The sequence below is a fragment of the Streptomyces sp. NPDC039462 genome, from assembly GCF_055639375.1.
In genome coordinates this window covers 224,334-278,896 of sequence record NZ_JBVKAO010000003.1, presented here as the reverse complement: position 1 = coordinate 278,896, position 54,563 = coordinate 224,334, and the positions used below count along the sequence as shown (strand labels likewise).

At 71.2% G+C, this 54,563-nt stretch carries 56 protein-coding genes and 2 pseudogenes (2 of these 58 cut by a window edge); 21 read left to right on the top strand and 37 right to left on the bottom strand.

Translation table 11 applies throughout. The features are described from left to right. Positions 1-471: the 5' portion of an L-cysteine desulfhydrase Cds1 gene (gene cds1 / locus ACZ7LU_RS18430; RefSeq protein ID WP_471917758.1), read on the bottom strand. The gene continues 627 nt to the left of window position 1, outside the view; 471 of the gene's 1,098 nt are visible here — the first part of the coding sequence; it begins with the start codon at positions 469-471; its stop codon lies beyond the left edge, outside the window. Between the two features lie 329 nt (positions 472-800). Here cds1 and ACZ7LU_RS18425 point away from each other — a divergent pair, with 329 nt between their 5' ends. Next, entirely contained in the window at positions 801-1,133 is a 333-nt protein-coding gene (locus ACZ7LU_RS18425; protein ID WP_468090216.1) for a hypothetical protein, read from the top strand. A 192-nt stretch (positions 1,134-1,325) separates the two neighbouring features. Further along, positions 1,326-1,796 (top strand): ATP-binding protein, encoded by a 471-nt coding sequence (locus ACZ7LU_RS18420; RefSeq protein WP_398308238.1) that lies wholly within the window; start codon positions 1,326-1,328, stop codon positions 1,794-1,796. 38 nt (positions 1,797-1,834) lie between these two features. Here the strand turns inward: ACZ7LU_RS18420 and ACZ7LU_RS18415 are convergent, their stop codons facing one another. From ACZ7LU_RS18415 to ACZ7LU_RS18405, 3 genes are read right to left on the bottom strand one after another with little or no spacing between them, the layout of a single operon-like run. Then, complete coding sequence (locus ACZ7LU_RS18415; RefSeq protein WP_471917757.1) at positions 1,835-4,423, bottom strand: ABC transporter permease; 2,589 nt, start codon at positions 4,421-4,423, stop codon at positions 1,835-1,837. Positions 4,424-4,455: 32 nt separating this feature from the next. Then, the gene (locus ACZ7LU_RS18410; protein ID WP_471917234.1) at positions 4,456-5,298 is read right to left on the bottom strand and encodes an ABC transporter ATP-binding protein; all 843 of its coding nucleotides are present in this window, start codon (positions 5,296-5,298) and stop codon (positions 4,456-4,458) included. Beyond that, positions 5,295-5,588: an SHOCT domain-containing protein gene (locus ACZ7LU_RS18405; protein WP_471917233.1), complete on the bottom strand. Its 294-nt coding sequence runs from the start codon at positions 5,586-5,588 to the stop codon at positions 5,295-5,297. Before ACZ7LU_RS18405 ends, ACZ7LU_RS18410 begins: the two co-directional genes overlap by 4 nt. Positions 5,589-5,780: 192 nt before the next feature. On the opposite strand from ACZ7LU_RS18405, the gene ACZ7LU_RS18400 reads away from it, so the two are divergent. From ACZ7LU_RS18400 to ACZ7LU_RS18375, 6 genes are all read left to right on the top strand, one after another. Beyond that, complete coding sequence (locus ACZ7LU_RS18400) at positions 5,781-6,401, top strand: TetR/AcrR family transcriptional regulator (RefSeq protein ID WP_471917232.1); 621 nt, start codon at positions 5,781-5,783, stop codon at positions 6,399-6,401. Positions 6,402-6,412: 11 nt separating this feature from the next. Then, positions 6,413-6,808 carry a (R)-mandelonitrile lyase gene (locus ACZ7LU_RS18395; protein WP_471917231.1) on the top strand — a complete coding sequence of 132 codons (396 nt, stop codon included), beginning with the start codon at positions 6,413-6,415 and terminating at the stop codon, positions 6,806-6,808. A 26-nt stretch (positions 6,809-6,834) separates the two neighbouring features. After that, positions 6,835-7,419, top strand: a complete 585-nt coding sequence (locus tag ACZ7LU_RS18390; RefSeq protein ID WP_468715649.1) for a DUF4865 family protein — start codon at positions 6,835-6,837, stop codon at positions 7,417-7,419. Next, entirely contained in the window at positions 7,416-8,345 is a 930-nt protein-coding gene (locus ACZ7LU_RS18385) for a phosphotriesterase family protein (RefSeq protein WP_471146436.1), read from the top strand. The genes ACZ7LU_RS18390 and ACZ7LU_RS18385 overlap by 4 nt, the downstream gene beginning before the upstream one ends. Before the next feature lie 101 nt (positions 8,346-8,446). Next, entirely contained in the window at positions 8,447-9,046 is a 600-nt protein-coding gene (locus ACZ7LU_RS18380; protein ID WP_468562981.1) for a TetR/AcrR family transcriptional regulator, read from the top strand. A gap of 120 nt (positions 9,047-9,166) precedes the next feature. After that, positions 9,167-10,381 (top strand): MFS transporter, encoded by a 1,215-nt coding sequence (locus ACZ7LU_RS18375; RefSeq protein WP_468562979.1) that lies wholly within the window; start codon positions 9,167-9,169, stop codon positions 10,379-10,381. Positions 10,382-10,586: 205 nt separating this feature from the next. Here ACZ7LU_RS18375 and ACZ7LU_RS18370 read toward each other — a convergent pair whose 3' ends face one another. Continuing rightward, on the bottom strand, positions 10,587-11,831 hold the full coding sequence (locus ACZ7LU_RS18370) for an ROK family protein (RefSeq protein WP_398308255.1): 1,245 nt from the start codon (positions 11,829-11,831) through the stop codon (positions 10,587-10,589). A 154-nt stretch (positions 11,832-11,985) separates the two neighbouring features. Here ACZ7LU_RS18370 and ACZ7LU_RS18365 point away from each other — a divergent pair, with 154 nt between their 5' ends. Both ACZ7LU_RS18365 and ACZ7LU_RS18360 read left to right on the top strand, forming a co-directional pair. Further along, positions 11,986-13,311: an MFS transporter gene (locus ACZ7LU_RS18365; RefSeq protein WP_471917230.1), complete on the top strand. Its 1,326-nt coding sequence runs from the start codon at positions 11,986-11,988 to the stop codon at positions 13,309-13,311. A 51-nt stretch (positions 13,312-13,362) separates the two neighbouring features. After that, a complete protein-coding gene (locus ACZ7LU_RS18360) occupies positions 13,363-14,106 on the top strand; it encodes a maleylpyruvate isomerase family mycothiol-dependent enzyme (RefSeq protein WP_471917229.1) in 744 nt (247 codons plus the stop codon). A 19-nt stretch (positions 14,107-14,125) separates the two neighbouring features. Here ACZ7LU_RS18360 and ACZ7LU_RS18355 read toward each other — a convergent pair whose 3' ends face one another. Further along, entirely contained in the window at positions 14,126-14,527 is a 402-nt protein-coding gene (locus ACZ7LU_RS18355; RefSeq protein ID WP_398308261.1) for a MarR family winged helix-turn-helix transcriptional regulator, read from the bottom strand. Positions 14,528-14,651: 124 nt separating this feature from the next. Here ACZ7LU_RS18355 and ACZ7LU_RS18350 point away from each other — a divergent pair, with 124 nt between their 5' ends. Then, positions 14,652-14,927, top strand: a complete 276-nt coding sequence (locus tag ACZ7LU_RS18350) for a DUF6332 family protein (RefSeq protein ID WP_398308263.1) — start codon at positions 14,652-14,654, stop codon at positions 14,925-14,927. On the opposite strand, the gene ACZ7LU_RS18345 is transcribed toward ACZ7LU_RS18350, so the two are convergent. The 3 genes from ACZ7LU_RS18345 to ACZ7LU_RS18335 all read right to left on the bottom strand — a co-directional run bounded on the left by ACZ7LU_RS18345 (position 14,888) and on the right by ACZ7LU_RS18335 (position 17,646). After that, on the bottom strand, positions 14,888-15,553 hold the full coding sequence (locus ACZ7LU_RS18345; protein WP_471917228.1) for a response regulator: 666 nt from the start codon (positions 15,551-15,553) through the stop codon (positions 14,888-14,890). The genes ACZ7LU_RS18350 and ACZ7LU_RS18345 overlap by 40 nt on opposite strands. After that, on the bottom strand, positions 15,550-16,833 hold the full coding sequence (locus tag ACZ7LU_RS18340; protein WP_471917227.1) for a sensor histidine kinase: 1,284 nt from the start codon (positions 16,831-16,833) through the stop codon (positions 15,550-15,552). The genes ACZ7LU_RS18345 and ACZ7LU_RS18340 overlap by 4 nt, the downstream gene beginning before the upstream one ends. A 108-nt stretch (positions 16,834-16,941) precedes the next feature. Further along, positions 16,942-17,646 carry a TetR/AcrR family transcriptional regulator gene (locus ACZ7LU_RS18335; protein ID WP_471917226.1) on the bottom strand — a complete coding sequence of 235 codons (705 nt, stop codon included), beginning with the start codon at positions 17,644-17,646 and terminating at the stop codon, positions 16,942-16,944. A gap of 193 nt (positions 17,647-17,839) precedes the next feature. Between ACZ7LU_RS18335 and ACZ7LU_RS18330 the strand changes: the two are divergent. Beyond that, positions 17,840-18,301 (top strand): annotated as a pseudogene (locus tag ACZ7LU_RS18330) (nitroreductase family deazaflavin-dependent oxidoreductase); the annotation flags it as partial. 80 nt (positions 18,302-18,381) lie between these two features. Here ACZ7LU_RS18330 and ACZ7LU_RS18325 read toward each other — a convergent pair. Then, entirely contained in the window at positions 18,382-19,584 is a 1,203-nt protein-coding gene (locus tag ACZ7LU_RS18325; RefSeq protein ID WP_398308273.1) for a geranylgeranyl reductase family protein, read from the bottom strand. 135 nt (positions 19,585-19,719) lie between these two features. Here ACZ7LU_RS18325 and ACZ7LU_RS18320 point away from each other — a divergent pair, with 135 nt between their 5' ends. Then, positions 19,720-21,075 carry a M20/M25/M40 family metallo-hydrolase gene (locus tag ACZ7LU_RS18320; RefSeq protein ID WP_471917225.1) on the top strand — a complete coding sequence of 452 codons (1,356 nt, stop codon included), beginning with the start codon at positions 19,720-19,722 and terminating at the stop codon, positions 21,073-21,075. A 55-nt stretch (positions 21,076-21,130) separates the two neighbouring features. Here ACZ7LU_RS18320 and ACZ7LU_RS18315 read toward each other — a convergent pair whose 3' ends face one another. Further along, positions 21,131-22,171: an NUDIX hydrolase gene (locus ACZ7LU_RS18315; RefSeq protein WP_471917224.1), complete on the bottom strand. Its 1,041-nt coding sequence runs from the start codon at positions 22,169-22,171 to the stop codon at positions 21,131-21,133. A gap of 345 nt (positions 22,172-22,516) precedes the next feature. Here ACZ7LU_RS18315 and ACZ7LU_RS18310 point away from each other — a divergent pair, with 345 nt between their 5' ends. After that, the gene (locus tag ACZ7LU_RS18310) at positions 22,517-22,912 is read left to right on the top strand and encodes an STAS domain-containing protein (RefSeq protein WP_471917223.1); all 396 of its coding nucleotides are present in this window, start codon (positions 22,517-22,519) and stop codon (positions 22,910-22,912) included. Here the strand turns inward: ACZ7LU_RS18310 and ACZ7LU_RS18305 are convergent. Beyond that, positions 22,897-24,768, bottom strand: coding sequence for an SMI1/KNR4 family protein (locus tag ACZ7LU_RS18305; protein ID WP_471917222.1), 1,872 nt, complete (start codon positions 24,766-24,768; stop codon positions 22,897-22,899). The genes ACZ7LU_RS18310 and ACZ7LU_RS18305 overlap by 16 nt on opposite strands. A 10-nt stretch (positions 24,769-24,778) precedes the next feature. Here ACZ7LU_RS18305 and ACZ7LU_RS18300 point away from each other — a divergent pair, with 10 nt between their 5' ends. After that, positions 24,779-24,904 carry a hypothetical protein gene (locus ACZ7LU_RS18300; protein ID WP_471917221.1) on the top strand — a complete coding sequence of 42 codons (126 nt, stop codon included), beginning with the start codon at positions 24,779-24,781 and terminating at the stop codon, positions 24,902-24,904. A gap of 24 nt (positions 24,905-24,928) precedes the next feature. On the opposite strand, the gene ACZ7LU_RS18295 is transcribed toward ACZ7LU_RS18300, so the two are convergent. From ACZ7LU_RS18295 to ACZ7LU_RS18275, 5 genes are all read right to left on the bottom strand, one after another. Further along, a complete protein-coding gene (locus ACZ7LU_RS18295; protein ID WP_398308283.1) occupies positions 24,929-25,078 on the bottom strand; it encodes a hypothetical protein in 150 nt (49 codons plus the stop codon). 471 nt (positions 25,079-25,549) lie between these two features. Next, positions 25,550-26,041: a hypothetical protein gene (locus ACZ7LU_RS18290; RefSeq protein WP_471917220.1), complete on the bottom strand. Its 492-nt coding sequence runs from the start codon at positions 26,039-26,041 to the stop codon at positions 25,550-25,552. A gap of 360 nt (positions 26,042-26,401) precedes the next feature. Then, the gene (locus tag ACZ7LU_RS18285) at positions 26,402-27,283 is read right to left on the bottom strand and encodes a carbohydrate ABC transporter permease (RefSeq protein WP_468562960.1); all 882 of its coding nucleotides are present in this window, start codon (positions 27,281-27,283) and stop codon (positions 26,402-26,404) included. Beyond that, positions 27,280-28,164: a carbohydrate ABC transporter permease gene (locus ACZ7LU_RS18280; protein WP_471917219.1), complete on the bottom strand. Its 885-nt coding sequence runs from the start codon at positions 28,162-28,164 to the stop codon at positions 27,280-27,282. The genes ACZ7LU_RS18285 and ACZ7LU_RS18280 overlap by 4 nt, the downstream gene beginning before the upstream one ends. A 2-nt stretch (positions 28,165-28,166) precedes the next feature. Further along, positions 28,167-29,435 carry an ABC transporter substrate-binding protein gene (locus tag ACZ7LU_RS18275; protein ID WP_471118305.1) on the bottom strand — a complete coding sequence of 423 codons (1,269 nt, stop codon included), beginning with the start codon at positions 29,433-29,435 and terminating at the stop codon, positions 28,167-28,169. A 265-nt stretch (positions 29,436-29,700) separates the two neighbouring features. On the opposite strand from ACZ7LU_RS18275, the gene ACZ7LU_RS18270 reads away from it, so the two are divergent. Next, on the top strand, positions 29,701-31,761 hold the full coding sequence (locus ACZ7LU_RS18270; RefSeq protein WP_471917218.1) for an NPCBM/NEW2 domain-containing protein: 2,061 nt from the start codon (positions 29,701-29,703) through the stop codon (positions 31,759-31,761). A 198-nt stretch (positions 31,762-31,959) separates the two neighbouring features. On the opposite strand, the gene ACZ7LU_RS18265 is transcribed toward ACZ7LU_RS18270, so the two are convergent. Further along, positions 31,960-32,652, bottom strand: coding sequence for a TetR/AcrR family transcriptional regulator (locus tag ACZ7LU_RS18265; protein ID WP_471917217.1), 693 nt, complete (start codon positions 32,650-32,652; stop codon positions 31,960-31,962). A gap of 53 nt (positions 32,653-32,705) precedes the next feature. On the opposite strand from ACZ7LU_RS18265, the gene ACZ7LU_RS18260 reads away from it, so the two are divergent. After that, positions 32,706-33,824, top strand: a complete 1,119-nt coding sequence (locus tag ACZ7LU_RS18260; RefSeq protein ID WP_471917216.1) for an FAD-dependent oxidoreductase — start codon at positions 32,706-32,708, stop codon at positions 33,822-33,824. A gap of 129 nt (positions 33,825-33,953) precedes the next feature. Here ACZ7LU_RS18260 and ACZ7LU_RS18255 read toward each other — a convergent pair whose 3' ends face one another. Beyond that, positions 33,954-34,922 carry an ROK family protein gene (locus ACZ7LU_RS18255; RefSeq protein ID WP_398308296.1) on the bottom strand — a complete coding sequence of 323 codons (969 nt, stop codon included), beginning with the start codon at positions 34,920-34,922 and terminating at the stop codon, positions 33,954-33,956. Positions 34,923-35,020: 98 nt separating this feature from the next. Here ACZ7LU_RS18255 and ACZ7LU_RS18250 point away from each other — a divergent pair, with 98 nt between their 5' ends. Both ACZ7LU_RS18250 and ACZ7LU_RS18245 read left to right on the top strand, forming a co-directional pair. Then, positions 35,021-36,103, top strand: coding sequence for a LacI family DNA-binding transcriptional regulator (locus ACZ7LU_RS18250; protein ID WP_471917215.1), 1,083 nt, complete (start codon positions 35,021-35,023; stop codon positions 36,101-36,103). Between the two features lie 75 nt (positions 36,104-36,178). After that, a complete protein-coding gene (locus tag ACZ7LU_RS18245) occupies positions 36,179-36,733 on the top strand; it encodes a cysteine hydrolase family protein (RefSeq protein WP_468715631.1) in 555 nt (184 codons plus the stop codon). An 11-nt stretch (positions 36,734-36,744) separates the two neighbouring features. On the opposite strand, the gene ACZ7LU_RS18240 is transcribed toward ACZ7LU_RS18245, so the two are convergent. Together ACZ7LU_RS18240 and ACZ7LU_RS18235 are read right to left on the bottom strand one after the other, a co-directional pair. Then, positions 36,745-37,239 carry a hypothetical protein gene (locus ACZ7LU_RS18240; RefSeq protein WP_471917214.1) on the bottom strand — a complete coding sequence of 165 codons (495 nt, stop codon included), beginning with the start codon at positions 37,237-37,239 and terminating at the stop codon, positions 36,745-36,747. Between the two features lie 54 nt (positions 37,240-37,293). Further along, positions 37,294-38,586, bottom strand: a complete 1,293-nt coding sequence (locus tag ACZ7LU_RS18235) for a DUF6986 family protein (protein WP_471917213.1) — start codon at positions 38,584-38,586, stop codon at positions 37,294-37,296. Positions 38,587-38,831: 245 nt separating this feature from the next. Between ACZ7LU_RS18235 and ACZ7LU_RS18230 the strand changes: the two genes are divergently transcribed. After that, complete coding sequence (locus ACZ7LU_RS18230) at positions 38,832-39,740, top strand: endonuclease/exonuclease/phosphatase family protein (RefSeq protein ID WP_470981741.1); 909 nt, start codon at positions 38,832-38,834, stop codon at positions 39,738-39,740. Between the two features lie 59 nt (positions 39,741-39,799). On the opposite strand, the gene ACZ7LU_RS18225 is transcribed toward ACZ7LU_RS18230, so the two are convergent. The 4 genes from ACZ7LU_RS18225 to ACZ7LU_RS18210 all read right to left on the bottom strand — a co-directional run bounded on the left by ACZ7LU_RS18225 (position 39,800) and on the right by ACZ7LU_RS18210 (position 42,911). Further along, a complete protein-coding gene (locus ACZ7LU_RS18225; protein ID WP_468562940.1) occupies positions 39,800-40,762 on the bottom strand; it encodes an electron transfer flavoprotein subunit alpha/FixB family protein in 963 nt (320 codons plus the stop codon). A 57-nt stretch (positions 40,763-40,819) separates the two neighbouring features. Beyond that, a complete protein-coding gene (locus tag ACZ7LU_RS18220) occupies positions 40,820-41,605 on the bottom strand; it encodes an electron transfer flavoprotein subunit beta/FixA family protein (protein ID WP_365360227.1) in 786 nt (261 codons plus the stop codon). Positions 41,606-41,836: 231 nt separating this feature from the next. Beyond that, complete coding sequence (locus ACZ7LU_RS18215) at positions 41,837-42,346, bottom strand: flavin reductase family protein (protein ID WP_398308310.1); 510 nt, start codon at positions 42,344-42,346, stop codon at positions 41,837-41,839. A gap of 238 nt (positions 42,347-42,584) precedes the next feature. Continuing rightward, entirely contained in the window at positions 42,585-42,911 is a 327-nt protein-coding gene (locus tag ACZ7LU_RS18210) for a thioredoxin family protein (protein WP_398308312.1), read from the bottom strand. 235 nt (positions 42,912-43,146) lie between these two features. Here ACZ7LU_RS18210 and ACZ7LU_RS18205 point away from each other — a divergent pair, with 235 nt between their 5' ends. Then, the gene (locus ACZ7LU_RS18205) at positions 43,147-43,875 is read left to right on the top strand and encodes a lysophospholipid acyltransferase family protein (RefSeq protein WP_398308313.1); all 729 of its coding nucleotides are present in this window, start codon (positions 43,147-43,149) and stop codon (positions 43,873-43,875) included. 13 nt (positions 43,876-43,888) lie between these two features. Here the strand turns inward: ACZ7LU_RS18205 and ACZ7LU_RS18200 are convergent, their stop codons facing one another. The 12 genes and pseudogenes from ACZ7LU_RS18200 to ACZ7LU_RS18145 all read right to left on the bottom strand — a co-directional run. Next, the gene (locus ACZ7LU_RS18200) at positions 43,889-44,575 is read right to left on the bottom strand and encodes a B3/4 domain-containing protein (RefSeq protein ID WP_398308315.1); all 687 of its coding nucleotides are present in this window, start codon (positions 44,573-44,575) and stop codon (positions 43,889-43,891) included. A 13-nt stretch (positions 44,576-44,588) separates the two neighbouring features. Further along, positions 44,589-45,185, bottom strand: a complete 597-nt coding sequence (locus tag ACZ7LU_RS18195; protein ID WP_468562932.1) for a transglutaminase-like domain-containing protein — start codon at positions 45,183-45,185, stop codon at positions 44,589-44,591. A gap of 94 nt (positions 45,186-45,279) precedes the next feature. Beyond that, positions 45,280-46,350 carry a threonine aldolase family protein gene (locus tag ACZ7LU_RS18190; protein ID WP_471917756.1) on the bottom strand — a complete coding sequence of 357 codons (1,071 nt, stop codon included), beginning with the start codon at positions 46,348-46,350 and terminating at the stop codon, positions 45,280-45,282. Positions 46,351-46,370: 20 nt separating this feature from the next. Then, positions 46,371-47,111 carry an SDR family NAD(P)-dependent oxidoreductase gene (locus tag ACZ7LU_RS18185; RefSeq protein WP_398308319.1) on the bottom strand — a complete coding sequence of 247 codons (741 nt, stop codon included), beginning with the start codon at positions 47,109-47,111 and terminating at the stop codon, positions 46,371-46,373. 26 nt (positions 47,112-47,137) lie between these two features. After that, positions 47,138-48,550 (bottom strand): DUF6421 family protein, encoded by a 1,413-nt coding sequence (locus tag ACZ7LU_RS18180; RefSeq protein WP_471917212.1) that lies wholly within the window; start codon positions 48,548-48,550, stop codon positions 47,138-47,140. Positions 48,551-48,631: 81 nt separating this feature from the next. Beyond that, entirely contained in the window at positions 48,632-49,660 is a 1,029-nt protein-coding gene (locus ACZ7LU_RS18175; RefSeq protein ID WP_471917211.1) for an alpha/beta hydrolase, read from the bottom strand. Positions 49,661-49,664: 4 nt separating this feature from the next. Further along, positions 49,665-50,822 carry an LLM class flavin-dependent oxidoreductase gene (locus ACZ7LU_RS18170; RefSeq protein ID WP_471917210.1) on the bottom strand — a complete coding sequence of 386 codons (1,158 nt, stop codon included), beginning with the start codon at positions 50,820-50,822 and terminating at the stop codon, positions 49,665-49,667. 90 nt (positions 50,823-50,912) lie between these two features. Next, positions 50,913-52,100 (bottom strand): GDSL-type esterase/lipase family protein, encoded by a 1,188-nt coding sequence (locus tag ACZ7LU_RS18165; RefSeq protein ID WP_471917209.1) that lies wholly within the window; start codon positions 52,098-52,100, stop codon positions 50,913-50,915. Between the two features lie 37 nt (positions 52,101-52,137). Beyond that, positions 52,138-52,713 (bottom strand): TetR/AcrR family transcriptional regulator, encoded by a 576-nt coding sequence (locus ACZ7LU_RS18160; protein WP_398308329.1) that lies wholly within the window; start codon positions 52,711-52,713, stop codon positions 52,138-52,140. 98 nt (positions 52,714-52,811) lie between these two features. After that, positions 52,812-53,708: a GNAT family N-acetyltransferase gene (locus ACZ7LU_RS18155; protein WP_468090285.1), complete on the bottom strand. Its 897-nt coding sequence runs from the start codon at positions 53,706-53,708 to the stop codon at positions 52,812-52,814. Positions 53,709-53,763: 55 nt separating this feature from the next. Next, complete coding sequence (locus ACZ7LU_RS18150) at positions 53,764-54,366, bottom strand: DAK2 domain-containing protein (RefSeq protein WP_471917755.1); 603 nt, start codon at positions 54,364-54,366, stop codon at positions 53,764-53,766. A 138-nt stretch (positions 54,367-54,504) separates the two neighbouring features. Beyond that, a pseudogene (locus tag ACZ7LU_RS18145) lies at positions 54,505-54,563 on the bottom strand (dihydroxyacetone kinase subunit DhaK); its annotated part runs 916 nt beyond the window's last position; the annotation flags it as partial.

Here is a 54,563-nt window from a genome sequence, read left to right as displayed (position 1 = left end):
CATGTAGTGCCCGCCCGTCTCGACGGCGAGGGCCGCGGACTCCGCGTACATCGTGCGCGGGTCGTCCACGAAGTGGCACCGGCCGCCGTGGAACTCGATCAGGCGGATCTTCTCGGCGCTGGTCGTGCGCGGCATCACCGCGATGAAGGGCACCCCGATCAGCTTCGCGAAGTACGCCTCGGAGACGGCCGTGGACCCGCTGGACGCCTCGATGACCGGGCGGCCCGGCCGGATCCAGCCATTGCACAGGCCGTAGAGGAACAGCGAGCGGGCGAGGCGGTGCTTGAGGCTGCCCGTCGGGTGGGTCGACTCGTCCTTGAGGTACAGGTCGATGCCCCACTGCTCGGGCAGCGGGAAGCGCAGCAGGTGCGTGTCGGCCGAACGGTTCGCGTCCGCCTGGACCTTGCGAACGGCTTCTTTGAGCCAGGAACGGTACGTTTCGTCGCTGTGGTCGACGTCGAGCGTCGGCATCGGCTCGTCGGCTCGAATCTGCTGTGGGGTGCTCACGGCGGGGCTCCTTCGCGTCGTGCCGGACGCGATTCGACGCGGCCGTACACCTCGATCTTAAACACCCGCCACACGCTCCTCACCTGCATAAACACACCTTTGAGCACCTCAAAGGCACAGCTGGCGCAGCCTCGGGGGGAGCGCACGGAACACCGCTGTGGGCTGCTGCGAAGTGCCTGTCCGACACCCCCGTGCGCACTGGTGCTCCACGCCGGGGGCGTGCAGACTTCACCGCACGGGACGCCTGTCCCGGTCGGAGCGATCCACCGAAACGCACAAGGGGGCACAGAGCCATGGCGGAGCCGGAGTTCACGGCTACGGGCGTGCGGATCGGGCGGCGCTTGCGCTCCCTCACGCGTGCCGGCGAGGTCCGTATCACCGACGGCAGGCTGGAGTTGCTGACCAGTTACGGCACGGAGATCGACAGCGCGCCCCTGCAGGCGGTGCGTACGGGAAAGCCGTGGTTCGCCCCGGAGGACAGGGCTCTCGCCGAAGTGAACGGCACCCGCTATCTGCTCACGCTCGGCGACCACGAACCACGTCCGGGTGAGACCGGGCCGCCGACGGTGCGCAGGTTCATCGAGGCGGTGCGCAGCGCCACGGAACACCAGCGTCCACGGAGCTGAGCGGACCCGCCGCACCACGCGCGAGTTGCACGCCCCCACCCCCTGGGTCACTCTGGTCTCACATCACTCTGGGTTTACCGGCGATGACGCTGCGAACCAGCCCCGCCGGCCACACAGCAGGCGGCAGACCACGCGGCCCCTGCTGGATCCGATCGTCGTCTTCTTCCGGACTCAATTCGGGGAGTCGCAGCCGTGATCAGCCAGCCAAGCAGGCATTGCACGGTAGAGCTCCAGGCCCTGCCGTCGCGGATCCGCCAGGTCCGCAGAATCGTATCTGCGCAGTTGCGCTACTGGCATCTCGATCCCTTGATAGACCAGGCCGCCCTCGGTGTGACGGAGTTGCTGACCAACGTCCACCTGCACGCCGAGGACAAGCTGTGCACCGTGGAGATCGAGCTGCTGCTCGACCGGCTCACGGTCTCCGTCCACGACCACGATCCCCGGCTTCCCCAGGTCCATGACGTGGAGTCGCTCGCCACCTGTGGCAGAGGGCTCGCGATGGTCGCCGCGGTGAGCGAGAGCTGGGGCGTCCGCCCGCAGGGCGACGCGGGGAAAGTCGTGTGGTTCACGCTGCCGGCCCCCTCCCCCGCGGTGTCCGTGTCCTCGTATCCGGTGTACGGGGTGGTCGAGAAGACTCCCGCCCGGTCGGCCGTTGTCGGCTGACCGGGCGGTGACGTCCCGTTCCGTGCGCGGCAGGCGCGTCATTCGGTGGCGATGGCCCTCAGCACGTCGAGCCGCGCCGCCCGCCGAGCCGGGCGCAGGCCCGCCAAGGCGCCCGCCGCCAGGCCCACCAGGGCGACCACCGCGAGCCGCCCCGGCGGCACGGCGAACGCGAAGGCGGTCTCGGTGGCGCCGTCGGACGCCTTGACGAGCACCCAGCCGAGGAAGCCGCCGAGCGCGAGACCGCCGGCCGTGCCGAAGGCGGCGACGAGCACCGACTCCCAGCGGACCATGGCCCGCAGCTGGGCCCTGGTCTGACCGACCGCACGCAGCAGACCCAGTTCGCGGGTGCGCTCGTGGATCGCGAGGGTCAGCGTGTTGGCGATGCCGAGCAGTGCGATGAGCACCGCGAGGGCGAGCAGCGCGTAGACGAGGGTGAGCATCATGTCGATGCCGCCCGCGGAGGCCGCCGCGTACTCGGAGCGGGTCTGCACGTCCGGCTCGCCGTGGTCCCGCACCGTCTTCGCGATGGCGGTCTTGCCTTCGGCGGTGCTCACGCCGTCCTTGAAGGTGACGGACACGACGGTGTCGGCGTCCTGCACGCGGTGCGGTGCCCAGGCCTCACGGGTGATGACGTAGTCACCGGCGAGTTCGGAGAGGCCGTAGACCGCGCGGACCGTGAAGGTCTCCTTCTCGCCGTCGGCGAAGGCCAGTTGGACCCGGGAGCCGACCTTCAGGTCCCGCTTCTCCGCCTCGGGCCGGGTGATCGCGATGCCGTCTTCGCCGAGCGCGCCCAGCGACCCTTCGACCTTCCCGAGGTCGAAGGAGTCCGCGAAGGGCTCCGGGTCGGTGACGGTGAGCGCGCGGCCCTCCCCGTCGACCTCCGCGGCTCCCCTGCCGAGACCCACCGCGGTCTCGACCTCCGGCCGCTCGGCGAGCGCGGGGGCCAGCTTCGGGCTCAGGCCGCTGCCGCCCCCGCCGAAGCCGGGGGCGCTGATCGCGACGTCCCCGGCGAAGGACCGGTTCACGGTCTGGTCCATCGTGGCCTTCAGCGAGGCGCCGAAGACCGTGAAGAGGGAGACGACGGCGACGCCGATCATCAGCGCGCTCGCGGTGGCCGCGGTCCGCTTGGGGCTGCGCAGGGCGTTGCGCCGGGCGAGGCCGCCGGTGGCGCCGCGCAGCCGGTCGAGGGGCCCGCCGAGGATGCGTACGGCTCGCGAGGAGGCGACCGGGCCGAGCACCACGAAGGAGACGAGAGCCAGCGCCGCACCGGCCCCGGCGAGCCAGACCGAGGGGCTGACCAAGACGCCGGTGAGGGTGAGCCCCACGGCGGTCAGCGCGAGGCCCGTGCCCACGACGGCGCGGCGGCGCGAGGCGCCCGAGTGGTCGACGGCGGTCTCGCGCAGCGCGGCGAGCGGGGCGGTGCGCCCGGCCCGTACCGCGGGCACCACCGCCGAGCCCAGGCAGACCATGACGCCGACGGCGAGCGGCAGCAGCATGGAGAGCGCGCTGATCACCAACTCATCTTCGGGGAAGGGGAATCCGATGGCGGGGAACAGCGCCTGCAGCCCGGCGGCGACCCCGATGCCGCCCGCGAGGCCCGCGGCCGACGCGACCACGGCGACGGCGCTCGCCTCGACGAGGGTGGCGGCGGTGACCTGGCGGCGCGAGGCGCCGAGCGCGCGCAGCAGGGCGTTCTCGCGGGTGCGCTGGGCGACGACGATGGCGAAGGTGTTGTGGATGCTGAAGGTGGCGACCAGCAGCGCCACGCCGGAGAAGACCAGCAGGAAGCTGGTGAAGAGGTCGAGGAACTGACCCGAGATGTTGTCGGTGCTTTCTGCGGCCGACGCCTCGCCCGTGATGGCCTCGACTCCGCGCGGAAGCACGGGAGCCAGCGCGTCGACGAGCTCCTGCTCGCTCACGCCGGGGCCGGCCCGCACCCGGATGGTCGAGGCCTCGCCGGGCTTCGGCATGAGGTACTTCTCGGCGTCGGCCCGCGTCATGCCGGTGAACGTGGTCTGCGCCATGCCGTCCTCGCCGCCGAAGGTCGCGAGGCCCACGATCTTCACCTCGACCGGGTCGGGGGTGCGCAGCGTCGTCGTGTCGCCGATCTTCAGGCCCCCGGTCTCGGCGGCGCCGCGGTTGACGACGACCTCGCCGGAGCGCGCCGGGGCCCGGCCTTCGGCGAGTCGGTACGCGTTCAGCTCCTCGTCGTCGATCCAGTTGCCCGCGAGGGTGGGCGGGCCCTGGCCGCCGATGGGCTCGCCGTCCTTGCCGAGGAGCTGGCCCGCGCCTTCGATGCTGGGCTCGGCGGCCGCCACCGGCCCCGTCTTCCCGCCCTCCCTTGTCTTCCCGATCTTCTCGATCTTCTCGACGAGGTCGGTCCTGACGGGCTGGCGGGTGCCCTGGCTGTCGTCGGGTGTGGTGATGGTGGCGGCGCTGCGGACGACGGCGTCGGTGCCGCTGGTCGCGTTGCCGAACATCGTGTCGAAGCCGGCGCGCAGGGTGTCGCCCATGACGAGCGTGCCCGCCAGGAAGGCGACGCCGAGCATGACGGCGAGGAACGTACCGGCGAAGCGGCGTTTGTGGCCGCGCAGTGAGGCCGTGCTGAGGCGCATGGAGGCGGCCAGGGACCTCTGATGACGGTGGGAGTCCGGGGAGTTCATGACGCCGGGCCCTTCGTGCGGGTGCCCGGGGCGGGGCTCGTGAGCGGCTTCGTGTCGAACGCCTTCAGGCGGTCAAGGACCTTGTCCGCGGTCGGCCCCGCCATCCGGTCCACGAGCCGTCCGTCGGCGAGGAAGACGACCTCGTCGGCGTGGGCGGCGGCCACCGGGTCGTGGGTGACCATGACGACGGTGCGGCCCATCCGGCGCACCGCGTCGCCGAGCAGGTTCAGCACCTCTTCACCGGAGCGCGAGTCGAGGTTGCCGGTCGGCTCGTCGGCGAAGACGACGTCGGGCCGGCCGGCGAACGCCCGCGCCACGGCGACTCGTTGCTGCTGTCCGCCGGAGAGTTCGGCGGGCCGGTGGTGCAGCCGGTCGCGCAGCCCGACGACGTCGACGAGGGAATCCGTCCACTCGCGGTCGCCGTCGATGCCCGCGAGGTCCATGGGCAGGGTGATGTTCTCGGCGACGGTGAGCGTCGGGACCAGGTTGAAGGCCTGGAAGACGAAGCCGACGCGGTCCCGGCGCAGCACCGTCAGGCGCCGGTCGTCCAGCTTCCCGAGCTCCGTGTCGCCGATGAAGGCGGCGCCCGAGGTGAGCGTGTCCAGGCCCGCCGCGCAGTGCATCAGGGTGGACTTGCCCGACCCGGACGGCCCCATGATCGCGGTGAACCGCCCGGCCGGAAAGGCGACGCTCACCCCGTCCAAGGCCCGTACTGCGGTGTCTCCGCTGCCGTAGACCTTCACGGCGTCGACGACGCGGGCGGCGCCGACGCCGACGTGGGTGTCGGCGCCGGTGTCGGTATCAACAGGGTGGGCGGGTCGGCCCGGCGTGGCGCTCATGCCGCACCGCCCTTGGACGTGCGGCCGAACTCCTCGTTGAGGACGGTCAGCCTGCGCCAGTACTCGTCCTCGTCGATCTCGCCCGCGGCGAAGCGGCGGCCGAGCACGGCGATGGGTGAGTTCTCGCCGATGCCGGTGGGAGCGCCCGGCGCCCGGAGCGGGCCGCGACGGCCGCGCCACACGGTGCGGCGGAGCACGGTGACGGCGCCGATGACGACGGCCGCCCAGATCAGCGGGAAGAAGAGGATCCACGGGCCGGGCCCGCCGTCCCAGTGCGCCAGGGTCTGCATCTGAAGTCATCTCCTACGAAGCAGGTTGTTCTGTGGGTGCTGCCTGATGCCTCCAAAACTCGCCCCTGGGGTGCCCTCACGTCGTCGTACGGCCAGCGGCACCACGCGTACCACCCGGGGAGTATGTGCGGCGTCCGCGCCTGCTTCCATCACCTGTGGATCTCTGTACCTACTAGTATGTACAGTGGACGCATGAGCACTCCGGAGCGTCTGATCGAGTCCACCCGCGAGCTGCTGTGGGAGCGGGGGTACGTCGGTACGAGCCCCAAGGCCATCCAGCAGCACGCGGGCGCCGGGCAGGGCAGCATGTACCACCATTTCGCCGGGAAGCCCGACCTCGCGCTCGCCGCGATCCGGCGCACCGCCGAGGAGATGCGGGCCACCGCCGAAGCCGTCCTGAGCGGCGACGGCCCTGCGTACACGCGCATCGAGGCCTATCTGCTGCGCGAGCGCGACGTGTTGAAGGGCTGCCCGGTCGGTCGGCTCACGATGGACCCGGACGTCATCGCGAGCGACGAGCTGCGCGCGCCCGTCACCGAGACGCTCGACTGGCTGCGCGACCGGCTCGCCGGAATCGTCGAAGAGGGCCAGGGCCAGGGCGAGTTCACGGCCACGCTCAACGCGCGGGACACCGCGTCGGCGATCGTCGCGACCGTGCAGGGCGGCTATGTCCTGGCCCGCTCCTCGGGTTCACCGACGGCCTTCGACGCGGCGGTGCGCGGCCTGCTCACGCTGCTGGCGGCCTCGCGCACGAATCCCGCGTCCGCTGCCACTCCGTCCACTGCTCCCGCCTCCCCCACCACCACCGCGTAAGGATGCCCGCGTTGCACATCACCCGGAGCCGACCCGACAGCGTGCGCGGGGCCGCCGAACACTTCACCGGAACCGTCTGGCTCGACGAGATCGCCGCACCCGAACCCCCGTCCCGGTTGCGCATGTTCAGCGTCCACTTCGCGCCGGGCGCCCGCACCGCCTGGCATCGCCATCCCCACGGCCAAGTCCTGCACGTCACCGAGGGCGAGGGGCTCGTGCAGCGCGAGGGCGGCCCGGTCGAGTCGATCAGGGCAGGCGACACCGTATGGATCGAGCCCGGCGAAACGCACTGGCACGGCGCGGGGCCGCGCACGTTCATGACGCATCTGGCCGTGGTCGAGGCGGCGGCGGACGGGACCACCGTCGACTGGGGCGCCCTGGTCGAAGCCGACACCGACCCCAACTGAGCCCGCCGCCAGAGGAGTACACCACCGTGCATGCGATGCAGTACGAGATCACCCTGCCCGCCGACTACGACATGGACGTCATCCGTCACCGAGTCGCATCGAAGGGCCACCTGCTCGACACGTTCCCCGGGCTCGGGTTCAAGGCGTACCTGATGCGCGAGCGCGGCAGGGACGGCTCACCCGTGAACCAGTACGCGCCGTTCTATCTCTGGAACACCGCCGAGGGCATGAACTCCTTCCTCTGGGGGCCCGGGTTCCAAGGACTCGTCGACGATTTCGGGCGACCGGTGGTGCAGAACTGGACCGTCCTCGCGTACGAGGAGGGCGACGCACCCGGAGCCGTACCGAGGGTGGCCGTCCGCCGGCACCAGCGGATCCCCGCGCCGGCCCGGCTGCCGGAACTCGCGGGCGAACTCGCCGCCGAGGCGCGGCGGCTGGTGCGTGAGGACGGCGCGTCGAGCGCACTGGCCGCCGTCGACCCGCGCACCTGGGAGGCCGTGCACTTCTCGCTCTGGGAGCACGAGGCACCGGACGGCCTCGGCGACGCCTTCCAGGTGCTGCACCTCTCGTCGCCCGAGCGGGAGAAGCTGCCGCGCGGACGGCAGTGGTGAACGAGCAGCAGCCGGTACGCAAGGTCCGTACCGTTCTCGGGGACATCGACCCGACCCGCCTCGGTGTCTGCGACGCCCACGACCACCTCTTCCTGCGCAGCCCCCAACTGCCGGGCCAGGAGCTGGACTCGGCCGACGCCGCGGCCGCCGAGCTGGCGGCGTTCCGCGCGGCGGGCGGGCAGAGCGTCGTGCAGTGGACGCCCCACGGAATGGGGCGGTGTGCCGGACGGCTGCCCGAGCTGTCCAGGGCGACGGGCGTCCACCTCGTCGCCGCGACGGGACTGCACCAAGCAGCCCACTACACCCAGGAGTTCGTCAACGGGCTCCACGCGGACGGGCTTACGGATCTCTTCGTCCGTGAACTGACCGAGGGCATCGGGGAGTCCGGCGTGCGAGCCGGGCTGATCAAGGTCGCGGGCGGTTTCCACGGTCTCGACGGCCACGCGCGCCTGACGATGGCGTCGGCGGCCGAGGCACACCGGGCGACGGGTGCGCCGATCGCCGTCCACCTGGAGCTGGGCACCGGCGCCCTGGACGTACTCGACCTGCTATGCGGCGAGTTCGCCGTGCCGCCGCACCGGGTGATCCTCGGCCACCTCAACCGCGCCCCCGACCTCACCGGCCACCTCCAGGCCGCCGAGTCGGGCGCCTATCTGGCCTTCGACGGCCCGTCGCGCTCCCATCACGCCACGGACTGGCGCATGCCGGACGCCGTGCGCTCCCTGGCGGACGCGGGCTTCGGGGACCGGCTCCTCCTGGGCGGCGACACGACGACCGCGGCGGCACGGTCGGTCGACGGAGGACCCGGCATGCCGTATCTGCTGCGCAGGGTGCGGCCCCGGCTGGCACGGGCGGTGGGCGACGAGCTGGTGGAGCGGGTCCTGAGCGTGGATCCGGGGCGTGCTTTCGGGGTGGAGTGGAGGTAGGACCGCGCCGTCAGCGACGTATTGCACTGCCATCACCCACGTATGGCGGTGCCGCAGAAGACGTATTGCACCGACCGTTCCAAAACCTGTACCGTACCGACATGGCCCGACCGAGGAGTTTCGACGAGGAGCGGGCCCTGGACGCGGCGATGCACGCTTTCTGGGCGAACGGCTACGAGGCCACCTCGACCCAGGACCTGTGCGAAGCCACCGGCCTGGGCCGCAGCAGCATCTACAACACGTTCACCAGTAAGCACGACCTGTTCCGGCGATCCCTGACCCGGTACATGGACATGATGAACACCGCGCAGATCGAGATCCTGGAGGACGTGGAGCGGTCGGCCACGGAGCGCGTCCGCGCGCTGCTCACCCGGGTCATCGACGGAGAGTTCGAGCACCGCGAGAACGGCCACAGCATCGGCTGCCTCACCGTCAACACCACGGTCGAACTGGCCGGGCGCGACCCCGAGGCCGCCGACCTGCTGGAGCACGACCTCGCGGCACGGCTCACCGCACTGCGCGCCACGATCCGGGCCGGGCAGCAGGCGGGCGACATCACGTCCCGCCGGGACGCCGACGCGCTCGCCCGCTACGTCAACGCGGTCATCGCCGGCATGCGGGTCTCCGCGCAGGGCGGCGCCGACCGGGCGACGCTGCAGGCCATCGCCGAGACCGCGCTGGACGCGCTGGCGGTCCGGTAGCGACACCGGCCCCACCCCCCTTAGCGCCTATCCGCTTGGTGCCCATCCGCGCCCTTTCGCGCCTTCATTCTGTACTGAACCATCCAAAACTTGCCCGACACCCGACAGGAGCACTCCGCCATGCCCCGCGCCGTATACGTACTGGCCCTCGGCATCTTCGCCATGGTGACCAGTGAATTCGTGGTCGCAGGACTTATGCCGCAGATGGCCGACGGACTGGATGCCACGATTTCCGAGATCGGCTATCTCATCACCGCCTTCGCCGCCGCGATGGCCCTCGGCGGGCCCTTCCTCACCGTCGCCGTGCTGAGGCTGCGTCAGAAGTCCGCTCTGATGCTGCTGTTCGGGGTCTTCCTGGCGGGCAACGTGCTCGCGGCCGTCGCGCCCGACTACCGCACCATGCTGGTCGCCCGCGTGCTCACGGGCATCGCCTCCCAGGCGTTCTTCGGCGTCTCGATCTCGCTGGCCTCCAGCCTCACCCGCCCCGAAGTGCGCGGCCGTGCCGTCGCGGTGGCCCTCAACGGGCTGATGCTGGGCACGCTGCTGGGCCTTCCGTTCGCCACCGTCGTCGGTGAACACCTGGGCTGGCGCGCCGCGTTCTGGGCGATCACCGTCCTGACCGTGCTCGCCGCAGCGGCCACTCTCGTCGGGGTGCCGAGCGGCGCCGACGGCGCGGGCGAGGAGAGCGGCAGCCTCCGGCAGGAGCTGGGCGCCTTCCGCAATCCCCGGCTGTGGCTCGTCCTCACCACGAGCACCTTCGTGATCGGCGCGACGTTCTCCGCCTTCAGTTACCTCAACCCGATCCTCACCGAGCTCACGGGCTTCTCCACCGGCACCGTGCCGCTGCTCCTCATCGCGTACGGCGCCGCCACCGTCATCGGCAACACCGTCGTCGGCCGGCTTGCCGACCGTCGCACCGTCCCCGTGCTCGTCGTCGGCCTCGCGCTGAACCTGGCCTTCCTCGTCGGGTTCGCGCTCTTCGCCCGGCTGAGTGTCCCCGCCGTCGTGTTCATGCTGGGCATCGGTCTGGTCGGCGTCACGATGAATCCCGCCCTGGTGACCCGCGTCCAGCGCGCCGGCAACGCCCGGTCGCTGGTCAACACCGTCCATTCGTCCTTCATCACGCTCGGCATCATCATCGCCACGTCCGTCGGCGGCCCCGCCATCGACACGTTCGGGCTGCGGGCGCCGCTGTGGATCGGCGCCGGCCTCGCCGCACTCGGCCTGCTCTCCCTGCTGCCGGACCTGCTGCGCGGCCGGGCCCCGGCCGCGGGGCGGACCGAGCCCGCCGCCACCGCGCGCGAAACCCCGGACGACGTGCCCCAGCCCGCGTGACCGTCCACGCCCTCCGGGGCGGCCGCCTCATCTGACCGTCCACCCGCTCCGGGGGCGCTAGCCCGTCTGGCCGTCCACGCGCCCCATGGCCGCGGCCCGGGCTGGCCATTCACCTGCCGCAAGGCCCCGGCTCGGGCAAGCCGTCCACCCGCCGCAAGGCCCCGCTCGGGCCAGCCGTTCACACCGCCCCAGGACCCCGGCCCGGCTACCCCTCCACCCGCCCCAAAGCCCCCAAGGGGTCGTCGAGCACCGGCTGCCAGGCCAGCTCGGCGGCCCCCACCAGGCTGTTGTGGTCCAGCGTGCAGGCCAGGATCGGGACGCCGCCGCTGCGTCCCCACAGGCTCCGGTCCGCGACGACGGCGCGCAGCCGTTCGGGGTCGGCCTCCAGGAGAGCGCGGTGCAGTCCGCCCAGGATGATCCGGTCGGGGTTGAGGATGTTGACGAGACCGGCGAGCCCGAGGCCGAGCCGGTCGATCAGCGCCTCGGCCGCGGAGCGCACCGACGGGTCGCCGTACGCGTTCCGGAGCAGGTCGCGGGCCTGTACGAGCAGCCCCTCCGGCCCCGGCTCACGGCCCGCCTCCGTCAGGAAGGCGAGGGGGTCCGTCTCGACGTCCAGGCAGCCCCGGCTGCCGCAGTGGCAGGGGCGCCCCGCGGAGTTCACGGTCAGGTGCCCCACCTCCAGGGCGAGGCCCGAACTCCCGGTGTGCAGGCGCCCGTCGAGGACGAGGGCGCCGCCGACACCGCGGTGTCCCGTCGCCACGCACAGCAGGTCCCGGGAGCCCCGGCCCGCGCCGTGGCGGTGCTCGGCGAGAGCGGCGAGGTTCACGTCGTTGCCCGCGAAGGCCGGTCCCGTGATGCCCGCGTCCCGTACGCGATCCGCGAAGATCTCGCTGACCTGCGCGCCCGCGGGCCATGCCACGTGCAGCGGGTTGAGCGCGGTGCCCTCCGGCTGCGCGACCGCGGACGGTACCGCGAGGCCCGCGCCCACACAGCGCCTGCCGGTCTCGCGCAACAGCCGCGCGCCCGCGTCGACGACCGATCCGAGCACGTGCGCGGGGTCGGCGTCGACGGTCTCGCAGCCCGGCGCGGTCGCCACGATGCTCCCGCCGAGCCCGACAAGGGCGGCCCGGAAACCATCGGCGTGCACCTGCGCGGCGAGCACCACGGGCCCCTCGTCGGCGACGGCGAGCCGGTGCGAGGGCCGGCCCTGCGAGCCCGCGGCCGCGCTGGGCTTCGCGTCGATCCGGATCAGCCCGAGCGCCTCCAGCTCCGCGGCGACGGCGCCGGCCGTGGCACGGGTGACACCCAGCTCGGCGGTGAGCACGGCACGGGTGGGAGCGCGTCCGGTGTGGACCAGTTCGAGCGCGGGGCCCAGCGCGCCGCGCCCTCGCTCCAGGCGGGTACGCGTGGTCACTTCCCCCTCGGCACGGGGGTCAGCCTTGCCGTTCATGAGGGCGAGTCTCCCATGATCCGTACACGGCCTCGCCGTTCAGCCGTCATCTGTTCGTTCCTCCCCCGCACCGTCGCGCGAGACGCGACACCCGTCTCGTACGCCGCCGCGCAACTGTCTTGTACACGCCCCGCGCGCACCCTACCCTGACTTTGTGCCGCTACTAAACAAACTCGGGTTCGCAGCACCGCGACCCTCCGGCCCCGCCCCCACCCCGGCTCCCGACCTCCGCCGCCTACGCATCGCGCTGACTGTCTTCTTCGCCTTGGACGGCTTCGTCTTCGCCGGCTGGGTCGTCCGCATCCCCGCCATCAAGGACCAGACGGGGGCCTCTGCCGGCGAGCTGGGGCTCGCGCTGCTCGCGGTCTCCGCCGGGGCCGTGGTCACCATGACGCTCACCGGGCGGCTCTGCCGGCGCTTCGGCAGCATCCCCATGACGGTGGCGTGCGGAGTGGCGCTGCCGCTGAGCGTCGCGCTGCCGCCGCTGACGGGCTCGGTCCTCGTCCTCGGTCTCGTCCTGCTGTTCTTCGGGGCCGCGTACGGCGGCATCAGCGTGGCGATGAACAGCGCCGCCGTGGATCTCGTACGCGCGCTGCGGCGGCCCGTGATGCCCAGCTTCCACGCGGCGTTCAGCCTGGGCGGCATGCTCGGGGCGGGCCTCGGCGGACTGGTCGCCGGACACCTCTCCCCCACCCCGCACCTGCTCGGCATCACCGTCGTCGGCCTCGCGATCACCGCCGTGACGGCGCCCGCGCTGCTGCGGCACGGGGCGGCGGCCGGTCTCGGCGGAGCCGCCGAGGCGGCTGGGAGCACGGATACGAACACCCCTGCCGAGGCCTCCGCCACTCGCGGCGGTCCGTCCCGCATGGACCGCCGCACGCGCGGACTCGTCCTGGTCTTCGGGCTCATCGCGCTGTGCACCGCGTACGGCGAGGGCGCCATCGCGGACTGGGGGCCGCTGCACCTCGAGGAGGACCTGCACGCGCACCCGGGCGTCGCCGCCGCAGGCTACTCGTGCTTCGCCTTCGCCATGACGATCGGCCGGCTCTCCGGCACCGCGCTCCTGGAGCGGCTCGGCAGGACCCGCACGGTGGTCGGCGGCGGTGCGACGGCCTGTGCCGGAATGCTGCTCGGCGCGCTGGCCCCGTCGGCGGGCCTCGCCCTCGCGGGGTTCGCCGTCACCGGGCTCGGACTCGCCAACATCTTCCCGGTGGCGGTCGAACGCGCGGGCGCGCTCGCCGGGCCCGGCGGGGTCGCCGCCGCGTCGACACTCGGCTACGGCGGCATGCTGGTCGGGCCGCCGCTGATCGGCTTCATGGCGGACTGGTACTCACTGCCCACCGCCCTGACGAGCGTGGCGCTGCTCGCCGCCGTCGCCTCGGTCATCGGCCTCGCGACACGACGTACGGAGACCAACGAGCGGTCCGGGACCGGCAGCAGGGCCGACAGTAGGACGGGGGAGCGTACCGAATCGGTCTGACATCACCCGGAGGTTCCGGTTCCAGCACGCTCCATCCGACACAATCCCCCCATGGATATTTTCGGACACATACAAGTCGTGGACAGGGAAGGCCGGTTGCTGGCCCGGGCCGCCTCGGAGGCGGGGACCGACGCGAAGGTTCCCACCTGCCCCGACTGGCAGGTGCGGGACCTGCTCCGGCACACGGGGATGGTGCACCGCTGGGCCGCCGCGTTCATCACCGAGCGGCGCACCTCGTACCGGCTCGGCGGTGAACTGCCCGACCTTGACGGCGAAGAGCTCGTCGACTGGTTCCGCGAAGGGCACGCCGCGCTCGTCGAGACACTCACCGCGGCGCCGCCCGACATCGAGTGCTGGGCGTTCCTGCCCGCTCCTTCGCCGCTGGCCTTCTGGGCCCGTCGGCAGGCGAACGAGACGACCATCCACCGGGTGGACGCCGAGTCCGCGCGCGGGGGCACCCCGTCGCCGATCGATGTCGACTTCGCCGTGGACGGGATCGAGGAGCTGCTGCTCGGCTTCCACACCCGCGAGAAGAGCCGCGTACGCAGTGCCGTGCCGCGTGTGCTGCGGGTGCGGGCCACGGACACGCCGGACGAGCGGAGTTGGACCGTACGACTCTCCGACGGGCCGCCCGTGACGGAGCGCGGGGCGACGGCGCCCGCGGACTGCGAGGTGTCGGGACCCGCGGCGCGGCTCTATCTGGCGCTGTGGAACCGGCTGCCGTTCCCGCAGGTGACGGGCGACCGCGCGTTGGCGGCGCTGTGGCGGGAGAGGTCAGCGATCGTGATGGGGTGACCGGCGACAGGGGTGGCCGTCAGTCGGCGGGGGCGTCGAGCATCCGTTTGAGGACTGCCCGCTGCAGGGGCCGCACCTCGTGGTGCAGGGCGCGCCCCTTGTCGGTGAGGGAGACGCGCACGCCCCGCCTGTCCTCGCTGCACATGCCGCGCTCCACGAGGCCGTCCTTCTCGAGACGCCCGATGAGACGGGAGAGCGCGCTCTGGCTCAGGTGGACCTGCGCGGAGATCTCCTGCACTCGGAACGTACAGCCGCCGTCGTCCGAAGACCCCTCGGCCAGCACGTCAAGCACCTCGAAGTCGCTCGCGCCGAGCCCATGAGGGTGCAGCTCCCGGTCGAGCTCGCACAGAGTGCGCGCATGCACCGCGAGGATGCCCCGCCACTGATCCACGAGCCCGCGCTCGGCCGTTTTCGCCGCCATGACACGCACGGTAGCAGAAAGCCCACCATTGTTTGCACTGGCATTTATTGCACATGCATTCACATTGGAGCCCCGCTGCCGCCTGATGCTTGTCCGCATGGTCCACGCACCCCACACTTCAAGGATGGGGCGACGGACGCAGGCCGAGCGCGACGCGAACACGGTCGAGATCGCCTACGCCCTGTTCGTCGCGACATTCTTCGCGGGCGGCACGCTCCTGGCCGTGGCGTCTCCGGCACTCTTCTTCGGCGTGCGGTCACCCGGCGAGGCCACTCTGGTCAGGGCCGGCCTGATCGCCGGGGCCTGCGTCTTCGTCGCCACCCTGGTGACGATCCTTGTACGACACCGGCGGGCGACGCGTCAGCCCAGCCAGCCGGGGCGGACGAGCCCCGACTCGTAGGCGAGGACGACGAGTTGGGCGCGGTCCCGGGCGTTCAGCTTCACCATGGCCCTGCTGACGTGCGTCTTGGCGGTGAGCGGGCTGACGACGAGGCGGCGGGCGATCTCCTCGTTCGAGAGGCCGATGCCGACCAGGGCCATGACCTCCCGCTCCCGTTCGGTCAGCGCGCCCAGGGCGTCGGCGGCCGCGGGCTCCTTGGAGCGGGCAGCGAACTCGGCGATGAGGCGGCGCGTCACCCCGGGTGAGAGCAGCGCGTCACCTCCGACCACCGCGCGCACCGCCCGCAGCAGTTCCTCCGGTTCGGTGTCCTTCACCAGGAACCCCGACGCTCCGGAGCGGATCGCCTCGAAGACGTACTCGTCGAGCTCGAAGGTGGTCAGCATGACCACCTTCACGTCCGCGAGGCCCGGCTCGTCGGTGATGCAGCGGGTGGCGGCGAGCCCGTCGAGCCGTGGCATGCGGATGTCCATCAGGACGACGTCGGGGCGCAGTTCCCGCACCAGCCGCACCGCTTCCTCGCCGTCCGCGGCCTCCCCGGCGACCCCGATGTCCGGCTGCGCGTCGAGGAGCGCCTTGAAGCCTGCCCTGACCAGGGACTGGTCGTCGGCGAGCAGTACGCGGATCACTGGTCCTCCCGGGGTGCGGTGCGGGCCTCGGGGTCGCGGCCCGCCGCCATCGGCAGTACGGCGGTCACGCGGAAGCCGCCGTCAGGGCGCGGGCCCGCCTCGATCGTGCCATCGAGGGCGGCGGCCCGCTCCCGCATTCCGGCGAGTCCGTTGCCGCTGCCGCCCGCGTCGGTGGCGGTGGCGGGCCCGTCGTCGTCGATCCGAAGGGTGAGCGACGCCGTCCCGTGGCGCACCAGCACGCGCGCGTGGCGTGAACCGGAGTGCCGTACGACGTTCGTCAGCGCCTCCTGGACGATGCGGAACGCGGCGAGGTCGGTGCCCGGCGGCACCTTCGTCCGCGCGCCTTCGGCCGTGACCTCGACGGTCAGCCCGGCGCTCTTCGCCTGCTCGACCAGTTCGGGCAGCCGGTCGAGGCCCGGCGCCGGGGTGCGCGGCGCCTCCCCCGGGGCGCGCAGGGTCCCCAGGACCTGCCGCACCTCCCCCAGCGCCTCCTTGCTCGCGGCCTTGATGGTGGTCAGCGCGGTGCGGGCCTGTTCCGGGTCCGAGTCGAGCAGCGCGAGACCGACGCCCGCCTGGACGTTGATGACGGAGATGCTGTGCGCGAGGACGTCGTGCAACTCCCGTGCCATCCGCAGCCGTTCCTCGTCCGCGCGCCGCTCGGCGGCCCGCGCGCGCTCGGCCCGCTCCTTGGCCCACTGCTCACGTCGTACGCGGCCGAGTTCGGACACGGCGACGATCGCGACCACCCAGACGGCGACCACGAGCTCCTCGCCCCAGGGCCGGGGGCCGTCGTCGCCGGGCGGCAGCCACGCGTAGAGCCAGTGCGCGATCAGCAGATGCCCCGCCCAGAGCCCGCCGACGGCGCCCCAGGCCGCGCACCGGTGCCCCGCGACGATCGCGGCGAAGCAGCCCACGGCGACGGCGAGGAAGACCGGCCCGTACGGGAACCCGGCACCGATGTAGACAAGGGTGAGCCCGGCGGTGGCGCAGACGACGGGCACGGGGTGGCGGTGGCGCAGCAGGAGTACCGCCGTGGCCAGGAACAGCAGCACCCGCCCGAAGGGGCCGAGGTCCGCGCGATCGGCTTGCCCGTGCCCGGCGAACCCGGAACCGACCTGCACGAACAGGGTGAGCGCGGCTGTCGTCAGCCACGGCAGGCGGGGGCGTGCCGGGTCCCCGTCGCCGGGTCCAGCGCCGGCCTCGGCCCCGGCCCCGGCCCCGGCCCCGGAGTTCCACCAGGGTGGCCAGCCGCCGGGCCTGCGTTCGCGCTGCTCGTCCATGACGGCCACGCTAGACCGGCGGGGGTCCCGCGGACGTCCGACGGGCGTGGCGATCACGCGTACTCCCAAGGGAGTAGACGTGCGACAGGGCACAGTGGCCCCAGAGTGTCAGCTCTGCCGCAGCAGCCCCACACCGTGGGCCAGCTGCCTCACTGCGTGCGCGAAGAACGCCGACCGCTCCTCGACGAGGCGGTTGAACTGCCCGAACACCTCGAACCCCACGAGCCCGAAGAGCTGCGCCCACGCCGCGACCATCGCGGTGACCGCCGCGGGCGGCAGATCGGGCGCGAACTCCGCCGCGAGCCGCTCGCCCTCGGCGCGCAGGGTCTCCGGCAGGGGCTGGAGGGCGATGCCCCGCCCCTGGTGGGCGTCGCGCACGATGTCGATGAGCAGCTGGCCCACGCGTGCGGCCGCCCTGATGGTCGAGTCCGGCGCGCTGTAGCCCGGGACGGGCGAACCGTAGATCAGCGCGTACTCGTGCGGATGCTCCAGCGCCCAGGAACGCACCGCTTCACACACCACCATCCACCGCCGTACGGGCTCCTCCGTGGCGACACGCGCGTGCGCGGCCTCGGCCGCGGCACCGAGAGAGTCGTACGCATCGATGATGAGCGCGGTCAGCAGGTCGTCGCGGCTGGGGAAGTAGCGGTAGAGCGCGGACGACACCATGCCGAGTTCGCGGGCGACGGCACGCAGGGAGAGCTTCGCGGCACCGTCGGCAGCCAGCTGTCTGCGCGCTTCGTCCTTGATCGCCGCGGTGACTTCTTCGCGGGCGCGGGCCCGCGCGCCCTTGGTGGCGCTGGTGCTGCTCATGCGGGTCAGTGTGCCATGACGCTGGAGCAGTGCACACGGTCGAGAGCACAGGTCTCTTTCGAGAGCAGCGCACACCTCGGAGAGCACTGCTCTTGCTTCGGAACACCAAACTCGTACACACTGCTCTCAAGCGAGAGCACCGCTCTCGGAATCCGGCCAGGGCCGCGTCCTGCGCAGCCTCAAGGAGGGCCCCATGTCTGCGACGTCCGCCACCTCATCCCCCTACTACCTCAAGGGCAGCCGCCTCAACGTCCGTCTGAACAGCGTGATCGGCTGGCTGGCGCGGCACGGCGTCAGCCTCATGGGCAGCGCCGAGCTCTCCGTACGAGGCCGCAAGAGCGGCAAGATGCAGCGCGTCCCCGTGAACCCGTATACGCATGAGGGTGACGGCTGCCAGTACCTCGTATCGGCGCGCGGGCACTCGCAGTGGGTGCGGAACATGCGCGCGGCCGGCGGCGGGGAGCTGCGGGTGGGGCGCAAGGTGCGCGAGTTCACCGCGGCGGAGGTGCCCGACGCCGAGAAGGTGCCGCTGCTGCGCGGCTATCTGGAGAAGTGGGGCTGGGAGGTCAACCAGTACTTCCAGGGCGTGACCGCCGCCTCCTCCGACGAGGAGATCCTGGCGGCCGCGCCCGACCACCCCGTCTTCCGGATCACCCCCAGCGCCGCGCAGCCACGGAAGGAGAAGGGGAAAGGGAAGGAGAAGAAGGTGGCGAGGGAAGAAGGGGCTGTGGGCGGCTAGCGCTCGCGGGCCTGCAGGGCGCGGCCCACCATCGGATGGGTACGGACCAGCTCGCCCAGCGTCGTCGAGCCGCGGGTGATCTTCGCGAAGGCGTTCCACGCGGGGCGGAAGCCCGTGATCGCCGTGTGCAGCATGCCGGGGCGGCGCTCGAAGGTCTGGAGCATGCGGCGCCCCACGCTCATCTCCACGCCGAGGCCCGCCTTGATGGCGAAGGCGTAGTTCAGGGCCTGGCGGCGGGCGTCCACCGCGTCGTGCGCCTCGGCGATCCGCACCGCCCACTCCCCCGCGAGCCGCCCGGAGCGCAGCGCGAAGGAGATGCCTTCACGGGTCCACGGCTCCAGGAGCCCCGCGGCGTCACCGCAGACGAGGACCCGGCCGCGGGAGAGCGGCGAGTCGTCGCTGCGGCACCGGGTCAGGTGCCCGGAGGAGATGCTGGGCTCGAAGCCGGCGAGGCCGAGCCGGGCGATGAAGTCTTCCAAGTACCGCTTGGTGGCCGCGCCTTCGCCGCGTGCGGAGATCACGCCGACGGTGAGGGTGTCGCCCTTCGGGAACACCCAGCCGTAACTTCCCGGCATGGGGCCCCAGTCGATGAGGACCCGGCCCGCCCAGTCCTCGGCGACGGTCTCCGGAACCGGGATCTCGGCTTCCAGGCCGAGGTCGACCTGGTCGAGCTTCACGCCGACGTGCGCGCCTATGCGGCTGGCGCTGCCGTCGGCGCCGACCACCGCGCGGGCCAGGACGGTCTCGCCGCCCTGCAGCACGACGGCGACGGTGCGCCGGTCGGGCACCTCGGGTCCGTGCTGCTCGACGCGCGCGACGGTGACGCCGGTGCGGAGCTCGGCGCCCGCCTTCTGGGCGTGCTCGACGAGCTGCTGGTCGAACTCGGGGCGGTTGATCAGCCCGAAGAGCATCTGCCGGGAGCGGCGGGTGCGGGTGAACTTGCCGTCGAGGGTGAACGTCACCGCGTGCACCCGGTCCCGGAAGGGCAGCTCGAAGCCCGGCGGCAGGGAGTCGCGCGAGGGGCCGATGATGCCGCCGCCGCACGTCTTGTAGCGGGGGAGCTCGGCTTTTTCCAGGAGGAGGACGGTGCGTCCGGCGACCGCTGCCGCGTATGCCGCCGAGGCCCCGGCGGGACCGGCTCCGACCACGACGACGTCCCACACGTGCCGGGTGTCGTCCGCTGAGTTCTCGCTGCTCACGTTGGTCTACCGCTCCTGATCCCGCTGTTGGCCGCGCTTTCCCCAGGCATCCTACGGCGGAGGTCCGGCGGCGCTGCCTGTGGGAGGATCACATGTACCCACACATACAACGTCGCACCTACGAGGAGCGTGCCCATGTCGCCCGATCCGATCGCCGAGACCGTCGCCTCACTGATGCCGAAGGCGAAGGCGGAGCTCACCGAACTGGTGGCGTTCAAGTCGGTGGCGGACTTCGAGCAGTTCCCGAGGAGCGAGAGCGAGGCCGCCGCCAACTGGGTGGCCGACGCGCTGCGCGCCGAGGGCTTCCAGGACGTGGCGCTGCTCGACACCCCGGACGGCACACAGTCGGTGTACGGCTTCCTGCCGGGCCCGGCGGGCGCGCCGACGGTCCTCCTCTACGCGCACTACGACGTGCAGCCGCCGCTCGACGAGGCCGCGTGGGCCACTCCGCCGTTCGAGCTGACCGAGCGTGACGGCCGTTGGTACGGCCGGGGCAGCGCCGACTGCAAGGGCGGCGTGATCATGCACCTGCTCGCGCTGCGCGCCCTGAAGGCGAACGGCGGCGTCCCCGTGAACGTGAAGGTGATCGCGGAGGGCTCGGAGGAGCAGGGCACGGGCGGCCTGGAGCGGTACGCGGAAGCGCACCCGGAGCTGCTGGCGGCCGACACGATCGTCATCGGTGACGCGGGCAACTTCCGGGTCGGTCTGCCGACGGTGACGTCGACGCTCCGCGGCATGACGCTCGTCCGTGTCAGTGTCGACACCCTCGAAGGGAACCTCCACTCCGGGCAGTTCGGCGGCGCGGCCCCGGACGCCCTCGGCGCGCTGGTGCGCACCCTGGACTCGTTGCGCGCCGAGGACGGGACGACGACGGTCGACGGCCTCACGAGCGACGAGGCGTGGGACGGACTGCAGTACGACGAGACCGTCTTCCGCAAGGACGCCAAGGTCCTCGACGGTGTCGAGCTGATCGGTCACGGCACGGTCGCCGACCGCATCTGGGCGCGGCCCGCCGTCACCGTCCTTGGCATCGACTGCCCGCCGGTGGTCGGCGCGACGCCGTCGGTGCAGGCGAGCGCGCGGGCGCTGATCAGCCTGCGGGTGCCGCCGGGCGTGGACGCGGCCGAGGCGACGAAGCTGCTCCGCGCGCACCTGGAGGCGCACACGCCGTGGGGCGCGCGGGTGCGGACCGAGCAGATCGGGCAGGGCCAGCCGTTCCGTGCGGACACGAAGAGCCCGGCGTACGCGGCGATGGCCGAGGCGATGAGCGAGGCCTACCCGGGCGAGGAGATGCAGTACGCGGGGCAGGGCGGCTCCATCCCGCTGTGCAACACCCTCTCGTCGCTCTACCCTAGCGCGGAGATCCTGCTGATCGGCCTGAGCGAGCCGGAGGCGCAGATCCACGCGGTCAACGAAAGCGTGTCGCCCGAGGAGCTGGAGCGGCTCTCGGTGGCCGAGGCGCTGTTCCTGCGGAAGTACGCGGCGAACTGAGCGGTGCGGCACGGAGGCCCGGCGAGGGGCTGGGCCTCCGAGGCGCCGCGCTCGGCTACCCGCCGATCGGAATACCCGCCTCCAGGTAGAGCATGGCGCCGCGCTCCCGGGCGCGCAGTGCCCAGCGCAGCCGTTCGTAGCGTACGGCGGGCAGCAGGTCGGCGGCTTCCTGTTCGGTGACGAAGCGCCAGCCGCGGAGTTCGGGTCCTGGCAGCAGCATGCGGACCCCACTGCTGTCGAGCCGTCCGCCGTCGAAGAGGAACCGGATCCCTCCGTAGCCGGGCGGGTTCGGCGGTTCCCAGTCGGCGACCAGCAGGCGGGGGGTGCCGGTCAGTTGAATGCCGGTCTCCTCGGCGACCTCGCGCACGCCCGCGCACGCGGGGGCCTCGCCGGGCTCGACGACGCCGCCGGGGAACTCCCAGCCCGCTTTGTACGTGGGGTCGACGAGGAGCACCCTGTCCTGTTCGTCGAAGAGCAGCACCCCGGCGGCGAGGGTCTCCGCGGTGGGCTCCGGTGTCTGCACGATGTCGCAGACGGGCGCGGCCCCGCTGCGGACGGCGTCGGCGACGTGTTCGGCGGTCTCGTAGGGGGTGAGGGCGCTGGTGTCGACGAGGTGCGCGTCCATGTCGAGCCAGTCGGCGCGGGCGGCGCGGTACGGCTCGATGTGGTCGAACGACCACTGCCGTACGCGCAGGTCACCGTCGGGCAGGTCCGGTGGTACGGGCCGGCCGGCTATTCGCTCGCGCAGGATCGTTTCGTCCGGGGCGAGCAGGACGTGTCGTACGGGAATCCTGCGCGCGGCGAGACCACCGAAGATCTCGTCGCGGTACGCCTGGCGCAGCAGCGTCATCGGCACCACGAGGACGCCGCCGACCTCGGCGTACAGAGCGGCGGCCGTGTCGATGACCATGCGGCGCCAGATCGGCAGGTCCTGATAGTCGCTCACCTCGTCGAGGCGCTTGGGCGGCAGCAGATAGGGCAGCGCGCCGCCGATGACCTCGGGGTCGAAGAGTGTGCTGTTCGGGATCAGCTCGATCAGTTCCCGTGCGGCGCTGGTCTTTCCCGCACCGAACGCGCCGTTGATCCAGACGATCACGGTTCCCCCTCTTCTGTTGGCCCCCTGTGGCTTGCCCGCAACACCCTGCCATGGAAACCCGGCGCTGTCGGGAGCGGAGTCTCCCGCGACGCAGCGGTGTCACGACGTCCCTGGAGTCTCCGCCACCCGCCCCCAGGAGACGCAAGCCGACACGTCAAGGGAATCGCCTCAGGTTCATCCCAATGTGTGGCGACGCCCTTCATGAATCGTTCCCTCACTCCGGAGCGCCCCGGTCCCCGCTAGCGTTCTGCGACAGACACCCCGGCCCCCGGTGTCCTCACGACTGGCACACCGGTTGCGCCACGCTCCCGCGGGAGCACCTCGGCGCCGGCGCTGGGGGGATGGATGCTCCAACACGAACTGCTCGACCACGCACGCGAAGACTGTGACCACGCTCCACGGGTGTACGGACTCGACCACGCGATCGTGATCGAGATGCACGGAGAGCTGGATCTCGTGACCTACCAGCGGATGGCTCCGCTGCTGGACGCCGTGACCGCGGGGCCCGAACCCCTCGTGATCGTCGACCTGACCCCCGTCACCTTCCTCGACTGCTCCGGGCTCTCCCTGCTGATGCGGGCCCACCGACGGGTGACCCGCAGAGGCGGCCGTCTCCGTCTGGTGTGCAGGCAGCCGATGACGCTGCGTATGTTGCGCGTCACGAAGCTCATGTCGGCCTTGTCACCGGCACCGACGCTGGAGGCGGCGCTCCGCGAACCGCAGGGTCACGACGAGGTCTGACCGGTCCACGGCTTGGTCCGGAGTGTCGGCAGCCTGCCGTGGTCGAGGGCGAACCGGGGCAGCGAGGCGTCGAACGTCGCCGCTATCGCGTCCAGGGCACGGATCTCGTCCGAGCGGTCGGTGGCCGGCCCGGCGGGGTCCGGGAAGAGGTGGTCGGGGGAGAGCGCGGCCGGGAGGTCGCCCCACTCGCGCCGCTCGGCCCCGTGGACCGTGAAGCCGTACCGCTCCGCGCCGTCCTCGGCGCAGGCGAAGTGGAACAGGCCCTGCCGACACCGGACCGTGAGGGCACGGGTGCCGCGTGACAGCTCGGTGCCCGGGTGGGCCAGGCGGTCGGGGTCGAAGGTAAGCCGCGGGGCCGACTCGAAGGCGAAGCTCCAGCCGTCCCGGGCGCCGATCCGGGCCAGGGGGCCTCGGCGCCCCTGCTGTGGGGACAACTGCCCCTGCTGTGGTGAGAACTGGAGCTCCCAGAGCTCGGACTCGCCCGCCACTGGTTCCAGCGGTCCGGTCCCGAACCGCTCCGCAAGCTCTTCGGGAGGCACGCCCTCCACCAGGACGAACCGGTATGTCTCCCGGCGCGGTCCGCCGCTCGCGCCCCGGGCCAGCCATCCGAGTCCGTCACGCGCCGCCTCCGTGTCAGCCGCAGGCACGGGCACGGATGCCGCTTCCCTGCCACCGACCGCCCGCGGCGTCGTCAGCAGTTGCCGGCCCCGCTCCGGCGTGACGACCGGCCCGAGCAAGGGATCGCCGAGGAGGCCGAAGGGCGCCACATGGTCCTCGCCGTACGGCTCCCACTGCGGGACTGCCGCCGCGATCGTCCGCCAGGCGCCGTCCGTGTCGCCCCAGCGCGCCAGTTCCCTGGCCTCCTGGACCGCGCGCCCGAAGGGGCCGGGTGAGGCGTACTCGTACGTACGCCGTCTGATCTGGTCCAGGACGGTCTTGGCCCGCTCTCTGTCGGTGGCGTAGTCATCGGTCACCGGGCCGAGGACGAAAGCGTCGTCCATGCGGTGTTCGCGCAGGTGGTCGCGGGCCTTCAGGGGCAGGACCTCGCCCGCGTACAGCGGATCGTCCATGCGCGGGTCGACCGGCACCCAGCCCCGCCCGTGGAGCAGCACCCGGAGCTGTGCGGCCAGCAGGCCCGCCCGCGGTCTGCCGAACTCCCCCACCTCGTCGAAGACGGCGAGCGCCGCGTCCAACTCCCCTCGCAGGCAGGCGAGTCGGGCCTGCTCCACCTTGTCGTCGAGCTCCTGCGTCACTCCGTTCCCGAAGTCGGCGTCGCCGCCGCCCAAGCGGTAGAACTCCTTGTACATCTCCTCCATGAACGCACGGAACGATCCGTATCGATCGGGGCCTTCGCCGCTCCACCCATGGCGGACATAGACGGCCCACTCCCCGTCGGCGTCCACATCGCCGGGGTCGAGCAGCACATCCGTCATGTCCGAGTCGACCGCCAGCTGCAGGGCCCGCCCCCACATGCCGGTCTCCAGCAGCTGCTGCTCGGTGGCGTGCTCGTCATGGTGCTTCTCGTACATCTTCTGCAAGTCGTACGGATCTCCGTACGGGGTGATGTCCTCCGCCCCCGCCAGCAGGTAGACGAAGCCGCCCGCGAAGCGCCAGCCGTCCGTCGTCTCCAGGAAGGAGCGGAGGGACGGCGGCAGCGGCACCTCGATGCCGAGGCCCCGGACCCGCTCCTCCAGGTCCGCGAGCCGTGCCGGATCGGCCGGCGCGAACCCGAGCCAGCGCTCCCGCACGATGCCCTCGTCGAGCTCGTCGAACTCCTCCGGCTCGCTCGCGGCCAGCGCGTCCAGCCATTCCTCGCTCCACCGCTTGAGCAGCGGCCCCCACTCGAAGATCTCCATGCACGCCATCGTGGCACCCACCACTGACAGTGACGGCGCCCCGGGCCGTCACCTGCGCGGATTCGCCGGGCAGGCGACATGCACCCGCACCGTCGCCCCGCCCGCCGACGCGCTGTGGATGTCGTGGGTGGTGTAGGGCTGCCCCGGCAGGATCGGCCGGTCACATCGGGCGCAGAGCACGGCGAGCCTCCCGGACCTGCCGCTGGAGCAGCCTGCCCGCGGGGCAGTACTTGAAGCGTTGGCAGACCGCGCAGCGGTCGAGGTGATCGAGGAGCCGGCCCTGCCGCTCGACGGCCGACGCCCCCGTCATGCCGCTCCCCCTTCGACGTGTTCCCCGCTGTCTGGCCGACCCGTCCGTGGGCGCCGCACATTCATGGTGACTCCGCGTTGCTTGATCAGTTCTGACGTGACCGTAGAACCGCCGTAGGACAAAGTGCGGCACGTAATGTGCGTGTCTCGTGTCCTTCATGCCGCTGGCGTCGGGCGCCCGAACACCCGACGCCAGCGACGTCGCAAGGGCGTGCTCGGTGGGGGGGTACCGAGTCGTTCCCCGCGTCGGATACTTCGCCTTCGGGAGCGGTTCTGGATGCAGTACCCGGCAACCGAGCAGTTTCAGCCGCTTAGACGAGGCTGGTCATGTCGGGCGCTCTGTCATCAACACGGCGCCGGACGGGGCGCGCTTCGGCCAGTCCGACGATGAGGCGGAGTTCCGGATGGTCCGCGCCGTTCTCCGCACGGCGAAGGCCCCGACCGATGACGGTCGGAGCCTTCCACAAGGTGCTTAGGCGTCAGCCTGCTCCTCCTGCTCAAGCTGGGCAGCGAGCGTGTTGAACGCGGTCACGTACTGGTTGGCGGCCTTGAGGTATGACGCGTCTGGCTTCACTGTGTACGTCTGCGCCGCACCGTTGCCGAAGGTCACGTTGATGACGGCTGCTCCCTTGTTCTTCCGGCCGGTCGCGGCTGCGGACATCCCCAAGGTGGCGGCGCCCGCGACCAGGCGTGTGGCCGTCCAGGCCTTGTGCGCGCCTGCATTGACGAACTCTGCGCTGCCGCCCTTCACCGGGCCGAGTTGGGTCACGCCCATCTTCGACGACGGCCACAGCTTCATCATGGCCGCCATGTTCATCGTCGCCTCGGCGGGGTGCGCCTGCCGCCACGCTTTGAGGGCGTCCTTCTCCGTCTTCCGCTGAGCTGCCGCCTCGGCTCTGCCCTGCTTCTTCGCCTCGCGCTGCGCGGCTTTCTCTGCCGCCTTCTGCGGGTCTCGGTTGAACATGGTTCCCCCCTGCTCCTGGGCTGGAGGACGCCATCATGCAGCAGACGTCTACCGGGTGTAGGCGGTATGGCTATTCCGTGACAAACACGGTTACGCGTCATAGCGACAACGTTCTCCCCCGGCACGGACGACAGCTGGGGTGGTTCCCGCACCGTCAGCCCGCGAGATAGGGGTCCGCGCCAAATTCGAAGGCCGCGTGGTCACCTCTGCCGAATGGATCTCCGCAGATTCTCCCCGAGTCCCACTTCCAACATCGGCGAAGCGACTGCGCGCCAAGGGGCGGGCGTTGGGGACAGCCTCTCCGGCGGCCTTCACCCAACCCCTGGGTGGGGCGGTCTGGGACACGGAATCCCGGGCCGGTCAGCCCTTCCCCGTTCCCAGCGTCAGCCCCGCGATGAAGTGGCGTTGCAGGACGAGGAAGACCAGGACCGTGGGGAGTGCCACCAGGACCGATCCTGCGGCCAGCAGGTTGTGGTCCGTGAAGAACTGGCCGCGCAGGTTGTTCAGTGAAGAGGTGATCGGGAGTTTGTCGGGGTTGGAGATGAAGATCAGGGCCCAGAGGAAGTCGTTGTAGATCCAGGTGAATTCCAGGGTGGCGAGGGCCGCAAGGGCCGGGCGGCACAGTGGCAGTGTGATGCGCCAGAACTGGGTCCAGACTCCCGCGCCGTCGACGACCGCCGCTTCCAGGATCTCTTTCGGCAGCGTCCGCATGAAATTCGAGAGGACGAACACGCAGAAACCGATCTGGAAGCCGATGTTGACGACGATGAGCGCCCAGAAGGAGTCGTAGAGGGTGAGCGAGTCGGACATCCACCAGGGCAGCGGGATCTTCAGGAAGAGCGCGTAGAGCGGGGTGACGATGACCTGTGGGGGCAGGAGGTTTCCCGCCGTGAAGAGCATCAGAAGGAACATGCCGCCGCGGATCCTCAGGCGCGCCACCGCGAACGCGACGAAGGACGCGAGGAAGAGCGTGACGAGCACCGCGGGGACGGCGATCAGAAGCGTATTGGTGAAGTACTTGCCCATACCGGATTCGGTGTAGGCCTCGCGGTAGTAGTCGAGGGACAGCCGGTCGGGCCAGGAGAAGTAGCCGTGCTCTGCCGTCTCTTCGTACGGCCGCAGTGACGCGTAGACGGCCAGCAGGAGCGGGGCCAGGAAGGCGAGGGACACGGCGGCGAGAAAGAGGGGGACGCCGAAAGCGCCGCGGCGGCGAGGGGGTGCGGTGCGTGGCTCTGCGGTCATCGGTCGCGCGCACCTCGCAGCTCTTGGACCAGGAACGTCACGATGAATCCCAGGGAGACGGTGAGCAGGACGACCGCGATGGCCGAGCCGAATCCGATGCGGCTCGCCTCGCCGATGATGTTGTCGGTGATGAGTACGGAGAGCAGTTCCAGGCCGTTGCGGCCCTTGTTCACCGCGTACACGATGTCGAAGGCACGCAGCGCTTCGATGACCGTGATCACGCCGACGACGACATTGACCGGACGCAGCGTCGGGAAGACGACGCGGAAGAAGGTCTGGCGGGTGTTCGCCCCGTCTATCTGGGCCGCTTCCTTGAGTGCGGGATCGACCGATTTGAGCCCGGCCAGATAGAGGATCATCACGTATCCCGTGTGCCGCCAGCTCGCGGCGAGCATCATCATCCAGAGGTTGAGGTCGGAGTCGCCGAGCCAGTCGATCGGATCGTTTTCGTCGCCGATGGCGGTGTTGACCACGCCCTGGTCGGTGCCGAGGAGCAGTTGTGCCATGAAACCGACGACCGCGAGCGAGAGGACCACGGGCAGATAGAGCACGGACTGGTAGAAGCGGCTGAACCGGACGCCGCGGTCGATGAGGACCGCGAGGAGAAGTCCGAAGGGCGTGGCCACGAGGCCGAGGAAGGCGATCCACAGAAGGTTGTGGCGTACGGCGGGCCAGAAGGCGGGATAGTTGTCGACGAGGCTTTCGTAGTTCTTTCCGCCCACCCATTCGACGTCGCCGATGCCGTCCCAGGACGTGAAGGAGAGGCCTATGGAGGCGAGGGCGGGGCCCCAGATGATGACGGCTTCGATCAGGACGGGAATGCCGAGGAGCACGCCGAGGACGACCGTGTCACGGCGGGTGAATCGGGTCGGCCGGGCCATCGTCAGCCGACGTCCTGCGAGAAGATGTCCTTCTTCTGCCGTTCGATGCTGTTGACCAGGCCGTCGACGTCGTTCGGGTCGTCGATGAAGTCCTGGAGCGCCTTGATCATGACGGTCTGTGCGAAGTCGGGGCGTGTGTCGCGGTCCAGGAACTGTGAGATGTGCTCGGCGCCCGAGACCAGTTCGGCGGACTTCTTCTGGAGCGCGCTGTACTTGGAGGTGTCGGCGCCGTCGTTGACGGCGACGTTGTTCGGGTCGCCGGCCAGATAGATGTCCTCGGCCTCGGGGGTCCCCAGCCACCTGAGGAGGTCTTTGCCCGCTTCTTTGTTCTTCGCCTTCTCGGCCATCAGGAATCCGTCGATGGGTGCCTCCACCGCGTCCTGGCCGTGCGCGGGGTCGATCTCGGGAAAGGCGAAGAAGTCGATGTCGTCGCGCTCGTCGGCGGGGAACTGCTGGCCCGGGTGCGGCATTCCGAAGACGGCCATGCCGGTCTTGCGCCGCTGGAGTCCCTGGCCGGCCTCCTCCCAGGTGCGGCCGAGTGCGCCCTTCTGGTAGTACGGCATGAGTTCGCGCCACAGGTCGAAGACCTTCTTGACCTTGGTGTCCGTCCAGGCCTCCTCCCCCGCCATCAGGCCCTTGTGGAAGTCGTAGCCGTTGAGGCGGAGGTTGATGTAGTCGAAGGTGCCCATCGCGGGCCAGCCGTCCTTGTCGCAGAAGGCGACCGGAATCCCGTCCTTGTGCATCTTCTTGGCCAGGGCGATGAAGTCGTCCCAGTTCTTGGCCTGTTCGTACCCCTGTTTCTCGAAGAGGCTCTTGCGGTGGAAGACGGCCCACGGATAGTAGTAGTACGGCACGAAGTACTGCTTGCCCTCGTGCGTGGACTGCTCCTTGAGCGCCTCGGAGAAGCCGCTGAAGTCCTTCCACACATCGCTGATGTCGACCAGCAGATCCTTCTCGGCGAAGTACTGCATGCGGTATCCGGCGAACCACATGAACACGTCGTCGGGTGTGGCGCGGAGATAGCGCGTGATGTTCTGCTGGAATTCGTTGTGCTCTGTGGTGTGGACCTCGACCGTCTTCCCGGTCTTCTTCTCGTACGCGTCGAAGGCGTCCTGGAACGCCTTCTTCGGCACGGCGTCCGAGGAGTTGGAGCCCATGGTGACTTCGTTCTTGTCGCTGCCCGGCTTCTCGCCACAGGCGCTGAGCAGTGCGGGGAGCGTGACCGCCCCGGCCCCGACGGCGGAGCCCCGCAGGAGAGTGCGCCGGGACATCCGATGTCCTGTCATGACCGCTGGAGCGCCGGGACCGCTGAACGATGACTGTGCCATGTCCCCCTCCTCGGGGTTCAACCGAACACAACCGCACGCGAGGGTTGGGATCTCACTCCCAAGAGGCACCGCCGTCAAGGGGCCCGGCGCCGGCAGTCGAACCGGTAACGCTCCCCTTCCAACAGAGTCCAACAAGCCCTACCGTAAGCGCCCGCGTGACACGTGCACCCAAACCCCCCATCTTCCGCGAGTACGGAGGAACGTAACCATGCGTCATCTCCCCGCCCGCACCATCCGCCGAAGAGTGGTCGGATCGCTGACCGCCGCCCTGCTGTGCGCCGCCGGGCTCGCCACGCCCGCCGCGGCACGTGACACCGCCGCCCCGCCCGCCACCGGGCAGGCCGCCGACTCACCCCGCGTGAAACTCCCCGACGGGCTGGCGCTCACCCCGCCCATGGGATTCAACAACTGGAACTCCACCCACTGCAGAGCCGAGTTCAACGAGGCGATGATCAAAGGAATCGCGGACATATTCGTCGAGAAGGGCTTGAAGGACGCCGGATACGAGTACGTCAATCTCGACGACTGCTGGGCGCTGCCGGAGCGCGACGCGAACGGCAAACTGGTACCGGACCCGGTGCGCTTCCCGAACGGCATCAAGGCGGTCGCCGACTACGTCCACGCCAAGGGGCTCAAGCTCGGCATCTACACCAGCGCGGGCACCAAGACCTGCAACGCCGCGGGCTTTCCCGGCGCGCTCGGCCACGAGCGCAGTGACGCCCAGCAGTTCGCCGACTGGGGCGTCGACTATCTCAAGTACGACAACTGCAACAACCAGGGCGTCGACGCCAAGAAGCGGTACATCGCGATGCGTGACGCGCTGAAGGCCGCCTCCGAGACCACCGGCAGGCCCATCGTCTACAGCATCTGCGAATGGGGCGAGAACAAGCCGTGGGAGTGGGCGGCGGACGTCGGCCATCTCTGGCGCACCACGGGTGACATCAGTGACAACTGGGGCTCCATGGTGTCGATCATGAAGCGGAACCTGCCGCTCGCGAAGTACGCGGGACCGGGCCACTGGAACGACCCCGACATGCTCGAGGTCGGCAACGGCGGCATGACGGACACCGAGTACCGCACGCACTTCTCGATGTGGTCGATCATGGCCGCGCCGCTGCTCATCGGCTCGGACCTGCGCAAGGCGTCCCCCGAGACCTTCGAGATCCTCGGCAACGAAGAAGTCATCGCCGTCGACCAGGACCCGCTCGGCAAGCAGGGCGAGGTCGTCTCGTCCCAGGGCGGGCGCTGGGTCGTCGCCAAGGAGATGGAGGACGGCAGCCGTGCCGTCGCCCTCTTCAACGAGACCGGCACCGCGCAGTCCGTCTCCACGACGGCGAAGGCGGTCGGCCTCCCCGACGCACACGCGTACACACTGCGCGATCTGTGGGAGCACAAGAGCTACAACACGGCGGGCCGGATCGCGGCGACCGTCCCGGCACACGGCACCGTGCTGCTGCGCGTGTCCGCCGGCGGAAAGTGGGCGCACCTCCCGCCGGCCGCCGAACTCGGCGTCGACGGCGCCCTGTTCGTGGAGGCGGGCAAGCCCGCGAAGGTCACCTCCAAGGTCACCAACCTGGGCCGCACGCCCGCCCAGCGGGTCGCCGTGACGCTCGACGCGCCCTCCGGCTGGACCGTGCGGGCGACCTCGCCGAGCACGGCACGCTCGCTGCGGACCGGCAGGACGCTCGCCACGTCCTGGACGGTCACCGCGCCCGCGGGCACGAACCCGGGCTCGTACGACGTGAACCTCAAGGCCACCTACCGCTCGCCGCACGGCGCGCGGGCCACGAAGGTGCTGCCGCTCGCGGCCCAGGTCGTCGTCGCGCCACCGGCGGGCGACTCCCTGCTGGGCGATCTGCCGTGGCTGTCGGCGACCAACGGCTGGGGGCCCGTGGAGCGCAACACCAGCAACGGCGACCGGGGCCTCGGCGACGGCAGGCCGATCACCATCGGCGGGAAGGTGTTCGCGAAGGGCCTCGGCGTGCACGCGGAGAGCGCCGTCGAGTACTACACCGGGGCGGCCTGCGAGAAGGTCACCGCGCAGGTCGGCGTCGACGACGAGACGATCGCGAAGGGCACGGTCGCCTTCGAGATCTGGGCGGACGGCGAGAAGGCCGCGTCGACCGGAGTGCTCACCAACGCCATGCCCGCGCAGGAACTGTCCGCGGATGTGAGCGGCGCCCAGGTGGTCCGTCTCGTCGTGACGGACGGCGGGGACGGCATCGACTCGGACCACGGCGACTGGGCGGACGCGACGCTGAGTTGTTGAGGGGTGGAGGCGGAGGCGCCGCACGCGTGCGCCTCCGTGACCTCGCCGTCCGCACAGGGGGCAGCGCCGAGGTAAGCCCAAAAGCCGCCAATACTTGATCTTGGCGCCCTGCGCAGTAGTGGCCGTCACCCAGGACCCTGTCATGCTCGTTGAGCAGTACGGCCCTCGGCCTCGCTCGCGTGCGGGCGGAGCTGAGCGTCACGCCGGCGGCAGGGCGAGTTTGGCGGCCACGGCGTCGAGGACCCAGTCAAGGCCGGTCGCGAAGGACGCCTCGGCGTCCACGTCCGTGCCCTCGTACACGGCCTTGGCCAACGCCGGGAAGCGGCCCGTGGCCAGCATTCTCGTCAGGTGCGGGCCGCGGGCGCGCTGCCAGTCGTGCTTGGACAGGCCCGTGGTGCGCTCGGCCCGCAGATTCGTGATCTCGCGGCGGATCGCGCCGTTGAAGTAGGCGCTGACGGTCTCGACGGCGCGCATGACGGTGTCGATGTCGGCGAGGCCGTCGAGGGCGGACAGAGTGGACTCGGCCACGGCGAGGCCGTTCGGGCCGAAGGCCGGGCGGCCGCCGAGCAGGTCGGCCAGCCATTCGTGACGGAGGGCGGCCTGCCTGGTGCGGTGGGCGAGGACGCGCAGCGCCTCCCGCCAGTCACCGGGCTGCTCCTCGGGGAGAATCTCGGCCTGGACCTCGTCCACCATGAGGTCGAACAGCTCCTCCTTCGTGGAGATGTATCTGTACAGCCGCATCGGACCCGCGTCCAGGCGAGCCGCGACCTTGCGCACCGACACCGCCTCCAGCCCAGCCTCGTCGGCCAGCGCGATGGCCGCGGTGACGATCCGCTCCCGGTCGAGCGGTACGGGGCGAGTCGGCGGCTCCGGCCGGTCCCACACGGTCATGGTCACTCCGAACTGTTGCGATGCATCGTAACGAGTAAATACAGTGTATCGACATGAGACACCGTATCGCTGTGGTCGGGAGCGGCCCCGCCGGCCTCACCTTCGCCCGCGTCCTGCACCGCCACGGCCATCCCGTCATCGTCCTCGAACGCGATCCCGCCCCCGACGCCCGCCCTCCGGGCGGCACCCTGGACCTGCACGAAGGGCTGGGCCAGCGCGCGCTGGACAAGGCGGGACTGCTGGCGGAGTTCCAGGCGCTGTCCCGTCCCGAGGGGCAGGCCATGCGCATCCTGGACACGGCCGGGACCGTCCTGCGCGACTGGCAACCCCGTCCGGACGACCGGGCCAACCCCGAGATCGACCGCGGACACCTCCGCGACCTGCTGCTCGGCCCTCTCGACGTCCAATGGGGCCGGGGCGTGACGCAGGTGGTGCCGGGGGCCCGGGATGGCGTACTGGTCCACTTCGCGGACGGGCGGCAGGAGGCGTTCGACCTCGTGGTCGGCGCGGACGGTGCCTGGTCCCGGACCCGCCCGGCGGTCTCGCCGGCGACACCGCACTACACCGGCGTCACCTACGTCGAGACCTTCCTCGACGATGTCGACACCCGCCACCCTGACCTCGCCCGGCTGATCGGCGACGGTTCCGTGGCCGTGTACGGCGTGAACCGGGCTCTCGTGGCCCAGCGCAACAGCGGCGGCCACGTCAAGGTGTACGCCCAGTTCCGCGCGCCGCTGGACTGGCACACGAACCTGGACCTGGCCGACGTCCAGGCCGTGCGATCGAGCCTGCTGGCTCTGTTCGACGGCTGGGCCGCTCCCGTCCTGGACCTCCTCCGCCGCAACACCGCTTTCGTCCACCGCCCCCTCTACGTCCTGCCCGTGTCCCACACCTGGGCCCACGTCCCCGGGGTGACGCTACTGGGCGACGCCGCCCACCTGATGCCCCCACTGGGGGCGGGCGCGAACCTCGCGATGCTGGAAGGCGCCGAACTCGCCGAGTCCATCGCCACCGGCCCTGCAGATCTGGACGAGGCCGTCCACGCCTTCGAGGAACAGATGTGGGCACGGGCCGGCAGGTGGGCAGAGATCACGACGGCCGGTCTGGAACGCCTCGTGAGCCCGGACCCTGCCGAAGCCCTCGCCCTCTTCGACCAAGTCCAGCCATCCTGACGGCCAAGCGCCAGAGCACCAGAGCACCAGAGCACCAGAGCACCAGTATCAACAGCTCGCCACGGCTTCACGGGAACGATCGAATGGCGACAGGCGCCGCCCGGCTTAGTCCTTGGCCCGCTCCCCTCCTCAGCCCCCCACCGCCGACCGAAGATCCACAGCCGCGCTCGGCGCTCCGTCGAGCGCGGCCGCCGCCGCTCCCACCAGACCCGCGTCCGTGCCCGTCAGCGCGGGGGCCACGGTCAGCCGGCGTACGAAGGACAGCGTGGCGTAGTCCCGAAGAGCGCGGCGCAGCGGCGTGAAGAGCACGTCGCCCGCCTTCGCCACTCCCCCGCCGATCACCGCGATGTCGATCTCGACGAGCGTGGCCGTGGCGGCGATCCCCGCGGCCAGCGCCTGGGCGGCCCGTTCGAAGGAGGCGAGTGCGACCGGGTCCCCGGCGCGGGCGGCCGCCGCCACCGCGGCCGCCGACGTGTCGCCGTCGGCGCCCGGGCGCCAGCCGTTCGCCACGGCGCGGCGCGCGATGTTCGGGCCGCTCGCTATCCGCTCGACGCAGCCGCGCGCCCCGCACGGGCAGGGGTCGCCGTCGAGGTCCACGCTGATGTGGCCGATGTGGCCCGCGTTCCCCGTGGGGCCCGGGTGCAGCTTGCCGCCGAGGACGAGGCCGCCGCCGACGCCGGTCGACACCACCATGCACAGCGCGTTGTCGTGGCCGCGGGCGGCGCCCTGCCAGTGCTCGGCGGCGGTCATCGCCACCCCGTCGCCGACCAGGACCACAGGGAGGCCGCCGGTGAGCGCGCGGACGCGGTCGACCAGCGGATAGCCGCGCCAGCCCGGGACGTTGACGGGGCTGACCGTGCCGGCCGACGCGTCGACGGGGCCCGCGCTGCCGATGCCCACGGCCGCCGCCCTGCCCCACAGCTCACTGCCGGTCAGCTCGGCGAGGACCTCCTCGACCGCCCGCATCACCGTGTCGCCGTCCTCACGCGCGGGCGTCGGCCGCTGTGCGCGCAGGAGGATCCGGCCGCGCCCGTCCACCAGGGCTCCGGCGATCTTGGTGCCGCCGATGTCGAGTGCGGCGACGAGGTCCATGTGCATCTGTGTCGGGTCTCCTGGTGTATCGGCAGGCCGGAGAGTGCGAAGGTCAGTCTCCCCTGCATCTGACAACGTTGTCCAGGCCCTATGCTCGACGCCGTATGCTCGACGACTCCGTGGACGACAGGACAGGACTGCGCACCGTGGCCGAGACCGCCGCTCGACGACCCGAGAACCGTTACGGCAACCGGCCGACCATGAAGGACGTGGCCGCGCGCGCGGGAGTCGGCCTGAAGACGGTCTCGCGCGTCGTGAACGGCGAGCCGGGCGTCACGCCCGACACCGAGCGCCGCGTCCAGGAGGCCATCGAGGCCCTGGGCTTCCGCCGCAACGACAGCGCGCGCGTGCTGCGCAAGGGCCGCACCGCCAGCATCGGCCTCGTCCTGGAGGATCTCGCCGACCCCTTCTACGGCCCGCTGAGCCGTGCCGTGGAGGAGGTCGCCCGGGCGCACGGCGCGCTGCTCATCAACGGATCGAGCGCCGAGGACCCGGACCGCGAGCAGGAGCTGGTGCTCGCCCTGTGCGCGCGGCGGGTCGACGGGCTCGTGGTGATCCCGGCCGGTGACGACCACCGCTATCTGGAGCCGGAGATCGCCGCGGGGGTCGCCACCGTCTTCGTCGACCGGCCCGCCGGGAGGATCGACGCCGACGTGGTGCTCTCCGACAGCTTCGGCGGCGCGCGGGACGGCGTCGCGCATCTCATCGCCCACGGTCACCGCCGTATCGGCTTCATCGGTGACCAGCCGCGCATCCACACCGCCATAGAACGGCTGCGCGGCTACCGCGCGGCGATGGAGGACGCGTACATTCCTGTCGACGAGGCGTGGGTGTCCCTCGGCGTCACCGATCCGGAGCGGGTCCGGACGGCGGCCGAGACGATGCTGAGCGGCCCCGAGCCGGTCACTGCGGTCTTCGCGGGCAACAACCGGGTGACGGTGACCGTCGTCCGCGTCCTTGCCGCCCTCGACCGTCCCGTGGCCCTGGTCGGCTTCGACGACATCGAGCTCGCCGACCTGCTGAGCCCGGGCGTGACGGTCGTGGCGCAGGACGCGGCGCAGCTGGGCAGGACGGCGGCGGAGCGGCTGTTCCGCAGGCTCGACGGTGTGCCGGAGGCGCCGGAGCGGATCGAGCTGCCGACGCGGCTCATCAAGCGCGGATCGGGTGAGCTGCCGCCCGCCGGCTGACGCGACCGGCTCGAACCGGCCCGGCCGGATGGGCCGGCTCGACTGACTCGGCCGACTCGGGGCAGGGAGCCTGTCATGACCACCGCATTGATTGTCGGCGACATCCAGCAGGGCATCGTGAACGGCTACCCCTTCGCCAGGCGTGTCGTGCCGCCGCTCACCGAACTGATCCCCCGTGCCCGCGCGGCCGGCGTCCTCGTCGTGTTCGTGCACTTCGCCGTCCGCGACAACGGATCCGACCTGCCGCCGGACAACGAACTGTTCAGGACGTTCCACGAAGCCGGGGACACCTTCCACGAGGGGTCGGCCGGGACGGGGATCGCTCTGCCGGTCGAGGACGAGGACGTCGTCGTGCTGAAACGCCGCGCCAGCGCGTTCGCCGGCACGGATCTCGAACTCGTGCTCCGCGCGCGGGGCATCAGCGCGCTCGCGGTCGCCGGCGTCGCGACCAGCGCGATGGTGGCCGCGACGTGCTACGACGCGGCGGACCGCGACTACCGCGTGACCGTGCTGCGGGACGGGTGCGCCGACGGCGATGTGGCGGTGCACGACTTCTTCATGGACTCCGTCTTCCCCAGCAGGGGGTTCGAGGTCGTGTCCTGCGTCGACTGGCCGGGGGAACGGCTCTGACGGCGGGTCGGCTACAGCCAGAAGACGACGGCGAGGGAGATCAGCGTGCCGAGTGCCAGCGCTCCGCCGACGGCTCCGACGACGAGGGCGTTCCGCTGACCTGCGGGCCGGAGCTCCGTCCAGCCCAGTTCCTCGGCCGCGCCGCGGATCAGGCGGTGGCCGTCGGCGGACGAGAAGGAGGTCCGCTCACTGCCGTCCAGTGAGCGGCTCCACGTGCGGTAGCGGCTCCGGCCGATCTCCACTGTGCTCTGCGGCACTCCGAACGGGCCGCGCTCGTCGGTGCGGACGATGTCCGTGATGGTGAAGGTCTTCTCCCGCGGGCGCAGTTGGACGCGGTAGGTGTGCACCTGTGTGACGCGTCGGCCCACCTGCGGGACGTCCACGATCAGGTCGAACCCCGGCTCCGTGCGCCGCAACCGGTACGACGTGCCGGTCGCGGCGGCGGTGGCGGCCGCCACGCGGGCGTACAGCGCCTCGGTGTCGCCTGCGCCAGGGGTTCCGTCCATCGGCTCGCTTCCCGCCCTGTCCCGGCAGGGCAGCCGGGACGACGGAGGCCGATGTTACTTGCCCGACCCCGTGAGGTCGCCGCGGCGCGGGCCCGCGAAGCCCTGCAGGCGGGCCAGGGTGAGGCCGGTGAGCCGGGTGACCTCGCCGGCGTCGAGGGCGCCGCAGTCGAGGCCGCGCAGCAGGTAGCCGGCGAGGGCCTTGGCGGTGGCGGGCTCGTCGGCCACGCCGCCGCCCTCGTGGTGACCGGCGTAGGTGGCCAGGCGGGCGGCGGCAGCTTCGAAGCCCTCGCGGTAGAACGCGAACACCGCGGCGTAGCGCGTGGGGATGTGGCCGGGGTGCATGTCCCAGCCCTGGTAGTAGGCGCGGGCCAGGGCGCGCCGGGTGAGGCCGTAGTGCAGCCGCCAGGCGTCGTGGACCTGCTCGGTGGTGCCGACGGGCAGGACGTTGGTGGAGCCGTCCGAGACGCGTACTCCCGTGCCGGCGGCGGCGACCTGCATGACGGCCTTGGCGTGGTCGGCGGCCGGGTGGTCGCTGGCCTGGTAGGCGGCGCTGACGTGCAGGCAGGCGCTGTAGTCGAAGGTGCCGTAGTGCAGCCCCGTCGCGCGGCCCTCGGCGGCCTGGATCATGCGGGCGACGGCGGCGGTGCCGTCGGTGGCGAGGATGGACTGGCTGGTCTCGATCTGGATCTCGAAGCCGATGCGGCCCCGCTCCAGGCCGCGCGCCTTCTCGAACTCCTCCAGGAGGCGCACCATCGCGGTGACCTGCTCGGGGTACGTCACCTTGGGCAGGGTGAGGACGAGTCCGTCGGGCAGGCCGCCCGCCTCCATGAGGCCGGACAGGAAGACGTCGAGGGTGCGGATGCCGCGGTCGCGTACCGCCTCCTCCATGCACTTCATGCGGATGCCCATGTACGGGGCGGCGGTGCCGTTCTTGTACGCCTCGGCGACCAGGCGGGCGGCGCGGGCGGCGTCCTGGTCCTCGTCGGTGCCCTTGTAGCCGTCCTCGAAGTCGATGCGCAGGTCTTCGATCGGCTCGCGCTGCAGCTTGGTGCGCACGCGCGTGTAGACGGCGTCGGCCAGGTCGTCGTCCAGGCCGAGGACGGCGGCGAAGGACGCGGCGTCCGGGGCGTGCTCGTCGAGCATCTCCAGGGCCTTGTCGCCCCAGGTGCGGATGGTGTCGGCGGCGAACTGCTGACCGGGGACGTACACGGTGTGGACGGGCTGGCGGGTGCCGGGGTCGCCGGGGTAGCGGCGGTCGAGCTCCGCGTCCACCGGGGCGAGGGAAGCGCTGATGCCTTCGCTGACCGCGCCGGCGAGGCTCGTCGCCACCTTCTCTTGCTGACCCATTCCTGCATCCTCCACACGCTCGGTGCCGCGCCCGGCATTTCCGCTTCACGGAATCAACAATCCGTATAGCGAAGTTATCCGTGACCTTCGTGCTGGTCAACACCTTCCCGTGTCCTGCATCCGTAGCGGACCGCGCGCGTTGACGCGTGTCCCGTACCCCGGCGGGGACCGACGCGGCCAGTCTGTGGCCCACATCCTCCCGCGACCCCGGTGCCGGCCGCGCGGACCGAACTCAAGGAGCTTGCGTGCCCATCGACTCCCCCTTCACGCGCCGTTCCGTCCTGCGGACGGCGCTCGCCGCCGCCGTGGCGGTCCCACTGTCGGGCAAGGCGCTGTCCGGCAGCCCGGCCCACGCCGCCGAAGCGCCGGAGGATCCGGAGGCGCGCCTGGAGGTCATGTCGTACAACGTCCGCTTCGCGAGCAACAGGCCACCGCACACCTGGGCCGAGCGCCGCCCGGTCATGAAGGAGATGCTCCTGCGCGCCCAGCCGCACGTCATCGGCACCCAGGAGGGCCTCTACTACCAGTTGCAGGACATCGAGACGGACCTCGGCTCGAACTACGACTGGGTCGGCACGGGTGTCGGGGGCGGCAGCCGCGACGAGTTCATGGCCGTCTTCTACGACAACCGCCGGCTGTTCCCGCTCGAGTACGAACACTTCTGGCTGTCGGACACCCCGTACACCATCGCTTCGAACACCTGGGGGGCCAACTCGCCCCGCATGGCTTCCTGGGTGCGCTTCCTCGACCTGGTCACGAACACCCAGCTGTACGTCCTGAACACGCACTTCGACCACGTCAGCCAGGACGCGCGCGAGCGTTCCGCGAGCCTCATGGTGGAGCGCATCGCCCTGATGAAGACGACCACGCCACTCATCGTGACGGGCGACTTCAACGCGACGGCGCACGACAACTCCGTCTACACCACGATGCTGGGCGCCGGTCTCGTCGACACCTGGGACGCCGCCAAGGAACGCGGCCCGGCGTACGGCACGTTCGGCGGTTACCGGCCGCCCGTCCTGGGCGGCGGGCGCATCGACTGGGTCCTGACGAGGCCGACGGCGACGGTGCACGCGGCGTCGGTGAACACCTTCTCGCTCGGCGGGCAGTACCCGAGCGACCACTGGGCCGTCCAGGTCACGATGACGCTGTGACGCGGCGAGGCCCCCGCTCCGCTGTGCGCGGGGGCGAGGGCCTCGTACCGACAGCGGGGTCAGCCCTTGCGGGACTTGACCTCTTCGGTGAGCTGCGGGACGACCTCGAACAGGTCGCCGACCACGCCGTAGTCGACGAGGTCGAAGATCGGGGCCTCGGCGTCCTTGTTGATGGCGACGATGGTCTTCGAGGTCTGCATGCCGGCGCGGTGCTGGATCGCGCCGGAGATGCCGGACGCGATGTACAGCTGCGGGGAGACCGACTTGCCCGTCTGGCCGACCTGGTTGGAGTGCGGGTACCAGCCGGCGTCGACCGCGGCGCGCGAGGCGCCGACAGCGGCACCGAGCGAGTCGGCGAGGGCCTCGATGATCGAGAAGTTCTCGGCGCCGTTGACACCGCGGCCGCCGGAGACCACGATCGCGGCCTCGGTCAGCTCAGGGCGGCCCGTCGACTCGCGCGGGGTGCGCCCGACGACCTTGGTGCCGGTGGCCTTCTCGGAGAAGGAGACGGACAGGGCCTCGACGGTGCCCGCGGCCGGGGCGGCCTCCACGGCGGCCGAGTTCGGCTTGACCGTGATGACCGGGGTGCCCCGGGAGACCCGGGACTTGGTGGTGTACGAGGCGGCGAACACGGACTGCGTGGCCACCGGGCCCTCGTCGCCGGCCTCCAGGTCGACGGCGTCCGTGATGATGCCGGACTTGATGCGGACCGCGAGGCGGGCCGCGATCTCCTTGGCCTCGGCGGACGAGGGGAAGAGCACGGCGGCCGGGGACACGGCGTCGTACGCGGCCTGGAGCGCGTCCACCTTCGGTACGACGAGGTAGTCGGCGAACTCGGGGGCGTCGGCGGTGAGGACCTTCACCGCGCCGTGCTCGGCGAGCGTGGCGGCGGTGGCCTCGGCGCCGGCACCCAGGGCGACGGCGACGGGCTCGCCGACGCGGCGGGCCAGGGTCAGCAGCTCCAGGGTGGGCTTGCGGACGGCGCCGTCCACGTGGTCGACGTAGACGAGAACTTCAGCCATGGGACTTCAATCTCCTGCGGTACGAAGAAGTTGGGCGGTTGAGGGGATGACTGAAGCTCAGATGAACTTCTGGCCGGCGAGGAACTCGGCCAGCTGCTTGCCGCCCTCGCCCTCGTCCTTGACGATCGTGCCGGCCGTGCGGGCCGGACGCTCGGCGGCGGAGTCGACCTTGGTCCAGGCACCCTCGAGGCCGACCTCTTCGGCGTCGATGTCCAGGTCGTCCAGGTCGAGCGACTCCACCGGCTTCTTCTTGGCGGCCATGATGCCCTTGAAGGACGGGTAGCGGGCCTCGCCCGACTGGTCCGTCACGGACACGACGGCCGGCAGGGATGCCTCCAGCTGCTCGCTGGCGGAGTCGCCGTCACGACGGCCCTTGACCACACCGTCCTCGACCGAGACCTCGGAGAGCAGCGTGACCTGCGGGACGCCGAGGCGCTCCGCGAGGATCGCCGGCAGCACGCCCATGGTGCCGTCGGTGGAGGCCATACCGGCGATGACCAGGTCGTAACCGGTCTTCTCGATGGCCTTGGCGAGCACCAGCGAGGTGCCCATCACGTCGGTGCCGTGCAGGTCGTCGTCCTCGACGTGGACGGCCTTGTCGGCGCCCATGGAGAGCGCCTTGCGCAGCGCGTCCTTGGCGTCCTCGGGGCCGACGGTCAGCACGGTGATCTCCGCGTCGTCCGCCTCGTCGGCGATCTGCAGCGCCTGCTCGACCGCGTACTCGTCGAGCTCCGACAGCAGGCCGTCGACGTCGTCGCGGTCGACGGTCAGGTCATCGGCGAAGTGCCGGTCGCCGGTGGCGTCGGGCACGTACTTCACACAGACAACGATCCTCAAGCTCACGCCGGCTCTCCTACTGCATCGTCTTTATTGGGCTGCTGCCTCGGCTATGGCTACTGCCTTCTTGCAGGCAGCATAGGCGCCTGAAGCGGCGGATCCCGGTCGGGGCGGCCCGCGCTCCGAACGAAATATTACTCATGAGTACACCCAGTTCATTCCCACTGAGCAAGCGCTTTGAACTGTGACCTTCCCAACGCTCCGTAATCACCCGGAGCGCCCCTTCCGCGGGAACTCTCAGTCGCGCAGCGCGTTGAAGCGCCCCTGGTGGTATAGGAGCGGGCGCCCCTCCTCCTCGCGGTCGCCGACGACGGCCTCCGCGAGCACGATGCGGTGGTCGCCCGCGGGCACGCGCGCGACGATCCGGCACACCAGCCAGGCGAGCGCGCCGTCGAGCACGGGCACGCCCTCGGGCCCCGCGCGCCAGCTCGTGGGCGCGCCGAAGCGGTCGGCGCCGCTCCGCGCGAACGTCGCGGCGAGTTCCTGCTGCCGTTCGGCGAGCACGTGGACGCCGACGTGCGTGGCCTCGGAGAGCGCGGGCCAGCAGGAGGAGCCCGTGCCGATGCCGAAGGACAGCATCGGGGGCTCCGCGGAGACCGAGGCGAGCGAGGTGGCGGTGAAGCCGACGGGCCGGGCGCCGTGCGTGGCGGTGATCACGGCGACGCCCGCGGCGTGCTGCCGGAATACCGAGCGCAGCAGCTCGGGCGTGGCGAGCCGGGGGGTGGTGAGGGCTGACGATGCCGTCATGGAGTTGTCCTTCTGCCGGGGGTTGCCGGAGGTGCGAGCGGAGGCGTCGTTGCTCAGCACTGCGGACAGCGCGCGCTGGCGTGGCGGCCGAGGTCCACGTGGACGCGCTCGTACAGAAGGAGATCCCGGGGCATGGAGGCAGGCTCGCGATAGATGCCGCGTGCAGTCAAGTCCGTTCCGCAAGGTGAAAGAAGCGTCACGCTCCCGGGCCGCCCCTCGCGACCCGCGCGGCACCCGGTCACACGGCCTCCCCCAGCGCGGCGATCACATCGGCTCTGCGGGGCTGTCCGGCGGCCCGGCGCACCACCTGCCCCGTCGCGTCCAGGACGAGCACGGTGGGGGTCTTGAGGACGCGCAGCTCCCGTACGAGATCGAGCCGTGCCTCGGCGTCGATCTCCACGTGGGTCACGCCGGGGACCATCTCCGCCACGTCCGCGAGCACTCTGCGGGTCGCCCGGCAGGGCTGGCAGAAGGCGCTGGAGAACTGCACGAGTGTGGCCCGCTCCCCGAGCCGCTCGCCGATGTCCGCCGCGCCGAGCGGTCGCCCGGTCCCGCCTGTCCGCACGTCTGCCTCCGCCCCGACGCGCTCTGCCGCACGCCTGTTCCGATCGCTCTGGAGTACAGCATCCGCAGGCCGCGGATGATTCCTACGTGACGAGAATCTCGCGGATTGAAGGCACCAAGGCTGGTCACTCGTCCGTTATTGGGGCACGATCTGCGCAACGCCGAAAAACCTACGGCTGCGTAACTTCCCGCCGGGAACCCCCTCCCCAGGCAAAAACGAAGGGTCATCCCCACCCATGGCAGAGCTTGTCTACCGTCCGGTCATCGGTGCCGCGAAAACCCTGTTCAAGGCATGGGACCTGAAGATCGACTGCAAGGGGTCGGAGAACATCCCGCGCTCCGGCGGGGCGGTTCTCGTCAGCAACCACATCAGCTACCTCGACTTCATCTTCGACGGGCTCGCCGCGCTGCCGCAGAAGCGCGTGGTGCGGTTCATGGCGAAGGAGTCGGTGTTCCGGCACAAGATCTCCGGGCCGCTGATGCGCGGGATGAAGCACATTCCCGTCGACCGCGACAAGGGCGAGACGGCGTACGCGCACGCGCTGGACTCGCTGCGCTCCGGGGAGATCATCGGCGTCTTTCCCGAGGCGACGATCTCGCAGTCGTTCACGCTGAAGACGTTCAAGTCCGGTGCCGCGCGGCTGGCCCAGGAGGCCGGGGTGCCGCTGATCCCGATGGCCCTGTGGGGCACGCAGCGGCTGTGGACCAAGGGTCACCCGCGCAACTTCAAGCGCAGCCACCTGCCGATCACGATCCGGGTCGGCGAGCCGGTGGAGGCGCCGAAGGACCAGTACGCGGGTGCGATCACCCGGCGGCTGCGCGAGCGCTGCCAGGAGCTCCTGGAGGCCGCGCAGCGCGCCTATCCGGTGCGCCCCAAGGGTCCGGACGACACCTGGTGGATGCCGGCGCACCTGGGCGGCACCGCGCCGACCCCGGCCGAGGTGAAGGCCGCCGAGGCCGGCTGAACCGGCCGCGGCGCTAGCGCGGCGGGCGGACGGTGATCCGTGCGCCCGGGCTGGTCTTCGCCAGGAGTTCGGCCAGTTCGGCGGCCGCCGCTTCGAGGCCGGCGTCCTGTCCCATGCCTTCGAGCAGGAAGATCGCGTTCACCGACTCCTCGGTGAGGCGGGTGCGCGGGCCCTGGCGCCAGTTCCAGCGGCGGCAGGTGACGCCCTCGTCGTCGCACCACACGACCTCGCCCGCGTCGGGGTGCTCCACGACCCGCTCCCCCGCGGCCGCGGTCACGAACTCCTCGTCCCCGGTGGCCCGCACGAGGCGCATGCCGCCCTTGATCCGGTCCAGGTCCTCACCACCGACCGGGATCAGGTGGGCCACGCTGATGGCGTTGTAGACGTCGACGAGCGTGTTGATCCGCGGCAGGCCGCCGTCGGCGAGCGCGCGCTTGGCCAGCGCCTCGGCGGAGTTGCGGGTACGCGAGGGCTTCGCGCCGAAGGCCGTGTACGCGGCGCGCCAGGCGATCATGTGCGGGTCCTCGTGCGGGGCGCGCCCGTCGAGGCGTACGGCCAGCCGGCGGGCGGCGTCGTCGAGGAGGGCGGAGGTGGCCTCCGTGCTGGGGCCGTTGACGAGCCCACGGGCGTCGACGGCGACGTGGGTGAAGCCGGGCGCGAGGGCGCGGACCTCGTCGGAGACGGTCAGGTCGATGGTCATGGTCCGTCGTGCCTCACAGTTCTGCGGGGTAGATCTGCCAGAGGTGGAGTCGGTCCCTGGCCTCTTTGAGCACGCGGAGCGCCACGGGACTCGGTTCAGCATAGAGGACCGGATAGTCCACTTCATTGGACTCCGGGTCCACCGGCCAGGCCAGCTGTTCCTCGCCGAGGCGGAACTGCGCGTCGACGCCGGCCGGGATGTTGCCGCGCGGGTCCTGCCGGTGCCAGGCGCCGTCGAGCCGCACGGCGACCAGGCCGTGCAAGGAGTAGCCGCTGGTGTTGTCGTCCCGCAGGCGCTGGTAGCAGAACCCCGTCGGGATGTCCTCGGCCCGCAGCAGGGCGGCCAGCGCGTGGGACTTGGCGGTGCAGATGCCGGTCCGTTCGCGCAGCACGTCGGAGGCGCGCCAGGTGACCTCCATGCGGCCGGAGTCCTGCGAGTGCGGAATGGCGTCGCGCACGAACTCGAAGGCGGCGCGTGCGTAGGCGTACGTATCGGCGGATGTTTTTGCGAGAGCGGCCGCCGTCTCGCGGACCAGCGGATGATGGTGGTCGACGACCTCGTCCGCCGCCAAGTACGCAGACAGGTCGGGGTTTTCCTGGATCAGCTGCATGCCACGGGAGCATAGGAATACGGCCGCCCGTACGTCAATGACTTTACGGTCGACCGTATATCTATGCAGCTTTATGCAGTGGGAGAGGCAGCCGTCAGCGGGCCATCTCCTCCTTGAGCGCCGCCAGGAACCCGTCCACGTCTTCCTGACGGGTGTCGAACGCGCACATCCAGCGGACGTCGCCCGCCGCCTCGTCCCAGAAGTAGAAGCGGTACTTCTTCTGGAGGCGCTCGCTCACGTCGTGCGGCAGGCGGGCGAAGACGGCGTTGGCCTGCACGGGGTAGAGGATCTCCACGCCGGGCACGGAGCGGACGCCCTCGGCGAGGCGCTGTGCCATCTCGTTGGCGTGCCGGGCGTTGCGCAGCCACAGGTCCTTGGCGAGCAGGGCCTCCAGCTGCACCGACACGAAGCGCATCTTCGAGGCGAGCTGCATCGACATCTTGCGCAGGTGCTTCATGTGGCGCACGGCGTCCTGGTTGATGACCACGACGGCCTCGCCGAACAGCGCGCCGTTCTTGGTGCCGCCGAGCGACAGGATGTCGACGCCGACCGCGTTCGTGAACGTCCGCATCGGGACGTCGAGCGAGGCGGCGGCGTTGGCTATCCGGGAGCCGTCGAGGTGCACCTTCATGCCGAGCCGGTGCGCGTGGTCGCAGATCGCGCGGATCTCCTCGGGCGTGTAGAGCGTGCCCAGTTCGGTGTTCTGCGCGATCGAGACGACCTGCGGCATCGCGCGGTGCTCGTCGTCCCAGCCGAACGCCTGCTTGTCGATCAGCTCGGGGGTGAGCTTGCCGTCCGGCGTCGGCACGGTGAGCAGCTTGAGGCCTGCCATGCGCTCGGGGGCGCCGCCCTCGTCCACGTTGATGTGCGCGGACTCGGCGCAGATCACCGCGCCCCAGCGGTCGGCGAGCGCCTGGAGCGCGACGACGTTGGCGCCCGTGCCGTTGAAGACGGGGAAGGCCTCGGCGGTCGGTCCGAAGTGGCCGCGGATCACCTGCTGGAGACTGGCCGTGTAGTCGTCCTCGCCGTACGCGATCTGGTGACCGCCGTTGGCGAGGGCGAGGGCGGCCATGACCTCCGGGTGCGCGCCCGCGTAGTTGTCGCTGGCGAAGCCGCGGACGTCCGGGTCGTGGTGGCGCCGGGCGTCCGTCCTCGGCGGGTTCACGGCTTCTCGGGCGGCAGCGGTCACGGCTTCTCGGTCAGCCACAGGCGGTTTCCGTTCACTTCCTTGGCAGGCTTCTCCCAGACGCCGGCGATGGCCTCGGCCAGCTCCTTGACGTCCGTGAAGCCCGCGAACTTCGCGTCGGGCTTGGCCTCGCGCATCGCGTCGTGCACCAACGCCTTGACCACCAGGATGGCAGCCGCCGCGCGCGGTCCTTCGTCGCCCCCCGCCTTGCGGAAGGCGTCGGCGAGGGCGAGCGTCCAGGCCTCGGCCGCCGCCTTGGAGGCGGCGTACGCCGCGTTGCCCGCGGTCGGCTTCGACGCGCCCGCCGCGCTGATCAGCAGGTAGCGGCCGCGGTCGCTGCGCCGCAGGCCCTCCTCGAAGGCGAGGGAGGTGTGCTGCACGGTGCGGATCAGGAGGTTTTCCAGGTGGTCCCAGTCCTCGAGCTTGGTCTCGGCGAAGCTCTTGCTGCCGCGCCAGCCGCCGACGAGATGCACCAGGCCGTCGATCCGGCCGAACTCCTTCTCCGTGCGCGTCGCCCACTCGCGGGCGGCGCTCAGATCGAGGAGGTCGACCGTGTCGCCGACGACGGTCGCCCCGCCGTGCGCGTACCGCGCGGCGTCCACGGCCTCGGCGAGGCGGGCGGGATCGGCGTCGGAGGCCACGACCGTGGCACCGGCCTCCGCGAGCCTCAGCAGGGTGGCGCGTCCCGCGGGTCCGGCGGCTCCGGCCACCGCGACCACGGCTCCATCGAGTGCGGACATCTTCCTCGCCTCCTCCTGGCGGCCGCTCACGCGGCGGCCTTCTCGGCGCCCGTGGAAGCGGTGATCCCCTTGGTGGAGGCGATCACGTGCTTCAGCTTCTTGGAGAGCGCCTCATAGAACATGCTGAGCGGAAACTCGTCGGGAAGCACCTCGTCGACGAGTTTGCGCGGCGGCAGCGACGTGTCAAGGGCGTCCGGGCCCTTGGCCCAGCGCGAGCCGGGGTGCGGGGCGAGGTACGTGGACACCAGGTCGTACGCGGCGAACCAGTGGACCAGCTTGGGGCGGTCGATGCCCGCGCGGTAGAGGTCCTCGATCTCGCCGCAGAGCTGGTTGGTGACCTCCGGCGCGCGCTGCCAGTCGATCCTGAGCTGGTTGTCGGTCCAGCGGACCACGTCGTGCTTGTGGAGGTAGGCGAAGAGGAGCTGGCCGCCGAGCCCGTCGTAGTTCTTCACGCGGTCGCCGGTGACCGGGAAGCGGAACATCCGGTCGAAGAGGACGGCGTACTGCACGTCGCGTGCCTGCGGGACGCCCTCGGCCTCCAGCTTCACGGCCTCCTTGAAGGCGGTGAGGTCGCAGCGCAGCTCCTCGAGGCCGTACATCCAGAACGGCTGGCGCTGCTTGATCATGAAGGGGTCGAACGGCAGGTCGCCGTGGCTGTGGGTGCGGTCGTGGACCATGTCCCACAGGACGAACGCCTGCTGACAGCGGTCCTGGTCGCCGACCATCGCGCGGATGTCGTCGGGCAGTTCGAGCCCGAGGAGGTCCACGGCGGCCTCGGTGACGCGGCGGAAGCGGGCCGCCTCGCGGTCGCAGAAGATGCCGCCCCAGGAGAAGCGCTCGGGGGCCTCGCGCACGGCGATGGTCTCGGGGAAGAGGACGGCGGAGTTGGTGTCGTACCCGGCGGTGAAGTCCTCGAAGGTGATGCCGCAGAACAGCGGGTTGTCGTAGCGCGTGCGCTCGAGCTCGGCCAGCCAGTCGGGCCAGACCATGCGCAGCACGACCGCTTCGAGGTTGCGGTCGGGGTTGCCGTTCTGCGTGTACATCGGGAAGACGACCAGGTGCTGGAGGCCGTCCCTGCGGTTCGCCGCGGGCTGGAAGGCGAGCAGCGAGTCGAGGAAGTCCGGCACGGCGAAGCCGCCCTCGGACCAGCGGCGCAGGTCCGCGACGAGCGCGCGGTGGTACGCGGCGTCGTGCGGCAGGAGCGGGGAGAGCTCCTCGACCGCGGAGATCACGCGGTCCACGGCGAGCTCGGCGATGCTCTTCGCCGGGGCGCCGGCCGCCTCGAAGTCGATGGAGCCGTCGGCCGACTGCCAGGGCCGGATCTCCTCCACGGCACCCTTGAGCACCGGCCACGCCGGGTGGTCCACCACCCGCTCACCGGGCTCGGCGGCGGAAAGAACCGCGCCCTCCGTGCCCGACTGCACAAGAATTTCCGTCATGCCCCATCCTCCCCGGGAGAACCTCGCGTCAGGACACCGTATGCATGCGAGGTTCTCCGGGACAAGGGGGGTCTCCGTAAATTATCCTGCGCCACCCCCATCGATACCGCTGTTTTTCCTGCCGCTCGCCGCTGACTCAATCGCTTCTGCCGCTTCCTGCAGTGCCTTCGCCGCGTCGGGGAGTACGTCGGGGAAGCCGAGGAAGCCGTGGAACATGTGGGGGTAGTGGGCCGGGGTGACCTTCACTCCGGCTGCCCTCAGGCGCTCGGCGTACGCCAGCCCCTCGTCGCGCAGCGGGTCGCAGCCGGCCGTGAGGAGGTGCGCGGGCGGCAGCCCGGTGAGGTCGGCGGCCCGCAGCGGTGAGGCGAGGGGGTGCGTGCCGTCGCCGTCGGGCCCGAGGTACTGCTCCCAGAACCAGCGCATGTGCGCGGCGGTCAGGAAGTATCCGTCCGCGTTCTCCCGGTAGGAGACGGTGTCCTGGGCGGCGTCCAGGACGGGATAGAGCAGGACCTGCAGCGCGACCGCGGGTCCGCCCGCGTCCCTCGCCCTGAGGGTCACGGCGGCCGCGAGCCCGCCTCCGCTGCTGTCCCCCGCGGTGACGAGGGCGTCCGGGTCACCGCCGAGGGCGGCGCTCTCACCGGCGGCCCAGCGCAGCGCCGCGTACGCGTCGTCGACGGCGGCCGGGAACCGGTGTTCGGGGGCGAGGCGGTAGCCGACGGAGACGACGACGGCACCGGAACGGGCGGCCAGACCGCGGACCGTGGCGTCGTGGGAGTCGAGGCCGCAGAGGGTGTAGCCGCCGCCGTGGAAGAAGACGACGGTGGGGCGGGGGTGCGGGTGTTGATGTGCGTCCGGGTGCGGGAGGTAGACGCGGACGGGGATGTCGGGTGCGCCCGGCGGGCCCGGGATCGTCCTGTCCGTGACCGCTCCGACGGCGGGCGGCGTCTTTGCCGAGGCGGGCGAGGCGGGCGCGGCAGCCAGGATCCGCCGGGCCTCGACGGCGTCGGTGACGGTGCCGCTGAGGTCGGGGAAGGCTGCGGTCAGGGCGTCCACGAGGGGGCGGGCGAGGGGGTCGAGGCGGTCCGGGGGCCCTGCGGGCTCGGGCGGCATCAGGTCAGGTCAGGGCCGTGCCGGCCGCCGCCGCTTCCCGTTCCCGGGCGCGGAAGTGCGGGATGACCTTCTCGCCCCACTGCCGCAAGGTTTCCAGGCAGGCTTCCTGCGGGACGGTGCCCATCTGGACGAGGCACATGATCTCGTCGGCCCCGGCGTCGCGGAGCCGCTCCACGTAGGCGATGGCGTCGTCGGCGGTGCCGTACGCATGGTCGGCGTTGAACGTGGCGGTCGAGGTGGGCCGCACCGGAATGTTCTGCTCGTGCAGGCGTGCCACGACCTGCTCGGCGGCCTTGCGCATCTCGGCGGCCTCGTCGCTGCCCTCGACCACCGCCTCGTCGGGCAGGCCGGCGCCGCCGTACCAGTGCCCGATGGACTGCGCGAAGAACCGCTGGCCGCGGATGCCAATGCGCCGTGCCGCCTCCCGGTCGTCGAGCACGATCGTCGGACAGAGCACGGAGAAGTGGTCGTTGACGACGCTCGACACGAGGCGGGCGTCGGTGCGGGCCGCGACGGCGGCGTCGTACGCCTGCCGCATCCCGGCGATCGACTCGGGCCCCGCGAAGCCCATCACCAGGGCGCCGATGCCGAGTTCGGCCGCCTGCGTCAGCGTCTCGGTCCTGCTGCACGCGAGGAAGAGCGGCGGGTGCGGGGTCTGCTTCGGGCGCGGCAGGATGGGGTGCGGGGCGATGTCGAGGAGCTCGCCGTGGTGCTCCAACTCCTCCTTCTCCCACGCTTTCCCGATGATCCGCAGCGCTTCCTCGACCTCTTGGGCCGTGCGCTCCCTGTCCACTCCGCAGAGCGACGTCTCCTGCTCCGTGCCGCCCCGCCCGGCGCCCAGGTCGAGCCGTCCTCCTGAGAGCAGGTCCAGCATGGCGGCGCGCTCGGCGACCCTTGCCGGGTGGTTGAAGTTGAACGGCATGCAGACGACGCCGTGGCCGATCCGGATGGTGCTGGTGCGTGCGGCGACCCAGGTCAGGAAGATTTCCGGCGCGCTCATGTGCGCGTACCACTTGAGGGAGTGGTGCTCGACCGCCCAGACGCGGTCGAACCCCATCTCCTCCGCGAGCACGGCCTGTTCGACGCTGTCATGGATGACCTGATGCTCGCGCTCGACGGTCGGATCGGCGAGCTGCGCCTCGAAGATGACGGAGAACTTCACGTGCCCTCCAGGGAGTTGTGCCGTTACGGCATGGCCCTTGGTGTTTCGATTAGTCATATGACTAGCCGTCAGGTCGTGAAGTGGCAAGGGCTATGGCGCGGTGTCCGCGAAGGGGGCGCCCTGGGCGAAGGCGCGGGTCGCGAAGCGTTCGCCTATGCGGCGGTGGGTGGCGGCGTCCGGGTGGAGGTCGTCGGGGAGGGGGAGCTCCTCGGCGTCGTCGGGGCCGTACAGGTCGCGGCCGTCGAGGTAGTGGAGGTGCGGGTCTTCGGCGGAGCGCTGCTTCACGATGCGGGCCAGCTCGTCGCGGATGACGTTGAGGGTGAGCTTGCCGGTCGCGCGTTCCGCGGGGTCGCCCATGGCCTTGAAGCGGAGCCGCCCTTCACCGAATTCGCTGTAGTCGGGCGCGCTGGGTCCGGGGGTGTCCTCGTGGATGGGGCACAGGATCGGCGAGACGACCAGCAGGGGCGCCTCCGGGTGCCCCTCGCGGATGGTGTCGAGGAAGCCGTGCACCGCGGGGGCGAACGCGCGCAGCCGCATCACGTCGGCGTTGACCACATTGATGCCGATCTTGACGCTGATCAGGTCGGCGGGGGTGTCCCGCAGGGTTCGCGCGGTGAACGGGTCGAGCAGGGCGCTGCCGGCCAGACCGAGGTTGATCAGCTCCACACCGCCGAGCGACGCGGCGAGCGCGGGCCACGTGGTGGTGGGGCTCGCGGCGTCGGAACCGTGGCTGATCGAACTGCCGTGGTGCAGCCACACCTTGCGGCCCGGGTCGCGTGCGGGCTCGACGGGGGCGTCGGTGCGCAGGGCGATGAGCTCGGTGGTCTCGTTGTGCGGCAACCAGATCTCGACGTCCTTCATGCCGTCGGGCAAGTCGGCGAAGCGCAGGGTGCCGGGCTCCCCGGCGGTGCGCTCGGCGGTTCCCGCGGTCATGTCGATGGTCAGGACGTGGCCGCCTGTCACGGTCGCGCTGCCGGCCGGTCGGCCGTCGACGAGCAGATCGTAGATGCCGTCGGGGCGGGGCGGCGCGCCGACGTAGGACCGCTTCGTGGGCAGCGTGTCGAGCTCGATTTCGGTGGCGTGGGTGCGGAACGCCAGGCGTACGCCGGAGGGCTGGGACTCGGCCATGGCGAGCTGACCGTCGGTGTTCTGGGCGCGGGCCCAGGCGGGGAGCCGGTGCGGCAGTACGCCGTGCTCGGTCTGTTCCACGTCGAGCGCGCCGCGCAGCAGCTCGGCGGTGATGGGCGTGGTGGTCCAGTGGTGGTGTTCGGTATGCATTGCCTCAACCTGTTGATCAAGCGTGTGGACGGGGTGGCTAGGCGGACGGCGCGGGCCAGTTGCGCAACAGTGCGTCAAGGGCGTCAATGACGCGCGTCCATGTCTCCTGCGAATCGGGCGCGCTGTGGCTGAACCCGCCCGCGAGCTCCAGGCTCACGTAGCCGTGGAAGACGCTGCCGAGGAGGCGGACCGCGTGCGTCTGGTCGGGTTCCGTCAGGTCGTACCCGCGCAGGATGGCCCGCGTCATCTCCGCGTGCCGGCCACCGGCGCTGGCGGCGGCCGCCTCGGGGGTGAGCCGCAGCTGGGCGGCGGCGTAGCGGCCGGGGTGCTCCCGGGCGTAGTCGCGGTAGACGTTCGCCAGGGCGGCCAGCGCGTCCTTGCCCGCCCGGCCTGCCAGCGCGTCGGCACCCCGGTCGGCGAGCTCGGCCAGGGCGAGCAGGGCGATCCCGGTCTTGAGGTCCTGGGAGTTCTTGACGTGCGAGTACAGGCTCGCGACCTTGACGTCGAAGCGGCGGGCGAGCGCCGAGACGGTCACCTGGTCGAAGCCGACCTCGTCGGCCAGCTCGGCCCCTGCCCGGACCAGACGTTCCGTGGTCAGCCCCACGCGCACCATGACGTTCCCCTCTCTCGGCATAAGCGATTATGCATTTGCCTAAACCCTTTAGGCAAATGGCCTCGTCGATTAGGGGCTGCGTCGGCCTTACCGAACGGCTAGGTGCCCGTGATCCGCTTCTCGAACCAGTGGTGGGCGTACGGCTCGTCGTTGAACGCCGGGACCTCCTGGAAGCCGCAGGAGTGGTACAGGCCGATCGCCGCGTCCAGCGCCTTGTTGGTGTCGAGTCGCAGGACGTCGCGGCCGTGGCGGGCGGCCAGCGCCTCCAGTTCGGTGAGGAAGCGCCGCCCCAGGCCGAGCCCGCGCGCCTCGGGCGCGACCCACATCCGTTTGATCTCGGCCGGGGCGTCGGCCGGCAGCTTGAGGCCGGCGCAGCCGACGGGCTCGCCGTGCGCCCTGGCGACCAGGAACAGGCCGTGCGGCGGCCGCAGCCCGCCCGCGTCGGGCAGCAGGCTCTGCGCGGGGTCGAAGCCGGTGTCGAAGCGCTCCTGCAGCTCGGTGAAGTAGGACCGCAGGCAGTACTGGGCGTCCGGATGGTCGGGGTCGACGGCGTCCAGGGTGACCGTTCCCGCGGTGAGCAGCCGGTCGACCTCGGCCATGGCGGCGACCAGCCGGGCGCGCTGCGCGGTGTTGAGCGGCCGCAGGAGGGAGTCCGCGAGTTCGTCGCTGCGCTCGTCGAGCAGGGCGCGCTCGGCGCGGCCCGCGTCGGTCAGCCGGACCGTGCGGACCCTGCGGTCGCCGGGGTGCGGCTCCACCGACACCAGACCGTCGGCCTCCAGGGCGCGCAACAGGCGGCTGACGTAGCCGGAGTCGAGGCCGAGGCGCTCGCGCAGCCGGCGTACGTCCTGCCCCTGGTCCCCCACCTCCCAGAGCAGGCGGGCCTCGCCGATGGGGCGGTCGCGGCCCAGATAGTTGTCGTGGAGCACGCCCACGCGCTGGGTGACGGCGCGATTGAACCGCCGTACCTGATCGATCTCGGTCTGCTCGGCATCCATTCTCTGACCTTAGTCAGAGAATGGATGCCGAGGCGAGCGAAATGGCTCCTCCGGATCAGGGCACCGTGATGTGGCCCGGGGCGGGCAGGCGCGGCGCGGTGGCGGGTTCGTGGATGTCCGCGAGGGCCATGAAGAGCAGGGCGACGGCCAGGGCGCCGGGGTCCGGCACGCCGAGGGCGTGGTCGCCCACGTAGCTGGCGCGGCCGCGCCGGGGGCGCAGGGACGCGGTGGCCAGGGCGCCGCGGATGGCGGCCTGGGCGGCCTCGGTGAGCGGAGCGTCCGCTTCGGTGGTGTTCCGTGCCGCAGCCAGGGATTCGGCGGCGGGTGCGAGCGCGTCGACCAGCGTGCAGTCGCCGGGCACCGCGCCGCCCACCCGGTGGATGGCGGCGTGGCCAGCCTCGGCGGCCTCCGCGAGCGCGGAGACCGACGGCGCCCCGCCGTCCGCCGGCGACGCGGCGGCCAGGTGCTGGAAGAGGAGCCCGAACAGGGGCCCGCTGGTGCCCCCGACGTCGTTGAGGAAGGCATCGGCCAGCGCTGCCGTGCCGTCCACGCCGGTCTCGTCGGCCAGCTTCACCGCACGGCGTACGCCGCCCGCGAGGTTGTCGCCGAAGTCGCCGTCGCCGACGAGCTGGTCGAGCTTGGTGAGGTTGTCGCGCACCTGCGTGACGGTGAGGGCGTAGCGGTCGAGCAGGGCACGGTCGCCGCCCTTGCCCTGCGCGGGAGCCGGGGAGCTCGCGGGCGTCCGCACCGGCGACGCGGGCTCGCCCGGGGCGAGCGAAGGGCGCGGCAGGACGAGCGGGGTCCGGGTGGGAGCGGTCCACAGGTCGGCCCACCCGTCCTCGAGCCGCGTGACGG

Coding starts and splice junctions, on each gene's coding strand:
- ACZ7LU_RS18240 (WP_471917214.1), bottom strand. CDS start 37,239: ATGGACGGAACCCCTGGCGCAGGCGACACCGAGGCGCTGTACGCCCGC.
- ACZ7LU_RS18335 (WP_471917226.1), bottom strand. CDS start 17,646: ATGAGCAGCACCAGCGCCACCAAGGGCGCGCGGGCCCGCGCCCGCGAA.
- ACZ7LU_RS18285 (WP_468562960.1), bottom strand. CDS start 27,283: ATGACCGCAGAGCCACGCACCGCACCCCCTCGCCGCCGCGGCGCTTTC.
- ACZ7LU_RS18275 (WP_471118305.1), bottom strand. CDS start 29,435: ATGTCCCGGCGCACTCTCCTGCGGGGCTCCGCCGTCGGGGCCGGGGCG.
- ACZ7LU_RS18255 (WP_398308296.1), bottom strand. CDS start 34,922: ATGCACATGGACCTCGTCGCCGCACTCGACATCGGCGGCACCAAGATC.
- ACZ7LU_RS18405 (WP_471917233.1), bottom strand. CDS start 5,588: ATGCAGACCCTGGCGCACTGGGACGGCGGGCCCGGCCCGTGGATCCTC.
- ACZ7LU_RS18305 (WP_471917222.1), bottom strand. CDS start 24,768: ATGGAGATCTTCGAGTGGGGGCCGCTGCTCAAGCGGTGGAGCGAGGAA.
- ACZ7LU_RS18225 (WP_468562940.1), bottom strand. CDS start 40,762: ATGGCTGAAGTTCTCGTCTACGTCGACCACGTGGACGGCGCCGTCCGC.
- ACZ7LU_RS18355 (WP_398308261.1), bottom strand. CDS start 14,527: ATGGCGGCGAAAACGGCCGAGCGCGGGCTCGTGGATCAGTGGCGGGGC.
- ACZ7LU_RS18380 (WP_468562981.1), top strand. CDS start 8,447: ATGGCCCGACCGAGGAGTTTCGACGAGGAGCGGGCCCTGGACGCGGCG.
- ACZ7LU_RS18295 (WP_398308283.1), bottom strand. CDS start 25,078: ATGACGGGGGCGTCGGCCGTCGAGCGGCAGGGCCGGCTCCTCGATCAC.
- ACZ7LU_RS18185 (WP_398308319.1), bottom strand. CDS start 47,111: ATGTCCGCACTCGATGGAGCCGTGGTCGCGGTGGCCGGAGCCGCCGGA.
- ACZ7LU_RS18165 (WP_471917209.1), bottom strand. CDS start 52,100: ATGCATACCGAACACCACCACTGGACCACCACGCCCATCACCGCCGAG.
- ACZ7LU_RS18280 (WP_471917219.1), bottom strand. CDS start 28,164: ATGGCCCGGCCGACCCGATTCACCCGCCGTGACACGGTCGTCCTCGGC.
- ACZ7LU_RS18245 (WP_468715631.1), top strand. CDS start 36,179: ATGACCACCGCATTGATTGTCGGCGACATCCAGCAGGGCATCGTGAAC.
- ACZ7LU_RS18235 (WP_471917213.1), bottom strand. CDS start 38,586: ATGGGTCAGCAAGAGAAGGTGGCGACGAGCCTCGCCGGCGCGGTCAGC.
- ACZ7LU_RS18200 (WP_398308315.1), bottom strand. CDS start 44,575: ATGACCATCGACCTGACCGTCTCCGACGAGGTCCGCGCCCTCGCGCCC.
- ACZ7LU_RS18175 (WP_471917211.1), bottom strand. CDS start 49,660: ATGCCGCCCGAGCCCGCAGGGCCCCCGGACCGCCTCGACCCCCTCGCC.
- ACZ7LU_RS18195 (WP_468562932.1), bottom strand. CDS start 45,185: ATGCAGCTGATCCAGGAAAACCCCGACCTGTCTGCGTACTTGGCGGCG.
- ACZ7LU_RS18340 (WP_471917227.1), bottom strand. CDS start 16,833: ATGGACGAGCAGCGCGAACGCAGGCCCGGCGGCTGGCCACCCTGGTGG.
- ACZ7LU_RS18400 (WP_471917232.1), top strand. CDS start 5,781: ATGAGCACTCCGGAGCGTCTGATCGAGTCCACCCGCGAGCTGCTGTGG.
- ACZ7LU_RS18260 (WP_471917216.1), top strand. CDS start 32,706: ATGAGACACCGTATCGCTGTGGTCGGGAGCGGCCCCGCCGGCCTCACC.
- ACZ7LU_RS18250 (WP_471917215.1), top strand. CDS start 35,021: ATGCTCGACGACTCCGTGGACGACAGGACAGGACTGCGCACCGTGGCC.
- ACZ7LU_RS18375 (WP_468562979.1), top strand. CDS start 9,167: ATGCCCCGCGCCGTATACGTACTGGCCCTCGGCATCTTCGCCATGGTG.
- ACZ7LU_RS18350 (WP_398308263.1), top strand. CDS start 14,652: ATGGGGCGACGGACGCAGGCCGAGCGCGACGCGAACACGGTCGAGATC.
- ACZ7LU_RS18270 (WP_471917218.1), top strand. CDS start 29,701: ATGCGTCATCTCCCCGCCCGCACCATCCGCCGAAGAGTGGTCGGATCG.
- ACZ7LU_RS18155 (WP_468090285.1), bottom strand. CDS start 53,708: ATGGATGCCGAGCAGACCGAGATCGATCAGGTACGGCGGTTCAATCGC.
- ACZ7LU_RS18370 (WP_398308255.1), bottom strand. CDS start 11,831: ATGAACGGCAAGGCTGACCCCCGTGCCGAGGGGGAAGTGACCACGCGT.
- ACZ7LU_RS18160 (WP_398308329.1), bottom strand. CDS start 52,713: ATGGTGCGCGTGGGGCTGACCACGGAACGTCTGGTCCGGGCAGGGGCC.
- ACZ7LU_RS18290 (WP_471917220.1), bottom strand. CDS start 26,041: ATGTTCAACCGAGACCCGCAGAAGGCGGCAGAGAAAGCCGCGCAGCGC.
- ACZ7LU_RS18425 (WP_468090216.1), top strand. CDS start 801: ATGGCGGAGCCGGAGTTCACGGCTACGGGCGTGCGGATCGGGCGGCGC.
- ACZ7LU_RS18410 (WP_471917234.1), bottom strand. CDS start 5,298: ATGAGCGCCACGCCGGGCCGACCCGCCCACCCTGTTGATACCGACACC.
- ACZ7LU_RS18205 (WP_398308313.1), top strand. CDS start 43,147: ATGGCAGAGCTTGTCTACCGTCCGGTCATCGGTGCCGCGAAAACCCTG.
- ACZ7LU_RS18215 (WP_398308310.1), bottom strand. CDS start 42,346: ATGACGGCATCGTCAGCCCTCACCACCCCCCGGCTCGCCACGCCCGAG.
- ACZ7LU_RS18180 (WP_471917212.1), bottom strand. CDS start 48,550: ATGACGGAAATTCTTGTGCAGTCGGGCACGGAGGGCGCGGTTCTTTCC.
- ACZ7LU_RS18360 (WP_471917229.1), top strand. CDS start 13,363: ATGGATATTTTCGGACACATACAAGTCGTGGACAGGGAAGGCCGGTTG.
- ACZ7LU_RS18265 (WP_471917217.1), bottom strand. CDS start 32,652: ATGACCGTGTGGGACCGGCCGGAGCCGCCGACTCGCCCCGTACCGCTC.
- ACZ7LU_RS18320 (WP_471917225.1), top strand. CDS start 19,720: ATGTCGCCCGATCCGATCGCCGAGACCGTCGCCTCACTGATGCCGAAG.
- ACZ7LU_RS18310 (WP_471917223.1), top strand. CDS start 22,517: ATGCTCCAACACGAACTGCTCGACCACGCACGCGAAGACTGTGACCAC.